The sequence below is a fragment of the Sodalis sp. RH16 genome (assembly GCF_047324245.1).
GTDB classification, from domain to species: Bacteria; Pseudomonadota; Gammaproteobacteria; order Enterobacterales; family Enterobacteriaceae; genus Acerihabitans; species Acerihabitans ligni.
Genome location: NZ_CP178737.1, coordinates 4,367,710 through 4,424,671, shown reverse-complemented (window position 1 = coordinate 4,424,671; position 56,962 = coordinate 4,367,710). Strand labels below are relative to the sequence as shown.

Here is a 56,962-nt window from a genome sequence, read left to right as displayed (position 1 = left end):
CAGCTAAGCGCCGGGGTCGGCGCCACGCCGCGCACGCTGTCCCGGCTGTTTCGCCATGATACCGGCCTGACGTTTTCCCAATGGCGGCAACAGCTCAAAATCATGGAGTCCATCAGTTTGATGGCGCAGGGCCGCACCATCGAGGAGATAGCCCAGCGGCTGGGCTATTTCAACGGCAGCGCCTTTATCGCCATGTTCAGGCGAACCCTAGGGGAAACGCCGCAAAGGTATTTCAACACCTTTGAGGAATAATCGCGGCATCGCCATGATGCCGGTTATTCTCCTTAACACGCCAGCGGCTGATTATCGCTCTGGGTTATTTCAGGTTTGCCGGCGCCGGGCGCGCCGGCGGTGCTGCGCCATACAGAAATAGATTCACCGCGCAGCGGGTCATCTCATGGATTCTGGCAAGGCTGACCGGCTGGGACTGACGCTGATAGATGCGGACTTCGGTCTCGGCGGTCAACAGCGCCAGAAACTGCAATGCCCGGATATAGGGATCGCCCACCCGCAGCTCCTCACGATCCATGGCGCCGGCCAGCAATGCCGATAATTTTTCAATGCTTGCCCTGGGACCGGACTCATAAAACAGCGTCCCGATATCGGAATGCCCGGCCTCTCCCACGACCATGCGATAAACGGATAACGCACTGTTGTCGTTTACCAATACCTTCAACATCCGCTTTCCGAAACGCATCAGTTTGTCTTCCAGCGTTTCCGTCTTATCGTCGTAAGCCGTCAACTCTTCCGCTGCCTCGGTCAGGTGCTGAGTGGCATAGGCATGGATAACGGCGGTGAACAGCTCCTCTTTGGACGAAAAATAGCTGTACAGGGTGGCTTTGGAGCCGCCCAGGCGTTTGGACAATTCATTCATCGACGCGCGTTCATAGCCCATTTCCTGAAAGAGCCGGGCGGCAGCCTCAACAATGGCCTCGCGGCGGGCCTGCGTTCGAACCTTCATGGTTTCTCCTGCGACATAAATAAACTCAAGTGTACATTTTCTTGACAAACAAATCATATCAATGCAAAACTAAACCGTACAGTTTGGTTCATTAATAAAAAATAGCCATCATTGTCTTCTTTCATAATAGGGCCGTTCAAATGCAAACAACCTTCAGGAAATCTCGACCCGCGCTTCTTATTCTGTGCATCGCCTTGGCGGCGTGTTCATCAACGCCCCCCGCCCGCTATCAAAATCTTGACTCATCTTCCCGGTTAAGACCCAACACCGATGAAGCATCGTATCGCATTCCCTACCGTTACGCGGAGCCGGTTGACTGGAAAAAATACACCAGCATCATTATTGAACCCGTTGCCCTCTATCAGGGTCCGGACAACCAGTTTGGCGATATGGACCCGTCAGACCGGCAAGCGCTGGTCCACTACATGCAAAATCAGTTCAGTGAAAAACTGCGGGCCCGTTTCAGGGAAGTCACCATCCCCTCTTTGGATACTCTGCGGGTAAAACTGACGCTCACCGGCGCCAAGACCACCACGCCGGTGATCGGTACCTTTACCAAGTTCGATTTGGCCGGCGGCCCCTATAACATCGTTCAGTCCATTCGCGGCAAGGAGGGGTTGATGAACGGCTCCGTGAACTACGCCGTGGAAATTTCGGATGCTTCAACCCGCCGCCTGCTTAACGCCTATGTCGCCAAACAGTATCCCAATGCCCTCAACGTCGGCGCCAGCGTCGGTTCGCTGAGCGCCGCGAAGGTGGGCATTGACAAGGGCGCGGATGAACTGGCGGACATGCTCAAATAAAACCGGAAGTTAACCCGCTGCCGCCCTGTTCCGGTCGGCCTGCATTCATCCGCTTTTCTCCTTGAGCCAGATTCTTTTCGTTTTGGCGGAATCGATGGTGGGCGCATCGCCAAACAGCCGTTTGAATTCCCGGCTGAACTGGGAATTGCTGCTGTAACCGACGATGCTGGCGGCCCGGGAGGCGGTCATATTATCATGCAGCATCATCAGGCGCGCTTTATGCAGGCGGATCTCCTTAAGATATTGCAGCGGCGTGGAATGGGTAATGGCCTTGAAATGGGAATGAAAAGCCGACACGCTCATTCCGCTCTCTTTAGCCAGATCGGCCATATCGAAATTATTCGCGTAATGGGCGTGCATCTGGCTTAATACCTTGGCTATCTGGCCATGCCTTCCTTTATTCAGGGCCAAAAATTTGAGATTATCGCCGCTTTTTTCCATTAGAATGTTATACAGAAACTCCCGCAGGATATTTTGCGACAGTATTCTGGCCGGTTCATTATGCTCAAGGCTTTCCACCAATCTCACCAGAATGCCTGACTGATGCATGGTTAGGGATTGGGTTGAAATGAATTCGATATCCTCGCCGCTTAAGGAAGGATTATCCATCTGTAATAATATTTCCGTAATGAGCGTAGGGGTCACCTTGATAAGGATGCCAATCAGCGGCTCGTCCGGCGAGCCTATCGTCTCGCATTCAAACGGCATTGGAATGGTCAGGGTAAGATATTCATTTTTGTCATAAATAAAAAGCCGTTCACCCATGGTGCCGATCTTTTTTCCCTGCAGAATGATAACAATGGATGGCTCATACATTACCGCGCTGCGCGGAATATGCTTTGAGGAGCGTATAAAATTAATTTCGGGCATTCGGGTGGTGAATACGCCGTCCCCGGAAATCAGCCGATTAATAATGCCTATCATTTTTTTATTTCGTTTATCAATGACGCTCATTAATTCCGACATGTCTGCACTCACTTTCAGATTAAATGAATATACCCGTCATCCGGTTATACCGAGCTAACACATCATTATTTTCATTCATATTTCCTTAATATATTTTTCCCTTTTGATAAGTCATTATAGTTGATACGAAGCGCATTTCACACCCGCGGCGCGGACAGGCCGTGGGCCCGGCGTGGGGCGAGGCCTGCCGCGCCGGGAAAGCAAAAAAACAAAAATCAGGCAAGACAATTGCAATAACAGGCAACCCGGCCGGTGAAAACTGCATATACACTTAGGATCTCAGCACGGCGTTACTTGTCACCATCTGTTGTTTCCCTTCGTTTTAAGCATTGCGGCAATCATTCAATTTTATCCTGACTGGAAGACCATCATGGCTAAAAACATCCCGTTGCATCTCAATGTAAATAATAGAGATTTTGACGTCACGCTGGATCCCCGCGTGACGCTGCTTGACGTACTGAGAGAGCATCTGGCGCTGACGGGCACCAAGAAAGGCTGCGATCAGGGGCAATGCGGAGCCTGTACGGTGCATCTTGACGGGGAGCGGGTATTAAGCTGCCTTACCCTGGCGGCGCAGGCGCATAACCGGCAAGTCACCACCATCGAAGGCGTGGCCAAGAGCGACGGCACGCTGCATCCGGTTCAGGCCAGCTTTTTAAAACACGATGCCTTCCAGTGCGGATACTGCACCCCCGGACAAATCATGTCGGCCATTGCCTGCATCAAAGAGGGCCACACCGGTTCCGATGGGGAAATCCGCGAATACATGAGCGGCAATATTTGCCGCTGCGGGGCATATCCCCATATCGTCGATGCCGTTAAAGAGGCGGCAGAGGACATCAAGCGGGAGTCGGTATGAATGAATTCAATTATCATCGGGCGCTGAATATTGATGATGCCATCGCACAGGCGGGCGGCGTCAACAGCCGATTCATCGCCGGCGGCACCACGCAGCTCGATCTGATGAAGTGCGGCGTGGAAACCCCGGAAAATCTCATTGATATCAAACATCTTTCCGGCCTGAATGACATTACCTTCAGCGCCGATACCCTGCGCATCGGCGCACTGGCGCATATGAGCGAGGTGGCGGCCGATGCCCGCTGCCGAAGCCAGGCGCCGGTGATTTATGAGAGCCTGTGGCAGGCGGCCTCGCCGCAGATACGCAACATGGCTACCATCGGCGGCAATTTGCGCCAACGCACCCGCTGCGTCTATTTCCGTGACCCCGGCGCCTTCAGCGCCTGTAATAAACGCCGCCCCGGATCCGGCTGTTCGGCGCTGCACGGCATCAACCGCAATTATGCCGTCCTGGGGGTGAGCGAGAGCTGTGTCGCGCTCTACCCCGGCGATCTTGCTGTGGCGCTGACGGCGTTTGACGCACGGGTGATTTTGCGCAATGCCGCGGGGCAGGAACGGCGCATTCCCATCGACAGTTTTTATCTGCTGCCGGGCAATACGCCGGATAAAGAGCACGATATGGCCGCCGACGAGATGATTATCGCCGTTGAAGTGCCCATCGTGCCGGCGCTGCGGCGCTCCCATTATCTGAAAGTGCGCGATCGCACCTCCTACGAATTTGCCGCCGCCAGCGCGGCGGTGGGTCTGGATCTGGACGGAACGGTGATTCGCGATATCCATATCGCCATGGGAGGCGTCGCCACCAAACCCTGGCGCGCGCACGCCGTGGAGGCGGCATTACGGGGCAAACCCTTCAATGAAGATGAAATAAGACGGGCGGCGGCGCTGATTACCGCCGATGCCCGGCCGCTGGAACATAACCGTTTTAAAATCGTCCTGGCCCCGCGCGTCATTACCCGCGCCCTGTTAACCGCAGGCCAGCCCAGCCCGGGAGAAAAGTCATGAGCCAACAGCCCACAAACCCCATGCGCCGTCATCTGCTGAAGGCCACCGCGGTAATATCCGCCGCCGGCGGCATCGGCCTGCGGCTAGGCAGCGCACAGGGGGCGGAGCAAGCTTCGGCAACCGACAGCGCCGCCGAACAAAAGTACCAAGGCGTTGGCGTTGCCCGCTCCCGGGGCGACGGCCGGCTTAAGATATGCGGCGAGGCCACCTATGCCGTTGAGCACCAGCCCGAGGACGTCGTGTACGGGGTGGTGATTCAGTCCACTATCGCCAGCGGGCGTATTACCCGCATGAATGCGGATAATGCGCGGCGGTCCACGGGTGTGCTGGCGGTTTACACCCACCAAAGCGGATTGAAAATCAACAAGCCGACGCCCATTGCCAAAGGCGGCGCGGCCCAATCCACCTACACGCCCATTCAGGATGATATCATCATCCACAACGGACAAAATATCGGCATCGTGGTGGCGCAGACCTTTGAGCAGGCCACCTATGCGGCGTCGCTGGTGGAAATCGACTATGAGGAGACCCCGGCCATTGTGTTTGCCGACGATGCCCGCGCCGCGCCGAAGAATCTCGACCCGCTGAATATCGATGTGGGCAATGCCCGGCAGGCCATGGACAGCGCGGCGGTACGCATCCGCGGCACCTATACCACTCCCCGTGAATACAATATGCCCATGGAGCCCCATGCCTGCGTGGTACAGTGGCAGGGAGAGCGCCTCACCGTATGGGAGCCCAGCCAGTGGGTGGCCGGGGCGAAAACCGAAATCGCCCAGTGGATGGGTATGGACAAGGCCGATGTCCATATCGTTTCGCCCTATGTGGGGGGCGGTTTCGGCTCCAAACCGGTGCCCTATACCCACGTTGCCCTCGCCTGCGCGGCGGCCCGCGAGCTTAAGCGACCCATCAAGGTCTCCCTCACCCGGCCGCAGGTATTTACCGGTCTGGGCGGACGGCCGGCCACGTCGCAAAACCTGGAGATGGGCGCGACCCGGGACGGTAAAATCCTGTCTGTCATCCACGACAGCTTCAATGAAACCTCGCTGCACGATGTGCACATCGAGGCCTGCAACAGGGTCACCGCGCTGATGTACGCCATACCCAATGTCCATTCCCGCCACCGGGTCGTGCCACTGAATACCGTGACGCCAGGCTGGATGCGCGCGCCGGGGGAGAATCCCAGCGCCTTCGGCCTGGAGACGGCGATGGACGAAATGGCCTATGCCCTGGGTATCGATCCGCTGGAACTGCGGTTGCGCAACTGGCCCGATCACGACTTCAAGTCGAATCTTCCCTGGAGCACCCATCATCTGCGCGACGCCTGGCTGGCGGGAGCAAAAGCCTTCGGCTGGGAAAAACGCACCCCTGCCCCGCGATCCATGCGTGACGGACATGAGCTTATCGGCTGGGGGATGGCGTCCGGCACCTATCCGGTGAACCGTATACCGGCGGAGGCGAAGCTTATCCTGCGCCAGGACGGGCAGCTGATTGTGCAAAGCGCCGGCGCGGATATCGGTACCGGCACCTATACCATACTGGCCCAGGCGGCGGCGGAGGTGCTGCAGATGCCGTCCGAGACCATCATCGTACAGCTTGGGGATACGCAGCTACCCCTGGCGGGAGTGGCGGGCGGCTCACAGCTGGCGGGCAATCTGATGGGCGCGGTAAGCAAAGCCGCCAATATGATGCGTGAACGGTTAATTACCCTGGCGGTGGAGCAGCCGGCCTCGCCGCTGCATCAAATGGACAAAAACCACCTGACGGTGGCGGACGGCGAGGTCCGTCCGGCCATGCGACCAGGACGGGGGATTGCCCTGGGGGAATTACTGCGGTCGGCCCATATGGACAGCCTGGAGGTGATGGCGGATACCTTTAAAGAGGGAACGTCGGCGCAAGAGCGCGAGGCTATCGTCAGCTCGCTGGGACAATCGACGCATTCCGTCGTCCCCGGCGTCTCCGCCCACAGCTGGAGCGCACAGTTTGTGGAGGTGCGGGTGGATGAGGATTTCGGCACCGTCCGGGTCAAACGCATGGTGGCGGCGATGGACAGCGGCCGGCTCTACAACCCGAAGCTGGCGCGCAGCCAGTGGATCGGCGGCATGGTAATGGGATTGGGGCAGGCCCTGCTTGAGGAAGGCGTTATCGATCCGCGCCATGGCCGGGTCATCAATAACAACCTGGCGGATTACCTGGTGGCGATTAACGCCGACGTGCCGGACATCATTACCATTGACGTGGGAGAGCCCGATTACCGGGCCACGGCGCTGGGGGGCAAGGCGGTGGGCGAATTGGGTATCGTCGGCGTGGCGGCGGCCATCGGCAATGCCGTCTATCATGCCACCGGCAAACGGGTCCGGGATTTGCCCATCACCATGGATAAACTGATTTAACGGCAGGCCGATGCCACCGGGGCCCGGATGCCCCCGTTAATGCCGGTTTTTGTGGCGTACGATATCCGCCATGACCGCCAGCGCGATTTCAGCCGGCGTTTTGCTGCCAAGATCCATGCCCACCGGCGCATGGATACGCGCCAATTGAGCGGTGCTAAGACCGCCGATAGTTTCCAGGCGCTGCAAACGCTGCCGGCTGTTGCGCACGGAACCCATCACCCCCAGGTAAAAAGAGTCGGTATTCACCGCCTCCATCATGGTTAAATCGTCGATGCGGGGATCGTGGGTTAGCGCCACGACGGCGGTATTGCCGTGGCACCCCGCTTGTTCAAGATACCGGGCCGGGAACGTCTCTTTGACGATAACGTCCTTATGCAGCTGCGGGGCAAAATTTTGCAGGGCGTCGGGCCGGTTTTCACAGACGATGGTCTCGAAGCCCAGGGCAATGGAAAATTCGGCGCAGTACAGGGCTACCGTGGATAAACCGGCAATAATCAGCCGGGGAGCGGCGGCAATGGTCAAACTGACCCGATTCCCCTCATAGCCGGCCAGGGTGGCGCTGCTGTAGGCGCACGCCTCCAGATAACGGCAGGCATGGGGCAAAATGACTTCTTTGCGCAGGGAGAGATAGCCTGAGAGCGCCTGTCCCAGGCGGGAAAGATAACCGGCGCTCCCCGGCCCGGCCGGCAGCATCTCGATAAGAATATCCAGTTTGCCGCCGCAGGGCAGCGCCCGATTGGGGGGTAGGCCACCGTCGCCGTAGCGGACGATTTGGCTGCCTTGCCTGAATTCCCCGGCCCGGATACGGCTGATAAAATCCTCTTCCACACAGCCGCCGGACAGCGAACCGCAGTATAAACCGGCGGCATTGATCACCATCATCGTCCCCGGCGCCCGCGGCGATGAACCGTAGGTGGAGAGTACGGTGCACAGCCAGACCGGCTCCCCGGCCACCCAGTCCAGGGATTGGGCGATAACCTGTTGGTCCAGATTCTGCATCAGTCATTATTCCGCATAGGTGGCAACGGCAAATCGATGTCTTGAATCACTCCCCGGTCCATCACGGGGATTTTATAAGGCGGGTAGCGCATGAGCACAGATGAAGCGCCTTCGGCATCCCGCAACCGCAGCAGGGACTCTTTCGCCTGGCGGGCAAACCCCACCGGATGCCCCGGCAGCCGCTGGTAAAAAGGCCGGGCGGAAACATGCTGTGCCAGCGCATCCGCCACCAGCCGGTATATTCCCACCGGCACGAAGGGCATATCGGCCAGCTGGATAAGCCAGCCGTCCCAGCCGGCGTTATGCCTGACGCCTTCCGCGATGGTCTCGCCGAGGCAGCGGGTATCCCGGCAGGTATAGGGGATGCCTGAAAAGCGGCAATGGGCCTGGATGGACCCAGAGGAAGAGCGGGTCACGACATGCACCGGCAACCCTGAATCACAGGCATTTTTCAGCGTCTGCTGAAAGACGGAAATACCGTCGCTTACCGGCTGATCGAGTTTAAGGCCCTGCCCGCCGGCGGCGAGATATCGGCTTCCCAAGCCCGCGGCGGCAATGAGGATTCCCGGCGACGTCACGTTATTGCCTCCCAAGCGCACCCATGCCGCTGATAACCCGCGAAACCCTCTATTCCGCTATTGGCAGGGCAAGTTATTAAGGTATAGGAGGAAGCCGCGGATTATGGAATGCATTTTATTGCGGGATGTTTGCCTGATTTTATCAACCTCAGGCTGATGAATGCCCGGCCCGGGGGTACCGCGCCGGGCACGTTCTCTTAGCCTAAATTCCCCTGAGCACCACAATACCCGGCGTTCTTTTGACGTAGGCCAGGAAAGGCGAATCCACCACTTTTCTGTTGGCCGCGCGCGAAGAAGCGTTGCGCAGCATAGGACCGCCCTCGGTCATGACAAAAATTCCGGTATGGGTGACGTCCATGCCGGCTTTAGGCGTATAGATGCCGATAAAATCCCCGTTTTTCAGGCGACGGATGACGGCGGCATTTACCGCCCTGGCCGGTATATAGGCAATATCCCGCGTCGTCACGTCAAGGGACGGGAAATATTTGCCCCCGCCGGCGGCTTGATTGAGATGTTTGGTGACGGTAACCGCATCGGGACTGACCTCGCGAGTGACATCCGTGGCGTTCAGGGGCGGCAAATGGGCCCAATCGGTGAAAAACTGTTTCCGGTGCCCGTAGCTGACGTCGCCGTCGACATAGCGGGTCTGCCGCAAATGCTCGCTAAACTGCGCCGCGTCGGCGGATTTGCTGAGGGCATAGACATAATCGAGATAGGTAAAACAATCCACGCCGTTAAAATTGATGACCAGCCGCTCCGGCACGGTATCCGACCCGATAAGCGTGCCGGCGGTATAGGGCGTGCCCAGGAACTCGGCGGAAATGGCCTTGATCGCCTCCCCTTCATCCATTGCGGCGGCGTTTGTCCCTTGACGGGCCATAAGCCGTTCAATCCGATACCGGGTAGTGCTGTCGGCATTGACCCCATTGTCCGCTTCCCGCTGATGCCCCGCGCATCCCGCCAGCGCCAGCGCTACCGCCAGCGGTAAAAAGATTTTCTTGCTCATGTTGCCGCTATCCTCCGATGGGGGCATAGCATACGCTTGTCAGGCAGCGGCGCGACGGATAAGTGTGTTGCAGTTTATGAGAAAGCATCAGGGGAGATAATTTGTCTAAAGTGTGATTTTCATTGTACTACAATGTTAAATTGAGGCGCCGCCATAAATCATCCGCTGGTTTATCCGTGCGCCAGGAAAACGGCGCGGAAATGCAATGGCGGCCCGTAGCCAATAACACAGAGGTTATCATGGCATTTAACATAAGAGACCGCTTAATAATCAAAGAAGAAATAGAACGGACTCATCTCCCTGAAAATACCCTTGCCTTGTGGAGCCTTGGCCAGTCAGGCATGGTCATTAAAAATCATCATGGCGATGTGATAGTCATTGATCCCTATCTCAGCAGCGCCATTGAAAAAAACCATCCCGGCACGGAATTTATTCGACAGTTCCCCCCGGTGCTTGAGCCGGAAGATATCCAGGAGGCGGACGCCCTATTGGTCACGCATTTCCATGACGATCACATGGACATGGAAACCTTATGCCGGGCGGCAAATAATCGGCCTGGCCTACCGATTTATATCCCTTCCGTCGACGCGGGGGATGTGGCGGCAAAATACGCCTCTTTACGGCAGGCTATTTCCCCGGCGGTCACCCATGAAACGCTGCATATCGGCGATTTCTCCATAACGCCTCTTGCCTCCGCCCACAGCGAATATGAAAAAAACGCTCAAGGCCACCATCGTTTCATCGGCTATTTTATCGAAACCGACGGCCTCTCGTTTTATCACAGCGGCGATACCTTGGTGACCGCCGAGCTGGAAGAAGAGCTGATTCAGCTTAAACCGGACGTGATGGCCTTGCCGATAAACGGCGGTGATTATTCAAGGCTCAAACGAGGCATCGTACCCAATATGACTTTTCGAGAGGCGGCGGATTTATATAACAGTGTCGGCAGCGACTATTTATTGCCGATACATTACGATATGTTTCCCAATAATACGGATAATCCCGCTCATTTTGTCGATTATATGCTGCAACGCTATCCCGGCAGTAAATTCCATCTCACCATGCCCGGAGAACGGGTTATTTATATGAAAGGCTGCTAGGTGAATCGGGTTTTAACGCCGTCTATCCGATATATTACGCCATGACGGCTGGCCTTTCGGCCGGCCAATCATGACCGGCACTGCGTGTCTAAATGCGGCCCGGAGGTAACCGGGCTTATTGCCGCTTGTCAGCGGCTTTGGCGTGCGATGATTCGGCTGTAAGCATAGACCGCCACCCCGCCCAATATCGCCATGGCGCCGATGATGCTGAATCCCGGCAGATATGAGCCGGTGCTTTTAAACAGATAGGCTACGACGAAACCTGCTACCGTGCCGCCGCCGCCCGCGCCGATACCGTTCACCACGCCGGCCGCCGGTCCCACCGCCGCCGGCTTGACGCTGGAGGTGATGATAGACCAGATGTTGGTGGTATAGCTGCTGGTAAAATAGCCGATGGCCAAGGTGATTAACGCCATTTTCATCACCGGATTAGCGATGATCGGCAGCAGCACCAGCAACACCCCGGCCACCACCAGGCCCGATGCCGCTATAAGGCCCCGCTTCTGGCTGCGATCGCTGATATAGGACATCGGGATAGCCAATATAATCGCCAGCATATAAGGCAAAGAGCTGGCGAATCCCTGCCATAATCCGGTGAATCCCAGCGACGTCACCAGCATGGGGATAAACAGCGTAATACCCCAAAAAAGCATGCCGTTGGCAAAATAGCTAAATACCAGCAACAGGAAAGGATAACCGCCCAAAGCATCAAAGGTGAGCTTTTCCGCGGGCCGCACTTCCTCCGTGGCGGTATTGCCGGCGCCGTCCGGAGACGTTTTAAGAAAAATCAAAAATAAAGGCACCACGATAAAAATACCCAGGCCGCCGGTGATATAAAATAGCCATTGCCAGCCCAAGAGATCGTAAATGGGCGTGAGGACCAGAAAGCCGATGGCCAGTGCCAGAAATTGGCCATAGAATTGAATGAGATTAGTGCCTCGGGTAATTTCATCTTTGGTAAACCAGGCCCGGGCAAAACGAAACTGCTGCGGCCAATAAATACCTTCAGCTATGCCCAAAATAATCCGGTAGATAATCAGCAGGGTCGGCGTGGTGACCCAGGCGGTGAATACCTGGGCCAGAGACCAGATTAATACCATGCTGATAATCGTTGTTTTGGGGTTGAGCTTATAGGTAAGAAATCCGCCGAAAAAATTGGATAGGGCATAACCGATAAGAAAGCCGGTCAATGCCAGGCTTTTGGTGCCCGCGCCGGAAAAGCCCAGATCCCGCTCCATGCCCGGCAGTCCGATGGAGAGATTCGATCGATCAAGATAGGCGATAAATAAACCTATCATCAGCGTCACGCCGATACGGTACCATTTTGAATTACTCATGTCATATTCCATTCTTTGTAGGGTTTGTAGCGCAGTAGGGTAAGCGGCATCAGCCTTATTTCATTTCTAAATGCCTGATGAGATCCGTATCGATATCAATTCCCAGCCCGGGTTTATCCGGCACCGGGAACGACGGGCCAATCACCAAATCGGATAATTGTTCACGAATGATATTCGGCGCCCGATCGAGCTCAAGCAGCGGACGTTCCCTCACCAGGGAAGGTACCGCCACCGGGATGGCGGAAATCAGGTGCAGCGTCGCCGCCAGAGAAATCGCCGACCCCCAGAGATGGGGAAAACAGTCGACGCCGAAGGCCGTCGCCATCATGGCGATATTCAGCGCCTCCCCCAGACCGCCGCAGGCAGCGACATCCGGTTGGACAATATCCACGCAGCCCTGCTGCAAAAAGGGCCGGAAGCCAAAGCGGGTAAATTCCGACTCGCCGCCGGCAATGCGCATGTCCAGCGCGGTCCTGACTTCCCGATAGCCTTGGAAATCGTCCGGCAGCACCGGCTCTTCGAACCATGAAATATCGTATTCTTCAATCATTTTGCCGAATCGGATGGCCTCACGGACGGTGTAGGCGCGGTTGGCGTCCACCGCCAGACCAGCGCCGGGGCCGATAAGGCTGCGCACTTTGGCGACTCTCGCCGCATCCTGTTGTAGGGTCATGCCCCCTACCTTCATTTTGAACGCCTCAAAGCCCTGGGCCACAGAGGCCTCGGCGTCTTTTTCCAACGTGTCGCGATCGCCGGCGGCATAATAAAAAGAAGATGCGTAGGCCTTGATGGGGACCGAGGTATTCCCCCCCAGCAATCTCGCGATAGGCTGCCCCATCACCTTGCCGAAGATATCCCATAAGGCGATATCGATGCCGGATATGGCGGAAATCGCAATGCCTTTGCGGCCGAATTCCCGGGTGTGATTATATAAATCTTCCCAAATAGAGGCCCGCAGCAACGGATCCTGACCGATTACCAGCGGCGCGTACAGCTCATGGATCAATGCGGCATTGGCCTTCGCCGGACCGAAACACTCCCCCCAGCCGATCACACCGTCGTCGGTGATGATTTCCACCAGGCAACTGCCGCGCGTATCCCATAGCCATTGAGACATGCCGAACTGGGTTTCCAATTTCTGCACGATAACGTGCGTTTTAATCCTTTTGATACGCATATAGATTTCTCCTGCATTGCGGGTAATCGATTACCAAAACATAGAAAAAAAAGGGATTAAATCAACGTCGAATTTCGCATTATCAATTTAACGGGAAGCTCGAGGGATTCCCCTTGGGAATGCTCCGCGTCTTGCCCTAAACCGGCCAGCAGCCGCTTCGCCGCGGTGGCGCCGATTTCATAGGTCGGCTGCGCGATGACCGTCAGGCTGGGGTTAGCCACCGAAGCCCATTCGGTATCATCGAAACCTATAAAGAGAAAATCCCGCGGAATTTCATAATCCAGGGATTTTGCGGCCTTCAGTACCGCCAGGGACAGCATGCCGTTGGCGGCAATAATGCCCATCCTTGCCGGGGACCGGTTTTGGCGAATAAGGTTGCCAAGCATCTCGGTAACGGGTTCAACGGCGATCTTATCGATAATATGAATCCCGCTGGCTATACCCTGCATTTCTTCCTGCGATGCCAGGGCGCGAAAAGCCTCCACGCGTTCGATTCTGGGACTGACATGGTCAATCCGCGGACTCAGCAGCGCCAGGGAAGAACAGCCCCGCGCCAATAAATGCCCGACGGCCAGGGAAACCCCTTGGACATTATTCACCGCAACGGAATTTATCGTTCCTGTGCTTATCTTTCGTCCCACCAGAACAACCGGCATTTCGTGCGCGAGACCGGCAATCAGTTCATCATTGCCGCCGCTGGTATTGATGACGAATCCATCAACCCGTTTCGCCATCATCATTTCTATAAATTCCTTTTCTTTCGCGGACGACTCCTTGGAATTACAGACAAAAATGGTATAGCCAAACTCGGCGCAGGTTTCTTCAATCCCCTGCAAAATCGCAATGGAATACGGATTGAGGATATCCGACAGAATGACCGCGATAGTATTGCTTTTGGTGCTTCTCAGGCTGCGCGCCACATCGTTCGGCATATAGCCCATTGATTTGATGGTCTTTTCAATTCTCAGCCGGGTATCGGCGCCCATCTTATGGAATTTGCCGTTCATATAACGGGATATGGTGGCGGTAGAGACCCCCGCCGCCAGGGCCACATCGCGTATTGCCGTAGGTTTTTTCATGATGATGAGCTTTGGTAATCGATTACCCTAATGCTATCTTGCCTTCCAACGGTAAATCTGTGATCTACTGCTCATAATTGATGTACAGGTCATCGAGTTCAAAAGGGGCGCTGAAGATTACTGTCATAGTGATTTTTAAGCTAATCATTGATAATCTTCTTTAACCCGTGACGCCGATCACTCTCCGCTGTTTTCCTATGTACAAGGCAAATTTATGTCCAGGCAAAAAGACATTCTGCCGTCCCGTGATGCCCGCAGCGCTCCGCAGGCCAGGGACAGCGTACAGGATTTGCGCTTCTCCTCCATTCGCGAGGTGGCCAATGCCGGTATCGGCAGAAGCGATATTCTGCCGTTCTGGTTCGGCGAGCCGGACCGCCCGACGCCGGACTTTATCTGCGCCGCCGCACAGGCGTCCCTGGCGGCGGGAGATACCTTCTATACACCGAATCTGGGTGAGCCGGCGCTGCGGGATGCGCTGTCGCGCTACCTTTCCGCCTGGCACCGGCCGGTGGCCGACAGCCGAATAGCCGTCACCTCTTCCGGCGTTTCAGCGCTGATGCTGACGGCACAGTCGCTGTATAATCCCGGTGATCGGGTAGTGGTGGTGACGCCGGTATGGCCGAACCTGGTGGAGATCCCGAAAATTCTCGGCGCGCGGGTGGAAGAAGTGCCGCTGGCGCTATGCCATGACGCGGACGGCATCTCCCGCTGGCACCTTGATACCGATATCCTGCTGACGGCCCTGACGCCGGACTGTCGAGCGCTGGTGATCAACTCGCCGAATAATCCCAGCGGCTGGGTGATGCCCGCCTCCCAGCAAAAAATCGTGCTTGCGCACTGCCGGAAATACGGCATTTGGATAGTGTCCGACGAGGTATACGGCCGCATTCTGTTTAACGGTTTGCCGGACCGGTGCGCGCCCTCTTTTCTGGACATCGCCGATGCTGAAGACCGGCTGGTGGTCATTAACAGCTTCTCCAAAAGCTGGATGATGACCGGCTGGCGGCTGGGATGGATAGTGGCCCCGGACGCGCTGATTCATGAACTGGGGAAATTGATTGAATATAACAGCAGTTGCGCACCGGGATTTATTCAGAAGGCGGGGGTAGTGGCGGTCAACCAGGGGGAAAGCGCACTGCGTGATACAGTGGCGCGCTTCCAGGCGTCACGGGATTTTCTGTATGGTAAACTGCGGGAACTGCCGGGGATCGAAACGCCCCTGCCGGAAGGCGCCATGTACCTGTTTTTCCGGGTGGAAGGACTCAAGGACAGCCTCGCGCTGTGTAAGGCGCTGGTGGCCGAGGCCGGTTTGGGGCTGGCGCCGGGCAGCGCTTTCGGTCCCGCCGGCGAAGGCTGTATCCGCTGGTGCTTTGCCAGCTCGCTGGATAGGCTCGAGCTGGGAGTGGAGCGTTTCCGGACCTTTTTGGCCGCCGGCGGCCGGAGCCATAACCGGGCCGTTACCGGCTAAACCAGCGCGTCTTTGCCTGCGCCGCACACCAGGGCGCAGGCCTTGGCGCCGGCGGCGAGACGAACCCTGCCTGAACGCAGCGCCGCCGCCGCAGCAGCGCCGCTGAGATCCGCCGCCAGGCCGAACTCAAACCATAACCAGCGCGCAGCCGCCAGCATCTCCTCATCGGAGACCAGCACTACCTCATCTACCGCTTGGCGGACCTGTTCAAACACCCGCGCATCGGTACGGCCGCAGGCCATGGTGGCCACTTTTGTGGTCACCGCCGGTAAGCTGACGACATCACCCGCCTGCAGGCTGGCATAGAGGGTGGGCGAACCCTCCGGTTCAATACCGATAATACGCACCGAGGGTTTCAGGCTTTTCAACGCCGCCGAGATGCCGGATATCAACCCGCCGCCGCCTATCGCCACCAAAATCACATCCAACTCCGGCAGCTGTTCCAGAATTTCAAGGCCCAGGGTACCCTGACCGGCAATCACCGCCGGATCGGCGAAAGGATGAAAATAGGCGCACTGATGCTCCTTGGCGTAGGCCAGCGCATTGACATTGGCCTCGTCCCAGACGTTGCCCACGACATGCACAATCGCGCCCCAGGCCGCCAGTTTGTCCAGCTTTTCCCGGCTGGTGGTGGCGGGAACGAAGATATTGGCCGGCACCTTCGCCATCGCCGCCGCCCGCGCCACCGCCAATCCATGATTGCCCCCCGACGCGGTCACGATTCCATGGGTTAACTGCGATTCCGGCGTGACCAACAGCCGGTTGGTGGCGCCGCGCACCTTGAATGATCCCGTTGGCTGCAGGCATTCCAATTTAAGCCAAAGCTCGGCTTCGGTGATATTTTCAAACAGGGCCTCGGCTTTAATCAGCGGCGTGCGGCGAATGAAAGGCGCAATGCGTTCCGCCGCGGCTTGGATATCAGAAAGTGCAAACATTTAACCACCGATGAAAAGTTGAGTAATCGATTACGTTAAATTATTAACACGTATGCTGAACGTATTTCAAGGTTTTTGCCATTTTATTTTAACCTGGGCCGGGCTTGACGAATGAAGATATTGTTTTTATAACTGAGACGCCCAAAAACCTTTTTTTCAGGTAAACGAAATATATGGACACCATTTATTTTTACGATCCGCGGCGGGGAGAATTTTGCTTTCTCAGCAACCTGCACCCTCGCCCGCTGGTGTTTGCCGGCACGGAATATGACACACCGGAACATGCTTTCCAGGTCGAAAAAGCCGTGTCCCCTCGGATGAAAAACTGGCTAAAACAGGCGCCGACGCCTGAGCTGGCGGCGGTGGCCGGCGATGCCCTGACCGAAGAAGAAACGGTGCCGGACTGGGCAAACATTTGTGTCGAGGTGATGTCCTCCATCGTTAGGGCTAAATTCGACGGCGCGGAGGATTTAAAGCAGTGTTTATTAGCCACAGGGGATCGTAAATTAGCGGAGTGTTCCCCCATTGACGGCGAGGTAGCCCGCTTTTGGGGAGAATATCAGGGCCAGGGAGAAAACCGGCTGGGCAAAATTTTAATGGCGCTGCGTGCGGCTTATCGCAGCGAAAAATAAGCCGCACCGGCGAAGGTTATTTTAAAAAAGCGACGCTTCGTCCACTCTTTTGATTCAATCCATGCTTTATTGAATTAAGCCTTTTTCAACTCAGCTTATAGGCGGATACGGCATTTTCACGATAAAACCGCCGCCGTTCCTGGTCTGAACATCCGGTCAAAATCTCATCCATCACCGCCACCCAGCGGGGATAGTCGGCGCCTAGATTAAGCACCGGCCAATCGCTGGCGAACAGTATCCGCGAAAAACCGAATTGTTCGATAACGTGCTCGATATAGGGCCGGATTTGCGCCAGGGTCCAGTTCCTGCGATCGGCTTCGGTGGTGACGCCGGTAATTTTGCACACCACGTTGGGCAATTCGGCGATGGCCGCTATTTGTTTATCCCAGGGCGTATAGAGCCCGGCGGCGATATCCGGTTTGGCGATATGATCGAGCACGAACCTGACGTTCGGGCAGCGGCGCACCAGTTCGGTGGCGCTGGCCAACTGGTGATGGCGGATGCAGATATCAAAGCTGAAATCGAACTTCGCCAGCCGCTGTACCCCTTCGATAAAATTGGGCCGCAGGCAGTAGTCCGGTTCCTCATGATACTGGAGCAGCCGGCGGATGCCGCGCACCGCGCCGATTTCAGCCAGCCGCTCAAGCTCCTCTTCCACCGCGGCCCCTTTTTCCAGCGCGGCGCAAGCGACAATGGCGGCGATGCGGGGATCCTCCCCCCTCAGTTGCTCCACGAACCGGACTTCATCCAGCTTTTGATGCTGGGCGACATCCACCTCGATGAAAATCATTTTTTCCACCTCGACGCCGCCGCAGGCCAGGGAATAATCATCCGGCATGTACCGTCCCTGAATCTGCGGCACATCGTTCAGCCAAGGATAGTCTAACTGCCGCTGGTCGTAAAAATGCACGTGGGCGTCTATCAAGGGGAAACCAGGCATTACTTTTTCTCCTGCGGTGAGGTATCGGGATGAACAGGCCGGGACGCAACGCTATTGCGCAGTAATAATTCCGTATTAAGCACAATCCGTTCAGGGGAAGGCGGAATATCGGCGGACAAGGTTTTCAATAAACGCTCCGCCGCTATTCGGCCTAATTGGTAAATGGGCTGCCTGATGGCGGTAATCGCCGGTTTGAAAATCGAATACCATTCCATATCATCGAAACCCACCAGGGAAAAATCATCGGGAATGATAAATCCCTGTTCAACCAGCTCGGTGATGGTGCCCATGGTCATCAGATTATTGGTAATAAAAAACGCGCTGATATCCCGGTTATTTTGCAATAGGGATTTCACCGCCCGGCGCCCGCCCTCATAGGTGGAATCACTGGAAAAAATCAGATGCTCCGGCACGGTAAGACCCTGGGCGCTGAACGCGTCGTAATAACCCGCCAGCCGTTCCTGGTCAAACGAGGCCTGCAGGGAGCCCGTGACGATAGCGATATTTTCATGCCCCTGCCGGATAAGATAATCGATGGCGTTTTGCGCCCCTTGCCGGTTATCCACCACAATGGTATCCACCGCCGTGTCTTTAATCTCGCTGTCAACCAGGATAACTTTCAGACCATGTGCCATGGCGCTTAAAATATGATCGTTGGTACTGGCTGAACTGGACATGATCACGGCGTCCACCTGTTTTTCCATCATCAGCCTGAGCAGCCTCGTCTCTTCCTCTACCTTGTTGTCGGTATTGGCCAGCAATATGCTAAATCCCTCCGGCCGCAGAATGTCTTCCACTCCACGGGCCAGTCCGGCAAAAAAGGGGTTGGCGATATCCGCCAAAATCAGGCCGACGGAATAGGTTTTTTCCTTGCGCAAACTGGCGGCCACTGAATTGACGACATAACCCAGTTGTCTGGCGGTCTGCAGCACATGTAGCGCGGTGGCCTCCGAGGTACCGGCTTTCAAGCCGGCCAACACCCGTGAGACCGTCGCCGATGAAACGCCCGCTTCGAAAGCGACATCCTGCATTGTTGGTTTCTTCCGCCCTTTCACACCATCCCCCTTTTCCTCGATCCCTACTGCATCGCACAAGCGATGCGAAAAGTAAATAGCCAGGCATTTTCAAATAATTCTTGACACTTTTATGACCCGCCCCTAATTATAACGTAATCGATTAACGTAATCGATTACTCAACACCCTAAACAGGGATTTTTTTACTCACTGCTGACTTTCTGAGTAGGAACTTGAATATGACGTTTTCACAATCAGGGTCGTTACCGACGCAGTCCGGTACTGCGGGAGCCTCACCTCCGCCAACGCTTCTTCATCACGAGGCGGCGCTGCAGGCCATCGATATTGTGAAGAATTTCGGTTCTCTCAATGTCTTGCGTGGAGTATCGGTTTCGCTGTTCCGCGGTGAAATTACCGCCATCGTCGGGGATAACGGGGCGGGGAAATCCACTTTTATGAAAGTGCTATGCGGGGAGCATATTCCTGACGGCGGCCAGCTCTGCGTTAACGGCAAGGAAGTACGGCTGCGTTCGACCCAGGACGCCCAACGATATGGTATCGAAACGGTCTATCAGGATTTGGCCCTCGCCCCTGATTTATCGGTGGCGGAGAACGTCTATCTGGGCCGCGAGCTGCCGGCAGCCGGCTGGCGCGGCACGCTCGGCATGCTGGACCGGGCCGCCATGCAGGCCAGTACCGCGGAAACCCTGCGCGAGCTGGGGGTGACGTTGAAAACCTACCGTACCACCACCAAAAGTCTTTCCGGCGGCCAGCGTCAAGGGGTGGCCATTGCCAGGGCCATCAAGTGGGCGCGTCACGCCATCATGCTTGATGAACCCACGGCGGCGCTGGGCACACTGCAGCGGGAAATGGTTTATCGGGCCATTCGTGCGGCGGCCAAGCGCAATCTGGCAGTGCTGTTGATTTCCCATGACTTGCCGCAGGTGCTGGAAATCGCCGATCGCATTATCGTCATGCGCCAAGGCAGGGCCATTGCGAATCTGCTCCCCTGCGACGTCACCGTGCGCGATGTGGTGGATGTCATGCTTGGCGCAAAAGAGGTAACACAATGAGCGCACCGTCCCATGAAGAAAATCTGTCCCCATTGGCCAGTACCGACCGTTCCACCTGGTTCTCCAGATTATGTGAACATACCGCGTTCTGGATGCTGTTGATATTGCTGGGCCTGGTATTTGTCTTTTCGCTGATTTCCCCCAATCATGCTTTTTTCAGCGTCAGCAATTTTTTTACCATTGCCCTCAATGCCTCCCAGTTGGTGCTGCTTGCCGCCGGTATGACCTTCTTGCTGGGTTCCCGGGAATTTGACCTGTCGGTGGGAGCCAACGTGGTGCTGTCTTCGATCCTGGCGGCCAAAACCATTACCGGACTTGCCGGTAGCCCCGATCAAGTCGCCATGGGGGATTATCCCAATTTGACGGTGGCCATTATCGCCGGCGTGGCCGTTGCGCTGCTGACCGGAACCCTGTTCGGGCTGATTAACGGTCTGGTGGTGACGCGGCTGAAAATCAGCTCGTTTCTGGTGACGCTCGCCACCACCACCGTGGGTCTGGGTATCGCCCTGGTTATCACGCACGGCGCCAATGTTCCCGACATCCCGCGCCTATTGCAGATTTCATTTGCCACCAACAAGATTTTCGGCGTGATTCCCCTGCCGGTGGCGGTGTCGCTGATTATCGTTTGCCTGCTCTGGTACATATTATCCAAAACCCGGTTCGGCACCCATACGCTGGCGCTGGGTTCTTCCCCTAACGCTGCCAGGCGCGCGGGGATAGATATCAATTCCCATTCTCTGTATCTCTTTAGCCTGATGGGATTGTTATGCGGCGTTGCCGCCGTACTGGATATCTCCCGCTTCGCCACCACCAATATCGGCGGCCATCAAACCGATAATCTGCAGGCGGTGGCGGCGGCGGTCATCGGCGGCACCAGCCTGTTCGGCGGCATCGCCTCAATGTCAGGCACCGTTATCGGTACCCTGATACCGGTAGTACTCAGTACCGGACTGGTCATTATGGGACTGGATTCCTTTTACCAACTCATCGTTGTTGGACTGATTGTGATTGTGGCCGTGTATATCGATCAGCGTAACCGTCAACGCAGCGTTTAAACCCCCTCTCAACATGTAAAGGAAAGTGCCATGAATTTACGCCTGGGAATATGTATTGCCGCCTTATTGGCTTCAGGGTCCGCGCTGGCGGAAAAACCGGTGAATATTGCCTTCCTGCCCGGTCAGGTGGGGATACCTTTTTATTCAACCATGCAGTGCGGCGCGCAAAAGGCCGCCAAGGAATTTAACGTGGCGCTGAGCTGGAACGGCCCGCCGGATTGGGATATTGCGCTGCAACAGCCCTTTATCGATGCGGCGTTACAGCTGCACCCGGCGGCGGTTGTCCTGGCCCCCACCGACGGCAACGCCCTGATTACCCAGGTTGCGGAGCTGGAAAAGCAAGGCACGCCGGTCATTACGGTGGATGCGCCGCTGAATAAGCCGGTGGAGACCCAAAGCATCCAGTCCAATCACTATCTGGGCGGGGTCGCCGCGGCCAAGGCCATGGCGGAAGTGGCGGGCGTCAGCGGAACATTTTTGGCGGTGGGGATGCGTCCCGGATTACCGGATATCGATGCGCGGGTGAAGGGTTTTACCGATACCTTCAAGAAAGAGTATCCGCAGGCAAAACTCCTGCCGGTTATCTATCCCGAAACCAGTTCCACCAAAGCGGCGCAGCAAGTGGCGGCGGCTCTGCAGGCCAATCCCGATCTCAAAGGGGTCTATGTGACCCATTCCGCCGCCGCCACCGGCGCCTCCTCGGCTATTATGGAAGCGGGTAAACGCGGTACGGTTAAACTCATTTCCTTTGATGGGGATCCGCAGGAGATCCGTGATTTGAAAGACGGCATTTACGATGCGCTGATTATTCAACAGCCCTACCAGATGGGATATCAGTCCGTGAAATTAGCCGCGGAACTTGCCCGTAAGCAAATCAATAAAGCGCAGGTGCCCCATGATAACCTGCTGCCTTTTGTGATTGCCACGCAGAAAAACATCAATGATCCGGCGGTGCGTCAATATTTTTACCAGACCAGTTGCAAGTCTTGATGCCTCACGTCAGTTACAGCGAGTTTGTTAAACCAGCCGCAGGTTTTAATCGATGAATTTATCAATATCGAGCGATTAAAATGGGCAGCGTAAATTTGTTATTAAGGTGGATTCTTAATGGAAAGTGATTTAGCAGATCGCGTAGCCATTATTGTGGGAGCGGCCAAGGGAATTGGCCTGGCGATGGCCCGTGTTTTTTCCCGCGAGGGCTGTTGTGTTGTGTTGGGGGATATCGACATCGAGCGCGGCCGGCAGTTGGCCCGTGAACTGGGCGAAGACAAAGCGGTATTCCAGTATGCCGACGTCGCCAGCAAAAACGATATGGACCAGTTGGCGGCCTTGGCGGTCCGCCGCTTTGGCAAGGTGGATATTCTGCTGCAAAACGCCGGCATTTATCCCTCCTGTCTGCTGGAAGAGCTATCCCTCGAGCAGTGGCAGCATGTCTTGACGGTAAACCTGACCGGGACCTTCCTGGCCATGCAGGCCTGCCTGCCGGTTATGCGGGCGCAGGGAGGCGGCCGCATGATTTTCACCTCGTCCATCACCGGGCCGCGGGTGGCCAATCCGGGCGTGGGGGCCTATGGGGCGAGCAAGGCGGGCATCAATGGCCTGATTCGCTCCGCCGCGCTGGAATTCGCCCCCTACGGCATTACGGTGAACGGTATCGAACCGGGCAATATCATCACCGAAGGGTTAACCGCGGGCCGTAGCCAAAGTTTTATCAGCAATATGGAAGAATCCATTCCCCTGGGACGTTTAGGCAGTCCGGAAGACGTGGCCGCCGCCGCGGTCTTCCTGGCTTCTTCCGGGGCGTCTTATATCACAGGCACCACGATTGTGGTTGACGGAGGACAGATCCTGCCGGAAAGCAAAGATTTTAATGACCGGACGCAATTTTTCACGGAAAAACCCTAACGCGAATCCTCGGCAAAAGCCGAAGACAAGAGTTATCCTATTACTATCGGTTTTGCCGTTTGGCATGCTTTAGGGAAATGCCGGAAACGACGTTCCTGTGGAAAATCATTGCCGGCCAGACATCGTGATGCCGAAGCGACGGGATGTAGCCGAGGGGTTAAGGCAGTGGATCTTGATTCCACGAACGGGGGTTCGAATCCTTCCATCCCGTCCATTTTTCCAACGTAAAAGGCCCCCCGTATCTCAAACGGAGGGCCTTTTTTCGCATTAACGGTTCTCGGGCGTCGCCGCGGCAGCGGTTATTTGGCGTCCGGCAGGGCGTAGGCGATAATATAATCCCCCAGCTTGGTGCCGAAGGAGCCATGGCCGCCGGCTGAAATCACCACATATTGCTTACCGTTTGCCTCATAGGTCATGGGCGTCGCCTGGCCGCCCGCCGGCAGGCGTTGCTGCCACAGCATATCCCCATTGGCGACATTGTAGGCGCGCAGATAATTATCGGCGGTGGCCGCGATAAAGGCCACGTTGCCGGCGGTGGAAATCGGTCCCCCCAGCATCGGCATACCCATCTTGAACGGCAGCGGCAGCGGCGAGCTGTCCCGTACCGTACCGATGCGTTTTTTCCACACAACCTCGTTGGTCTTCAGGTCAAGAGCCGCCATATAACCCCAGGCCGGCTGCTTGCAGGGTAATCCCAGGGGCGACAGGAACGGGTTCAGCGTCACGCCGTAAGGAATACCGTATTGCGGCTGCACGCCGGTTTCGGTGCCGCTGCCCTTGGCATTGGCGTCGGGTTCAATGGGATTGCCCGGCCCGCGCGGGATAAGCTTGGAGACAAACGGCAGCGCCATGGGATTCATCACCGCCACCTGCCGGTCGGTATCAACCGAAATACCACCCCATTCGAACATGCCCAGATTGCCCGGGAAGACCAGCGTGCCCTGCTCGGAGGGCGGCGTAAACGGTCCCTCGTAACGCAGACGGTGGAATATCACGCGGCACACCAGCTGATCGTACATGGTGGCGCCCCACATATCCTTGTCGGTCATGTTCTGTTTGGGCCGGAAAGTCAGATCTGAGTACGGCTGGGTGGCTGCGACGTGATCGCCTTTAGCCGCCCCTTGCGGTACCGCCGTTTCCGGCGCGGGAACCACCAGTTGGCCGTTGCGGCGATCGAGGACGAAAATATTGCCGGTTTTCGCCGGCACATAAATCACCGGGACTTTGTTGCCGTTCTCATCGTTAATGTCCGCCAGGGTCGGCTGCGCCGGCACGTCCATGTCCCACAGATCGTGGTGGACCGTCTGATAGAACCAGGCCAGTTTGCCGGTGGTGGCGTTCAGCGCCAGCATGCCGCTGGCGTACCGTTCCATATCCGGGGTGCGATTGCCGCCCCAGATGTCGGGGGTTTCCACGCCGATGGGCAAATAGACCAAATCCAGCTGCGCGTCATAGGCGGCCGGAGCCCAGGAGTTGGGAGAATTCGCCGTATACAGCTGCGGCCCTTCCGGCAGCAGATTGGGGTCCTTGCTGCCGGGGTCGAATGCCCACAGCAGCTTGCCGCTGTCCACGTCAAAACCGCGGATGACGCCGGAGGGCTCGCGGGTGGAGTAGTTATCCGTGACCGCGCCGGCCACCACGATGACTTTATCAGTCACCACGGGCGGCGAGGTAGGTTCATAGGCGCCGGCCTTGGCGTTCGGCATATTATTTTGCAGGTTCAATTTGCCGTTATCGCCGAAACCGGGGCAAAGCGCGCCGGTCTGTGCATCCAGGGCATACAGATTGCCGTCGTTCACCGGCAGCAGGATACGCCGGGAACACAGGGCCGGAGCCGCGGCCTGGGCGTTAGACTGCGCCGCTGCCGGGGTTTCATGATAAGACACGCCGCGGCAGGTCACATGCTGGAAGGAAGGATCGCTTTTGAGTTTGGGATCGAAAGTCCATTTTTCTTTGCCGGTGGCCGCGTCCAGTGCGAACAGCTTCTGGTGCGACGTACACAGATAGAGCGTATCGCGGATCTTGATCGGCGTAACCTCGCTGGTGAACTCCAGCGGATCGCTGGTGGTTTTCAAATCACCGGTGCGGAATGTCCAGGCTTCCTTTAGCTGGCCGACGTTTTTGTCATTGATTTGCGTCAGCGGGGAGTAGCGCGTCCCTTCCTGGGTACGGCCGTACGCCGGCCAATCGCCGTCAGGAATAGCCGAAGCCGCTTTCGCGACGGCGGCGGTCTGATCGGCGCTCAGGGTACCGTTGATCTCCTGGGGATCGTTGAAAACCGAATACACCAGCACCACCACGGTAACCAGCAGCGAGGCCAGCAGGGCGACCCGCGCCCCGCCGCTTCCCACCATCAGCGCATGATATATAAAGGGTAGCGTTAACCATAGGCCGAAGAAAAACACCACATCCAGACGCGGCGTCAGCGCCCAGAAATCAGAACCGACTTCCCACAGGCCCCAAATCGTGGTGCCGAGCAGGAAAACCGCATAGAGCAGCAGCGCCGAAGTCCGGCGCCGGTACAAAAGCCAGGCGGTGAGCAGCATCACCAGGCCGGCGATAATATAATACCCAGAGCCGTGCAGTGTGAGCAGCCAAATGCCGCCAATCAACAGATACAGGCCGCTGAGCGCGGCAAACAATACCGTTATGATAATCAGCAGCCGTGAACCCCATCCCTTCTCTTCCATAATAGTAACCTTACTAAGATTTAACTTCATCGATGTTAAGCGTAAGACAAATTGCCAAAAAAACTCATTTGATAGCTAATTATTCCTTTGGGCACTGCCGATTGGCCCCGGCCGCCGTGAATAACAGGGCGGTTTTCAGACTTTTTCCCGGTCCGCCGGGTCCTGCGTTACTCAAAACGGTAGGCCAGATTCAGTCCACCGCCCCAGTTGCGGCCGGGCGACGGTTCAAAATAGCGGCCGTTGCCTTCATTGACGATGACCGAGCCCACATAACGCCGGTCGAACAGGTTATCCACCCGGCTGAACAGGTCTAGCGACCACCGGTCCCAGATAAAACGATAACCGGTATCCAGACTGGTTACGGTATAGGCCGGCGCCTGCGCGGTATTGGCATCGTTGGCCTGGATATCGCTCATATAGCGAATCTCGGCGCCGGCATGCCAGCCCTGTTCCGGTAGCCACTGCAGCGAGGCGTAGCCCATGTTGCGGGCGATCCCCGGCAGGCGGTTGCCCGCGGGAACCACCTCATCCGCGCTGCACTGGCCCGAACCGCAGGTGTCGTTACGGTAGGTGGCATCCAGCAGGGTCCAGGCCATTTTAAGCTGCCAGTTGAGCGCGAACTGCTGATCCAGCGACAGCTCGACGCCGCGACGGCGGGTTTTTCCGGCGTTGGTATAGCTGGTACGCCCGCCGAGGCTCTGTGCCACCACCAGTTCATTGTCAGTATTGGTCTGAAACAGGGCGGCGGTCACCAGCCCGTTGCCGATGCGTTTTTTAGTGCCCAGCTCGAAGGTGTCGCTGGTGGTGGGCTTCAGGCCGGTATTGAGTCCCGGCAGGCTGTCGGGCCGATAGGAGAGTTCGTCGATAGTAGGCGTTTCAAAGCCGCGGCCGGCGGAGAAGTAAAGATTCCAACCGGGACTGAGGGCATAATTCAGCGAGCCCATGGGCAAAAGCTTGTGATAACGGGCGCTGCCGCTGTCATTGCCGTTGCCCGCGGTGATGTAGTAATCATGTGAATCAAAATTCACCGTGCTGTAGCGCAGCCCGGCATCCAGCGTCCAGCGCGGGGCGAGTTTCCAGGTGGTCTGCAGATAGGGGTCCAGGTTCCACATGCGGTTTTTCTCGTTCCGCCGCTGGTCGCCCTTCTCGCCGTAATCCGGGGCGCCGTCCTGTTCAATAAAATTTTCAAAGCCCTGGCGCCGTTCGGTCATGGTTTCATAATCCAGTCCGCCGGTGAAGGTCACCGGTACCGGCCCCATGCTGCCTTCATGTTTCCAGCGGGTATCGATGCCCTGGTATTTCCGTTCAAGCACGATCACGCCGCCGGACTGGGTGGGACTGAGCTGCGTCGCCATGGGGATGGATTGATACTGGGTGGTATGCCGCTCACCGTGATAAGCCATTACCGAGAGTTCATCGTTATCGCTCATCTGGCGCTGATAACGCAAGCCGGCCTGGGTCTGATCGATGGATTTGCGGGTATCGTACTGCTCCCCCCGCGGCGACTGCCGGGGATTGTCATGCCACTCGTCCTCCGTCAGCCCGCCCGGATCGTTGGCATCCACGGACAGGCTATTGAACATCAGCGTCAGCGTGCTGGCGTCATCCAAACGGACCCCGAGCTTGGCGTTACCCAGGTTTTTCTGCGCTCCGCTGTGGTCGCGGTAACCCTGGGTGGTAAAACGCGAGGCGGATACCGAGTAATTCACGTCACCGGCACGGGTGCCGTCGCCGGTGGCGCCGCTGGCCTTGACGCTATTGCGCCAGGTGCCGTAACTGCCGTAATAGGTGCCGGCCTCAAGGGTATCGGGCTGCGACCCGGTCTGGCTCTCCACGTTTACCACGCCGCCGGAGGCATTGCCGTACAACGCCGAATAGGGCCCGCGCAGCACCTCGATTTTATCCACCGAATTAAGATCAATATTCGACGTCTGGCCCTGCCCGTCAGGCATGGTGGCCGGGATGCCGTCAACATAGATGCGCACGCCGCTCACGCCGTACGTGGATCTGCTGCCGAAACCGCGCACCGACAGCTGGAGATCCTGCGCGTAATTTTGCCGGTTTTGAATTTGCAGGCCCGGCACGCTGCCCAAGCCTTCCGACAGGTTCACCCTTGGCCGGTCGCCGCGCAGGTCCTCGCCGTTCACCACGCTGACCGACGCCGGTGTGTAGAGTTCCGACAGTCCGCCGGGCCGCTGGATAACCATGATGGTAGTGGATTGCGATGCTTTGGCGCCGGGCCCGGCGGCAAGCGGGGCGGATTGCGCTATACAGAGGGTTGCGGGCTGTAACAGAAACATCGGGGTTAATAAAAAAGCCGTCTTTGTCTTCAATGGAGTCATTCAATGATGAGAGTTAAAACTTCATTTACGCTTCTCAATGTCGCCAGGACCGAGGAAAGCCACCCAGACGCCGTGTCTCTACGGCGTTGAAAACGCATCAATACGGCTAAAGTATAGAAAGAGTTTTGCAACTTGCTGTGTTTTAAGCACAATAATACGGTTGACTTCGATTGTTTTCAGGGATCCGTCCAATTAACGGTTAGCTTAAAAATTATTACCATCATTAAAAATTCCACAGGTTTTATAACATTACCGTCTTATTGGCAAAACCGGCAATTTAATAGCGGCCGCCGAATTTTTCCACAATAAAAATAATTTCATTTCTCCCTCTCATAGCGCTTGAAATAATTTTTCAAAGGCACATGATATGCCCAGAGGAAAGTTCCAATGTCGGAACGACCTTACTATGCAAGGTATATAGAATGTCCAAGAATGACAAAAATGCTAAATCAGGTTCTGCTAAGGGTAACGATCAGCAGAAGAATCAAAAACCGGCCGCTAACGAAAAAGCAGCAGCAGAAGCAACTCAAGCCTCTGATAAAAGAAAGAAATAATTGAATAGTGGGGCTAAGGCCGCAAGGCCGTAGCCCTGTTCATCTGGTGATGGGGCTTATGCTTTAAAAGGCAGGGTCTTTTTTTTTGCCCTTTATTTATAAATAATAAAATAAGAGGATTTAGGATATATCCTAAATAACCGGCTGCTCGCTGCATACTTTACCTATTAAGCTATAATTTCAAGCTTCTCTTTGAATTTTAATTTAAACGGAGAGTCGCTGCATTAACAATAATATCCTTCCAGCATATATCCTTTAATATCACTTTCAGCTTTTCCCCCGGCGCGTCCTTGTAAAACTGCTCTACCTCATCCTGTCCCAAGCGATAAAAAAACCAGGGCAATCCGCCCCGGTTTTTCCGCTAAGGCGATCAGTTCGACGCCAGCATATTGCCCTGGCGCGCCTGGTTTACCGCCTCGCCCAGTTGCCATACCGCCATGGCATAATGGGTGCTGTGGTTATAACGGGTAATGGCATAGAAATTCGGCAGTCCGTACCAATATTGGTAGCGGTTGCCCAGATCAAGACGCAGCAGGCTGGCTTCCTGATAGCCCTGCAGCGAACCCTGCGGACTCAGCCCCGCCGCCGCTAGGGTGGAGACAGAGTAGCGGGTATCGTAACCCTGACCATATCCCGGGGCCTGGCCAATGGCCGGTATCGCTACCGCGCCGCCGCGCGCCCAGCCATGGGCCTGGAAGTAATTGGCCACGCTGCCGATGGCATCCACCGGATCCCACAGGTTGACATGTCCGTCGCCGTTGAAATCCACTGCATAACTCTTAAAGGAGGACGGCATAAACTGACCATAGCCCATGGCGCCGGCATAGGAGCCGCGTAGCGAGAGCGGGTCATCCCCTTCGCTGCGCGCCATCAGGAGGAAAGTTTCAAGTTCACCGGCAAAATAATCGGCGCGCCGCGGATAGGCGAAAGCCAGCGTGGCCAGGGCATCGATGGTGCGTGTTTTGCCCATCACCCTGCCCCAGCGGGTTTCCACCCCGATAATGCCGACAATGATCTCCGGCGGTACGCCGTAAATCTGGTAGGCCCGCTGCAGGGCATCTTCATACTGATTCCAGAAAGCCACGCCGTTTTGCACATTGTCGGGAGTAATGAACTTACCGCGATAACGGAGCCAGGCGCCATTGGGAACCGTTGACGGCGGCCCTGACGGCGCCTGTTGATCCATCAGCCGAAGCACCCAGTCCAATCGTTTGGTCTGAGCCAAAACGTCATGGAGCTGTTGCCTTTCGAAGCCGTGTTCGGCCACCATTTTATCCACAAAGCGGTCCACCGCCGGGTCGGCTGCGAAATCGCCGTTTGCAAGCAGGCCGCTGTGATCGGGCTGGAGCAGAAAACCGCCCGGCGAAACGGCGCCCAACGGCGCTTCGGCGGGGGGCACCGGTTTACTGCTACAGGCGGAGAGTAAAGCGAACAAAGGCACTAATGCAGCCAGGTAACGCATCGGGTATCCATAGACCAGGCAAGTTGAAGTGGCTGTTATGGTAAGCCATTGTCATGGACTAAAAAACCGAAATATATTATTGAGCCCCTGGCAGGAACATGTTGTAACATTTTGCCGAAAACGGTCATAAACGACTCGGGTGTAGCCGTCCGCAGGCAAATTATCACTAAAGTAAATTATTCCGTATCATAGAGATCGAATAGCGTTAATTGAGGGTCTGCCCATCGTCCGGACTTATTCAATTAAGAAATCCACCCATCCTTTCCGCTGAATAATGAGCGATAAAATGCCATTTCCCGATCTTTTGTTCATTCAAAGGCCATGCATTAATGGAGCGCGATAGGCTATTCCCAGGCGCTTTATCCTAAATAATTTGAGTTGCAGATGACAAAACTCTCATATTAATAGTATCTTGTTGTTTTTTAAGTTAATAAGCCTCTTAAGCGGCTTTTCCGACGCAGCTATGACCTCAGTCTAGGTTCTCTTAAATAAATGGCATTAAAAATTAGCTGGCACGATTTAGCACTCAGAAAATATTTTAAAATTGCTTTTATCACTCAACAAAAATCATTTCCTTTGTCACCCGCTAGATTAAATGAAATTAATATAGGAAAACCTCATTTTATTTGATGCAGATTAACGTGTGAAGGATTCCCGGGTATTAAATTGGCAGCTCGCTCATAAAGCCATCGCCACAGGCGCGGAAAAACTAGAACAATAAGGATGATAAACATGGCCGGGGAAAATCAGCTGCTTTCCCAAAAGAGTATCAACCGCCGTGATTTTATGAAACTCTGTGGGGCTCTGGCCGCCACCATGGGGCTCAGCACCAAGGCCGCCGCCGAAATGGCCCTCTCGGTAAGCTCCCCCCGCCGGCCGCCGGTTATCTGGATCGGCGCCCAGGAGTGTACCGGCTGTACGGAGGCGCTGCTGGCCGCAACGCACCCGACCCTGGAAAATCTCTTGCTGAACGTTATCTCGATGGATTATCACGAGGTACTGTCTTCCGCCTTCGGCGAACAGGCCGAGCAGAACAAAAACCAGGTGATGGAGCAATACCGGGGAAAATATATCCTGGTGGTGGATGGTTCCATCCCCCTCAAGGACGGCGGGATTTACTGCATGGTGGCCGGTAAACCGGTGGTGGAACACATCCGCGCCGCGGCGGCAAACGCGGCGGCGATTATCGCCATCGGCTCTTGCTCCGCCTGGGGCGGCGTGCCATCCTCCGGCGACAATCCCACCGGCGCCGCCAGCCTGCAGGAGGCTCTGCCCGGAAAAACGGTGATCAATATTCCGGGTTGTCCGCCCAATCCCCACAATTTCCTGGCTACGGTAGCCCATATCATTACTTGGCAGCGTCCGCCGGCACTGGATAATCTTAATCGCCCCGCCTTTGCCTACAGCCGGCTGATCCATGAAAACTGCGAGCGCCGCCCTCATTTCGACGCCGGCCGCTTTGCCCGGCGGTTCGGCGACGACGGCCACCGGCAGGGCTGGTGTCTCTACCACCTCGGCTGCAAAGGCCCGGAAACCTACGGCAACTGTTCCACCCTGCAATTTTGCGATGTGGGGGGAGGGATTTGGCCGGTGGGCATCGGCCATCCCTGCTACGGCTGCAACGAGAAGGGGGTAGGCTTCACCAAGGGCATTTCCCAATTGGCCGATGTCGCCAATCCCACCCCGCGGGTGGATAAGCCCGCGGTACACAAAACCGAAGGCGGAAAGATTTCCCTCACCGCCATGGGACTGATTGGCGGCGTGGTGGGAGTGGTGGCGGGAGTCAGCCTGATGACGGTGCGGGAGCTGGGGCGACAGCAGAAACAGCATCGCGAAGATGACGACCGTACGCCGCGGGGGAAATAAGCCGTGAACAGACGTCACTTCTTCAAACTGGCCTCAGGGGGAGTCCTGATGGCCGCCATCCCGGCAACCGGCCGGGGAGCGGCGCAAAACAAAGCGCCGATCCCAGGTGCCTTGGGCATGCTGTACGATTCAACTCTGTGTATCGGGTGCCAGGCCTGCGTCAGCAAGTGCCAGCAGGTAAATCACAGCGATGGGCGTCCCCACGGCGGACCCTATGCCGGCGGCGAGGCCAACTGGTCGAATAACGATAAGCTCAGTCCCTACACCAACAACATTATTCAGGTGTGGAGCAGCGGCAGCGGCCAACACAAAGACCAGACGGAAAACGGCTACGCCTACATCAAAAAACAGTGTATGCATTGCGTTGATCCGAACTGTGTTTCCGTGTGTCCGGTCACCGCGCTGAAAAAACATCCGGTCACCGGCGTGGTGCATTATGACCCGTCGGTGTGCATCGGCTGCCGTTATTGCATGGTGGCCTGTCCGTTCGACGTACCCAAATATGATTACGACAGTCCGGTGGGCAAGATCCATAAATGTGAGCTGTGCAACCAGCCTGGCCTGGGGCGGCTGGATCGCGGCGAATTGCCCGGCTGCGTGGAGGTGTGCCCCACCGGCGCGGTAATTTTCGGCACGCGGCAGGATTTACTGGCGGAAGCGAAACGGCGCCTGGGAATGAAAGCCGGCGATACCTACCGCTATCCCCGGCAGCGGCTATCGGACAATGATACCTATGAACGTCAGGCGGCCTGCTATAACCCACATATTTACGGCGAGACAGAGGGCGGCGGAACCCAGGTGCTGGTGCTGGCGGGCGTGCCCTTCGCCGGACTGGATCTGCCGCCCCTGGCGCCCCTGTCCACCGGCGAACGCTCCGAGCATCTGCAGCATACCCTGTATCAGGGCATGGTGATCCCGCTGGCGCTGCTGGCGGGGATCACCACCCTGGTACACCGCAACATGAAAAAAGACCCGCCGGACAAGGAGAATGACCATCAAAACGACGCATGAGGCAAAACCGCTGGGAGGCCGGCTACTGACCTGGCCAGTGCTGCTGCTGGCTCCCTTTGTAGCGCTGTGCGGCCTGATGATCGTCAAACGCCTTTTCATGGGAATCGGTGCGGTGAGCGATTTGAACGGCGGTTATCCCTGGGGCCTGTGGATTGCCTTCGATCTGCTGGTGGGTACCGGCCTGGCCTGCGGCGGTTGGGCGCTGGCCTGGACGGTCTATGTCTTTAACCGCGGCGAGTATCATCCCCTGGTACGGCCCGCGCTGCTGGCCAGCCTGTTCGGTTACGCCTTGGGGGGGCTGTCCATCACCATCGATCTCGGCCGATACTGGAACCTGCCCTATATCCTGTTGCCGGGGCAGTTCAACACCTCCTCGGTGCTGTTTGAAACCGCCGTCTGCATGACTGTCTATATCGGCGTCATGACGCTGGAATTCGCGCCGGCGACGCTGGAACGCCTGGGCTGGCATGTGTCTCTCAAGCGGCTGAACAGCATCATGTTTTTTATCATCGGCCTGGGAGCGCTGCTGCCCATGATGCACCAATCCTCCATGGGGTCGCTGATGATCGTCGCCGGCAACAAGGTGCATCCGCTGTGGCAAAGCTATGAAATGTTGCCGCTGTTCTCCCTGCTTACCGCCTTTATCATGGGCTTTTCCATGGTGGTGTTCGAAGGCTCCCTGGTGCAGGCCGGCCTGCGGGGCGCCGGCGGCAGCGAGACCTCGCTGTTTTACCGGCTGACGCGGATTATCAATATTTTCCTTATCCTGTTCATTGCGCTGAGGTTCGGCGAACTGCTGTTCCGGCATAAAACCGCCTATCTCTGGCATCTGGATCGCTACGCCCTCTCCTTTTGGTGCGAGATCCTGTTGATGTTGCTGCCTCTTATCATTTTTAACCTGAAAGTCAGCCGCCACGACGCGCGGCTGCTGTTCACCGGCGCGCTGTGCATGATCCTCGGCGCGGTGCTATGGCGCATGGACTACTCGCTGCTGGCGTTCGATCCCGGCAACGGTTACCACTATTTCCCCACCGCCAGCGAAATCCTGATAAGCGTCGGATTCCTGGCCATGGAGGTGTGTGCCTACATTTTATTGATTCGGCTATTGCCGGTGCTGCCGGCCCATATTGTGGTACATAATCATCACCAGACAGAGGTTGATAATGAGTCAGCGCATCACCATTGATCCCGTCACCCGCATCGAAGGGCATTTGCGCATCGACTGCGAAATCGAACAAGGCAAGGTGGTTAAGGCCTGGTCTTCCGGCACCATGTGGCGCGGCATGGAGCAAATCCTGCAGGGCAAGGACCCTCGCGATGCCTGGATAATCGTGCAGCGCATCTGCGGCGTCTGCACCACCATACATGCCATCGCCTCGGTACGGGCGGTGGAAAACGCCCTCGGCATGGCGGTGCCGGTGAATGCGCAATACATCCGCAATATCATTCTGGCGGCCCATACCCTGCACGACCATATCGTGCATTTTTATCAACTGTCGGCCCTGGACTGGGTGGATATCGTTTCAGCCTTGAAGGCCGACCCGCAAAAAGCAGAAGACCTGTTGCGGGGGCTGTCGGACTGGCCGCTGAACAGCGCGGCGGAGTTCGCCCGCGTACAGGGGAAAATCCGTGATTTGGCGGCCAGCGGCCAACTGGGCATTTTCGCCAACGGCTACGGCGGCCACCCGGCCATGGCGCTGCCGCCGGAGGTGAACCTCATCGCGGTGGCGCACTATCTGCAGGCATTGGAGTGCCAGCGCGACGCCACCCGCATCGTCGCGATGCTGGGAGGTAAAACGCCGCATATCCAGAACCTGGCTGTGGGCGGCGTGGCCAATCCCATCAACCTGGATGCGCCGAACGTGCTGAACATGGAACGCCTGATGTACCTCAAGACCTTTATCGACCGGCTGGGGGACTTTATCGAGCAGGTGTACCGGGTGGATACGGCGGTGATCCTGGCCCATTATCCGCAGTGGCTGAGCCTGGGCAAGGGCGCCGACAACTACCTGTGCGCCCCGGAACTGCCAGTTGACGGCGGCGGGGAGACATTCCTGCTGCCGGGGGGCTACCTGGAGAACGGCGCGTTCCGCCCGATCGCCAGCCACCGGGATCCTTATTTGATGAAAGGCATTGAGGAGAGCGCCCGGCATGCCTGGTATCAGGACGACCAGCCGCTGGCGCCGTGGGAGGGGTTAACCCGGCCCCACTATACCGGCTGGCAGGACGACGGCAAATACTCCTGGGTCAAGGCACCCACTTTTTATGGCAAAACCGTGGAAATGGGTCCCCTGGCATGGCTGATGTGCAGCCTGGCGGCCGGCCATGAACCCACCGAGAGGCACCTGGCGTTTATCGGCGCCGACTTGCGGCGGCTCAGCGGCCTGGAGCTGGGTCCCGATCAATTACCGTCCACAGCCGGCCGCATCGTCGGCCGCGCCGTGCACTGCTGCGTGCTGAGGGAAACCCTGGCGCAGCAATGGCAGGCGCTGGTGACCAATATCGGCAACGGCGACCATGAGACCTTTATCCAGCATGATATTCCCCAAAGCGGCGAGATTCGCGGGGTGGGTTTTGTGGAAGCGCCGCGCGGCATGCTTTCCCACTGGGTGGTGATCAAGGAGGGTAAAATCGCCAACTACCAGGCGGTGGTCCCTTCTACCTGGAACGCCAGCCCGCGCAGCAACCAGGACGAGCCCGGCCCTTACGAGCGCTCGCTGATTGGAACCCCGGTGGCGGACCCGGCCAAACCGCTGGAAGTGGTGCGCACCATACACTCTTTCGATCCCTGCATGGCCTGCGCGGTGCATATCGTGGATGCGACCGGAGCGGAAGTCACCGCCGTGCGGACGGCGTGATGAATATCCTGATTCTGGGTATCGGCAATCTGCTGCTGGGGGACGAAGGCGTCGGCGTACGGGTAGTGGAGGCGCTGGAGCGGCGTTTTATCCTGTCGCCGCCGGTGGAGATACTGGACGGCGGCACCTCCGGCATGGCGCTGATGGAGATCATGTCCAGCCGCGATAGTCTGATTGTCGCCGACGCGGTACTGACCGGCGCCCCGCCGGGCAGCGTGACGGTACTACGGGACGCGGAAGTGCCTGCGCTGTTCAGCCGCAAAATTTCTCCCCATCAACTGGGGTTGTCAGATGTCTTGACGGCTTTGCGCCTGACGGATGAGTTCCCGCGCCGGCTTACGCTGGTAGGCATAGAACCCGAGTCGCTGGCGCCGGGCATCGGCCTGACGCCGACGGTAAGCGCCGCCATTGAACCGGCGCTGAACCATGTCCTGGCGCTGCTGGCCCAGGCGGGGGTGAACGCGGTACCCCGCGACGCCGGACAGCAAACCGCCAACGGACCGGCCGGCGATAATCTGCCGCCATGGCGGTGAAACGACCGGCGGACATTATTACCCCATTACAGCTGTCATAAAGCGGAGCCGGGACAACGGAATGAGTGATGATAACGAGAGTAAACCGGCGTGCTTGGCCCCATGATAATTGAAGGAGAACCGGTATGTCCGAATATAACGCGAGATCGAGGAATAACCGGCATGCTTGAATATATTCCTGGGTTTGAGCAAAATCCGCAGCCGCTGCTGGAGCGCCTGTTCAGCCGCATTGCCGCGGGTGAAATGCGCACCCTGCCGTTTTATCGCCCGCAAATCCCTGTCCGCGCCTGCGGGTTTCAACGGTATGAACAGCAATGGATCGGCGCCCTGCTGACACCCTGGATGCTGAGCCTCCTGGTGCTCCCCGGGCCAGGACAGCTATGGCCCCGCCGTCCGGAGGGCTCGCGTCTGGCATTGGCCCTGCCCTGCGGCAATATCACCTTTACCCTGGGAGAAATCGACGTCCAACCGCTGGGCGACATCGACGGTAGTTCGCTGGGCGAAAGCGACGGTAATTCGCTGGGCGAAAGCGACGGTGATTCGCTGGGCGAAAGCGACGGTGATTCGCTGGGCGAAAGCGACGGTGGCGGTCAGTATCTCAGCTGTTCGCTGATGTCTCCGCTGCCGGCGGCTCTGGCCGCCGAACCGGCCGTCATGCTGGCACAGCAGTGCGTGCGCATGGTGCTGGCGCTGCCGGTAAAAAATGCCGACGTCCCGACCGATGCGCGCCTGCGCGGCTTATTCACCCACGTTTTGGGACAGCGCGATGCATGAGATATCTCTTTGCCTGAGCGCGCTGGAGCTGATTGAAGATCAAGCACGGCGTCATGGCGGCAACCGGATAACCGGCGTATGGCTGGAAATCGGCGCCCTTTCCTGTATTGAAGAAGAGGCATTGCGTTTTTGCTTTGACTCCGCCTGCCGCCATACCCCGGCGGAAGGTTGCCGGCTGCACGTGAGCTATGCCCCGGCACAAGCCTGGTGTTGGCAGTGCGGCACGCGGGTATCCGTCCAAGGTTATGACAGCGGTTGCCCCCAGTGCGGCAGCCATGCCCTGCGGGTGGAAAGCGGCGACCAACTGCAGGTCAAACAAATCGAAATAGACTAACACCCAATGCCGATCGTACCTGAGTTAACGCATAAACCGGGCGCATCTCAATCGCCCCCACGTTGAACATGTTGACCGTCTTAACCAAGACCCCGGCTCAGTGACCGGCAGGTAAATCAAAATCCGCCAGGTCAGCAAGATCTTGCCTGCTAAAACCAGTAACGCGCTCAATCGTAACGCGATCCATACCTAAAGCCAGCATGTTAAGAGCAATTTTTCTTGCCTGTTCGTTACGACCTTCAATGCGACCTTCATTATGTCCTAATCGTAGCCCTTGTTGCAGTCCAATCTCGCGTCCAATCTGTTTTAGTTGTTCCGCAACAGTCATCATTTCTTCCCTGTACCGTGGTGTATTTTCGATAAGAATACGTATAAAGGCTTTCAAGTCAAGGGGATCTGCCTCTTTCGCCAGATAGTTAAGCAGCGATTTAACCTGATCTTTACTGGGCTGCGCCAGCTTGATCAAAAAGACGATATCCACATATCGGGTATTGATATCCCTCGCCCGGATATGCTTTTGCACATACTCCAGCAAGGCAACCTTCCGATGGGTTTTGATTTCATCGTCAGGAATCACAGTGACATCCACCAGGGGAAACGCCTCAACGTACAGCACCTGCGCCAATGCCGGATTGTGGAAACAGTCCAGCCAGCGAAGGCTGTGCGGATAGGGGCTTTGGCGTCCGTGATAAAACAGCAAGGGTATGACCAACGGCAGTTTTTTGTGACCCTGCTCAAGATGGCGGTGCATGGCCGCTATGCTGTAGCGCAGCAGGCGAAATGCCATCATCTCGTCCGCGCTGGACTGATGCTCGATGAGGCAGTAGACATACCCTACTCCTTCCGAGGTCTGCAACATGTAAAGCATATCCGAGTACTGGGCGCGCATGTCATCCTCGACAAAGGAGCCGGAGGTGACCGCCAGCGTGCCGAGGTCGCACATTTCCCGCAGCGCCGACGGCAAATGTATTTGCAGAAAATCCTCGACGACGCTGGCATCGCTGAAAAATTTTCTGAATAAAGAATCATGAGGTGTGGGGAACGTGTTCATCAACGCAATGTAGCGTCGCCCCTATATACCGAATATAAATACCGTTCGTACCATGGCGGGCACGTAAAAAAATTTCGGGGAGTTTCGCAATCTAATGCAACGCGGCTGCTCTTTTATCTAATTATCAGCGACATTGGATCTAAGTAGATAAGATAAATGCTTCTGGATTAATGAGGGTAGTAGGCAATATCAATGGTGTGACATAATGCGTGGCAGCTAATCAGGTCAGCATACGGTTGCTTTTCTCCGATCCCTCCCACGGCAACAACGCTTCTTTTGGCCGATGGCGGATTATTTAGAAACGGTCCAGGACTTACCGGAAACAGGCTTATGAGCTCATCTGCCATCATCGCCGAGGATTCAGCGGTTTTTTGCGCCGATATCGGCGGTTCCTTTATCAAATTCGGCGTCTCCCGCCGCGTCGGCGACGTCGAGGAAACCACAAAAGTACCCACCCCCACCGCATCATGGGCCGATGTGGTCACGACCATGCAATCCCTGATAACACACTATGGCGCGGGTTTACCGCCGCACACCCCGCTGGCGCTGTCCACCGCCGGATTGATTTCATCGCAAACCGGCGAACTGCTGTCGGTAAACATCCCGGCATTTACCGGCCGGCCATTGGCGGCGGCACTCAGCGCGGCCTTAAACCGTCCGGTCAGCGCCGCCAACGATGCGGACTGTTTTGCCCTGGCCGAAGCCCATGCCGGTGAAGCACAAGGTTGTACGGTAGTGGCGGGGATAATCCTTGGCACCGGCGTCGGAGGCGGACTGGTGATCAACGGCCAACTGGTGCGCGGCCACGGCGGCGTCACCGGTGAATGGGGCCACGGCGCCATTACCCGCACTGAGCTGGCGCTTAACGGCAAAACCTATCCCATTCCCCGTCTGTCTTGCCCCTGCGGACAAATCGGCTGTCTCGATACCCTCGGCGGCGCCCGCGGCATGGAGCGGCTGCACCGCCATTTCCACCAGCGGGACCGCTCCAGCATGGAGATCGTCGATGGCTGGCTTAATCAACAGCCGGACAGCACGCTGACGGTGAACGCCTGGCTTCAGCTGGTGGCCGAACCGCTGGCGCTGCTGGTGAATATTCTCGGACCATCGAAAATCGTCGCCGGCGGCGGCCTGGCCTCCTCCGCACCGCTGATTGCCGCACTGGATAAACAGGCACGCGCCGGGGTACTGCATCGTTACGACCAGCCCCTGGTGACGCCCGGCAAATTCCTCACCCAGGGCGGACTGGTTGGCGCATCGGTGCTGGCCAGGATGGTGTAGGCCCACACGCGGGCGCGGGAGACCCGCAACCACTGAAGCGTGCAACTGTTCGTGTTAAAGGGAGACCGTGCTGATGGGGCCGAAGCGGGCGTGGTTTTACCGCCCGCCGGAGCGCCCCACAGCGCGGTAGGCCCGCGATCGCCGATCGCGCAGCGAGCGTGTTAAAGGGAGACCGCGCCAATGAGCTCGAAGCGGGCGTGGTTTTCCCGCCCGCCGGAGCACCTCATGGCACGGTAGGCCCGCGATCACCGGACGTGCAGCGAGCGTGTAAAAGGGAAACCGCGCCGCTGGTAATCAGCGTCGATTATGCCGGAATCGACAATCTTGATGATGAATACTCACAAGCATGGCGGGGTCAATCATGGGAAAGTCGTTCAACAGACCGGAAATCGAGGACTTTCATGGCACAGCTCTCATTAGACGACACACGCGCCCTGGCGCACACTATCTTGCGCCATCATGGCTTCAGTGAAGACCAAGCGGCCGCCATCGCCGACACCATGGCGGCCGGCCAACGGGACGAATGCGCTTCCCATGGCTTATACCGCCTGCTGGGCTGCATCGCCACGCTCAAGGCCGGCAAAGCGGTGGCGGACGCACAGCCGGAAACCCACGACGTCGCCCCCGCGCTGCTGAAGGTGGATGCCAAAGGCGGCTTCTCTCCGCTGGCTTTTCGCCGCGGCCTGTCCCCGGCGCTGGAAAAAGCCCGGCAAAACGGCTTAGCGGCCTTTGCCATCAATCACTGCGTACATTTTTCCGCCCTCTGGGTGGAAATCGAGGAAATCACCGCCGCCGGCATGGTGGCGCTGGCCTGCACCCCCAGCCACGCCTGGGTGGCGCCGGCGGGCGGCAGCAACCCCCTGTTCGGCACCAACCCTTTCGCTTTCGGCTGGCCCCGAGCCGGACAGTTGCCGTTCGTGTTCGATTTCGCCACCAGCGCCATCGCCCGGGGTGAAATCGAGCTGCACCGTCGGGAAGGAAAACCGGTTCCCCCCGGCTGGGGCATTGACGATAAAGGCCAACCCACCACCGATGCCGCCGCCATCCTGGCCGGCGCCATGCTCACCTTCGGCGGCCATAAAGGATCGGCGCTGTCCGCCATGATCGAACTGATTGCCGGCCCCCTGATCGGCGATTTCACCAGCGCCGAATCCCGTGCCTGGGACAATGGCGCCGGCGCGCTGCCCTATCACGGCGAGCTGATTATCATCCTCGACCCTAGGCGTTTTCTCGGCGCCCAGGCAGAGGAACACCTGGCCCGCGCCGAACCGCTGTTCGCCGCCATGGCGCAAAACGGCCGCCTGCCTTCTCAGCGGCGCTATGAAGCCCGGCAGCGCAGTCTGGCACAAGGAATCACCCTGCCGGATGCGCTTTATCGGGATTTGCTGGCGCTGCTGGACTAAAAGAAGGCCCCGGCGTTATCCCGCAACTGCAACAGAGGCGCCGGGGTCATGTGAATCCGCAGCCAATCACCACAGAGAGGCCCGGCGGGCCCGAACAGAGAATCACGCCGCGGCGCGTTTTAAAGGGCCCGGACAGAGTTGCCCAGACCCGGACCGGACGGTTTGCTTATAAACCGACATCCGGCAACTGCGGGCGATGGGCCAGAGCGTGCTGCATGATTTTTTCGATATATCGCTGCTCCTCATCCTGCAACGCCAACCGCGGCGGGCGTGTCAGAGCAGAACCCCGCTGCATGATGGCTTCGCACAGCTTGATGCACTGCACCAAATCAGGCCGGGCATCCAAATGCAGCAGCGGCATAAACCACTCATATAACGGTATCGCTTCGGCAAAGCGCCCGGCTTTCGCTAGCCGGAACAGGGTTTCACCCTCTTTCGGGAACGCATTGGACATCCCCGATACCCAGCCCACCGCCCCGACGGCGATGCTCTCCAGCACGACATCGTCCAGCCCGGCGAACAGGATAAACCGATCCCCCACCTCATTGCGCACGTCGATAAAACGGCGGGTATCGCCGGAGGAATCTTTAAAACAAACGATGTTGTCGCAATCCGCCAGGGAAATCAGAATATCCGGCGTCACGTCGTTTTTATACACCGGCGGATTGTTATACACCATCACCGGCAAATCAATACCGCTGGCCACGGTGCGGTAATGGGCCGCGGTTTCAAAGGGCTTGGACGAGTAAACCAGCGCCGGCATCAGCATAATGCCGTCCGCGCCGATACGCTGCACCTCTTTGGCCATCGTCAGGGCGTTGGCGCTGGTAAACTCGGCGATGCCGGAAATCACCGGTACCCGTCCCTTGGCGGCGTCTTTGGCCATTTCCACGATGCTGACCTTCTCCGCCATGCTCAGCGACGTGTTCTCACCCACCGTGCCGCAAATCACCAGGCCGGACACCCCGTCTCGGATAAGCCCATTGATCACCTGATGGGTGGCCTCCAGATTCACGGAAAAATCTTCGTTGAATTGGGTGGTAACGGCAGGGAATACCCCACTCCAGCTAACCTGTTGCGCCATGCTATATCACCTCTCGATCAAATGGTATTTCGTATACTATACCCTTTATATTTCGAGCCGCAGCGGTGTTGGCCGCGACTCGAAATCTATCGGGTATAAATGTTAAACACTCAACGGATAGCACCCGCTGTGTCCTTTAAGAATTCGTGATTCCCACCGGCCAGGTGTCTGACAGGCGATAGCCCTGCGGCCAGGGGTCAGCCGGATCCAACAGCAGTTGGTGGGTGCCGGTAATCCACGCCCGGCCGGCAATGCGTGGCAGAATGGCCGCTCTGCCGGCCACGTCGGTCAGGCCGTCAATGCGGCAGTGAAACGTGGAACCGATAATGGAATGGCTGACAAACGGCTCATTCACCTGCAGCATGCCCTTGGCGTGCAGGACCGCCATGCGCGCCGAGCAGCCGGTGCCACAGGGGGAGCGGTCGATTTTACCCGGACGAATCACCACCGCGTTGGTGGCGCTCAGCCCCTGTTGATCGCGCTTAACCGCCGAGGCTAACTGGCAAAAGGAGATATGATCCCAGTCCGGATTAAGCGGATGGACAAACCCCAGCTGTTCATTAGCGGCACGGGTAATCTTTATGCCGGTGGCCACCAGATCGGCGGCTTCATCGGCGGTCAGGGCGAATCCCAGCTTTTGGGCGTCGACAATCACAAAGCTGTCGCCGCCGTAAGCGGTATCCACCTGCAAGGTGCCGATGCCGGGAACCTCCAGCGCGGCATCCAGTTTGTCCGCAAAAGAAGGCACGTTGCGCACCTCTACCGATTCGGTCTTGCCGTTGCGGCAGTGTGCCAGCACCTCGATTAAACCGCCGGGAGCTTCCAGCACCAGCCGGGTTTCCGGTTCATGCATCTCCAGGATGCCGCTGTCGAGCAATACGGTGGCGACACACAGGGAATTCGATCCGGACATGGGCGGCGTATCCGCCGGTTCCATAATAATCCAGGCCATCTGCGCCCTGGGATCTTTCGGCGGCACCAGAAGGTTGACATGGCGGAAGACCCCGCCGCGCGGCTCGTTCAGGACGAAATTGCGCAGGGTTTCGTCACGGGCTATCCAGCGGGACTGCTGCCAAAGGGTCTCCCCCGGCGGCGGCGCCACGCCGCCGACGATCACATCCCCCACTTCCCCTTCCGCATGACAGCTGACGACATGAATGATTTTGGCTGAACGCATAGACTCCCCTATCTCACCGATTTTAGAAATTCCGCCGTTTCAGGACGCTGAGGCTGGCCTATAACCTGATCCGGCGTGCCGATTTCATGGACCCGGCCGTAATGGAAAAACGCCACCCGGTCGGAGACGTCGCGGGCGAAGCGAATTTCATGGGTTACCAGGATCATGGTCATGCCTTCTTCCGCCAGAAGCCGCATGGTATCCAGGACTTCCCCCACCAGTTGGGGATCGAGAGCGGATGTGGCCTCGTCGAACAGCATATAATCCGGCGACATCGCCAGCGCCCGGGCAATAGCCATGCGCTGCTGCTGTCCGCCGGAAAGGCGGCTGGGATAGACCGACAGCTTGTTCGCCAGGCCGACGTGCGTCAGCTGGCGCACCGCCATCTCTTCCGCTTCCTGTTTGCTTTTTCCCAGCACCTTGCGCGGCGCCAGCATAACGTTCTCCAGCACCGTCAAGTGGGGAAAGGCGTTCCACTGCTGAAATACGATACCTATCTTGCAGCGGAGCTTGTTCAAATCGGTGCGGCGGTCGTGAACCTCAACGCCGTCCACCAGTATCCGGCCTTTTTGAATGGGTTCGAGACCGTTAATGCACATCAGCAGGGTGGATTTTCCCGAGCCGGAACCGCCGATAATCGACAGCACTTCGCCTTTGTTCACCGTCAGGTCAACACCCTTCACCACTTCAAGGTTGCCGTAGGACTTGTGCAATTCTTTTATTTCAATCATTTTCCTGCCACCTCTTTTCCAGCCGGACGCCGATACGCGCGATAACCAGGCTCATCAGATAATAGATGGCCCCGGCGATGCACAGCACCAGCAGCGGTTCCTGAATGCGGGTAATAATGTTTTGCGAGGCCCGCAGCAATTCGATGATGCCGATCCACATCACCAGCGCAGTGTCCTTCATCACGGATAACGACAGGCTCAGCCAGCTGGGAAAAGCCACCCGCAGCGCCAGCGGCAGCACGATATGGCGCAGGGACTGGCCCCGGCTCATGCCCAGGGAGCGCCCGGCCCGTTGCAGATTATCCGGTACCGATAACACGCTGCCGCGGACGATTTCCCCGCAAAAGGAGGCGGTATAAATGCCCAGCACCACGCAGGCGACGGCAAAGGCGCTCCAGTTAAGGCCGATAATGCTTTTGAAGGCGTTGAACAGCACGAACTGGATCAGTAGCGGCACGCTGCGGAAAATATCCATAAACCAGGCCAACGGGATGGAGAGCCGGGGCAGCAGGGTATAGAGAATGCCGATAACCACGCCGACCACGGTGCCCGCCAGCATGGCGCACAGCGTCAGTTCCAGGGTTACCCCCGCCCCTTGCAGCAGGTAGAGCAAATCGGTACCGGTAAGGCTGGTGCTAAACATAATGTTGCCCTCAGTAACGGAACAGTCTCCAGGCCATCAGCCGGCCCACCAGCATCACGGCTTTGGCAATCAGGTAGTAGAGCGCGGCGGCAATGGCGAAAAACTCAAACGTCCGGTAGGTCTTGACGTTCCAGGCCTGGGTTACGCCGGTGAGATCGTTGTCCAGCCCCACCACTACCCCCAGGGAAGTCATCAGCACCGCCCACACCATCTGGTTGGTCATCGGGTAGAACACCACCCGCAATAACTGCGGCATCACAATCAGCCGCCAGGCCTGGAAAGACGTCATGCCGAGGGAACGCGCGGCCCGCATCTGGGTTTCCGGCACCGCCCGCAGGCCGCCGCGAAAGTTTTCCGCCAGATAACCGGCGTTGTTGAACGTAATACCCAGCAGCAGCGCAATCCAGGAACTCACATAAAAACCAAAGGCGCCGAGGCCGAAGTACAGAATGTAAACCTGGAACAGCGCGGGGGTATTGCGGGCCAGCGACACCCAGGTCTCGGCGAACATCCGCAGAATACGCCAGGGACCGACGCGCATCATGGTCAGCAGCAGGGCGATGATCACCCCCAGCACCATGGACAGCACGGCGGTGTAAAAGGTGATCCAACTGCCCGCCAGCATCTCCGGCAAGGCGCGGAATGCGGCGTTCCAGTGAAAACTGTAGCTAAACATCCGTTTGCGAGCCTCCCGTTGTACCCGTGATCGCGCCATCGGTTGAAGCCTTGGCCGTACCATTGGCTGCGCCGTGGACCATGTCGTCGGCTGTGCCGCCCAAAGCGTCGGCGGGCGGCATCAGCCAGCGGGGCGGCGAAATGTCGGCGTAGCCTTGGCGGGCCGCCGCGATACAGTCCGCCAGCGAGGCAAAATGAACGCGGCAATCCACCAGCCCCGGGGCGTAGTGGGCATATTTGCCGGAGTTGGTCATTAACGTGTCGGCATGCGCCGGCACCACCGGACGGCGCAGCATGCACCAGCAGGTATCGTTGATGCATCGGGCGCCGAAGGCCTCAAGGATCGCCACATAGCCGGCCTGTTCGGCCTGGCGATGCACCTCCCGGCCGCTGGTGAGCACCAGCGCCACATCCGGGTGCCGTTCCCCATCCCGGCACAGCTGCGCCAGCCGGGCATATTCCGTCAGGGACAGATGGGGATTGCCCAAGGCCACCAGCTGTACCCCGCTATCAACGGCGGTATTGAGCGCCTGCCAGGCCGACAACAGGTCCGCCGGGGTCAAGCGGTAATGCCGCAGGGGGGGCCGGCCGCCCAGCGCGTCCGCCGGAACGGTTGCTTCGGGCGTAACGCCGGCGATGTGAAACATCGGCGCCGCCGAGGTGGTGGCGAAGGCGGCGCTGAAGGCTTTCAAATCATCCCGGCTCATCCCGCTGTGTTCCAGGCCGCAGATCACCGGGATATGGTTGGGGGACAGCTCCCCGGCCATATGCCCCAGCAGCGGATAGAGGGAATCGTCCGCCTCCGCGGGCAGCGGAACGTCAATTTGCACCTCGGCGCGGCGCGACGCGTCAAGATGCGGACCGCAGAGAGGCGCCCGGCCGGTAAGGGCGATGCACAAATCGAGAAAATCAGGGTATTTCTGGGTTCGCGCCGCCAGCACGCTGTTGGCAAAGGCCACGGCGTTGGACTCTGACCAGGCGATATGTTCGCCGGCCCTTGGCGCGCCGGAGAGCAGATAGGGGGCGCAGGTAAAGCTGCCCGTCGCCCCCAATTGCAGATAGGCTTGCGCCAGTTGGCTTGCCGGCTCCCCTTCCGCAGGATCGATGTCCAGCTCCCGCCAGCGGCGGCAATCCACCGACACCGCGTTAAGGGTGGTGGGCACCCGCACTCTGGCGCCCCAGTCCAGCCATTGCCGGGCAAAGGCCAGGCTGGCGCTGCCGGTATAGATACAGCCGTCGATATGCGCCTGGCTCACGGAAATCAGTCCCGCCGCCTGCTGCAGCCGCGCCATATACACCACGATTTCCATGGCCTGCCGCACCGCTTCGCCCTGGTCTCCCGCCAGCATGGCGCGATCTTCGCCGCTTAAGACGAACAGTCCGGTCTCGGGCCGGGTCAGCGGAACATCCAGGCAACACAGCCCGTCCTGGCAGAAGGCCCGCAGCCGGTCATCGCCGATGTCCACCCGCAGGCACCCCGCCAGTTTCCCGAATGTGTCCTGATCAAGGGCGATAACCGGCAGGTGGCGGGCAAACAGCTGGCGCGCCACCAGTACCCCCAGCGCCAGGATATCATCCGCTTGCGACAGCAGCAGCGCCGCCGGCCCGTGGCCGTTGAGGATAAGCTCCAGCAGCACGCTGCTGCCGGTGCAGGACCCCCGTCCGCTGGGTATCGCCAGCGCTTTGCCCGCCAGGGAGCGGCCGTGGAGCGGATGATGATGATCGATGATGTCGCCGCTGGCGCCGTCAACGCCGCCCCAGAAGCTCAGGCCGGTATGGCTGAATAACACTTCGCCCCGGGCGCTGCCGGTAATCAGAAAGCGCCCCCGTGCCGTCATCGTTGTTATCATGCCTGCCTCGCGGATCAGTAGTAGACGCCGGGAACGGTCAGATTAGGCGCCGTGCCGCCCACCCATTTGGCATAGAGCTCCTGGTAGCGGCCGGAGCGCACCTGATGGTTAACGAACAGGTTGAGGTAATGCAGCAGGCCCAGTTCATTGCGGGCCACGCCCAGGGAGACGTAATCAATGACATAGGGGGCATTGCCAACCACCTTCAGCCCTTTGTATTTGCCGGTTTTGATTGACGCGGCGGCCACGGTGGAGGTGACCACCGTACCGTCGATATGCCCCTGGCTCAGCGCCAGAATGGTGTCGTTCTCGGTCTGGTAGGCCCTAAAGCTGCCGCCGCCCCATTTTTTCACATCCGCTTCCAGCGCCAGCCCTTCAAAGGTACCGGCGGTATTGCCCACCGGATGCCCTTTCATATCGTTATAGGTATTGATGCCGGTACCGTCTCGGGTCAGCACCACCTGCTGAAAGGCGAAATAGGGAATGCTCATGGCGATGGTTTTGGCGCGCTCCAGCGTATCGGAGGTGGAGGCGACGATAACGTCGGCCCGGTTGGACATCAGCGCCGGGATACGATCGGGGAACGGCGTTTCAACCACTTCGGCGGTGACGCCCAGGGTTTTTGCCAAATCGTTACAGTAATCCACATCAAAGCCCACCGGATTATTACCGGCGTCCCGGGATCCCATGGGCGGAAAATCCAGGGTAACGGCGCAGCGCAGCTTACCGGAGTTGATGATGTCATCGAGTTTATCGGCCTGGGCCTGGGCAATGGTAAAGGCACAGAGCAGGCTGGCAATGATTGCGGCGAGAGACTGACGTTTCATGGCTACCTCTTAACGGTTGGGAAGGAGTGGGTGAAAACGCGACTGCCATAATTTCGTATACGATATCTCTTATGCAATCAGCATGCCGCTATGACGGTCACAGTTAAAAAAAATGGTGATATCTATTAACCTATTGTTAATGATAAATTTATGGCGGATTAGAGAGGAACTGCGGCAGTCAATGGGACAGGATGGGAAAGGCGACATGCGCCATGCCGGCGCGCTTTAATGGTGCAACCCGGCGCCCTGAGGAACAAGGGAAAGAGCATATGCGACCGTCAAGGCAACAAGAGTTTGGCCGGCTCCGCAGCAGGTCCATGCCGCTACCAGGCTTTAGCGGCTTATGGCGCCGCGTCGTTTGAGCGGCTGCGCTGAGGTTTTACGCGCTTTAGGACCGGCGGTCATGGGGTTTGGGCAAATAGGTGAGCAGCGTCTGGCACACGCCGATGATGTGCTGTTCAATAAGCTGCGTCACCTGTTCCTCGTTTCCCTGCCCGCAGGCGGCGAGGATCGCCCGGTGTTCACGGTCGGCCCGCATCTTGCCGTCCGGGGACAGGCTCATCTGCATACGCAAAAAACGCTCAATCTTGTCATGGATGGAACGGATAAGGTTCACCAGAAACGGGCGCTGCGCCGCTTCATACAGGCAGCAGTGAAAAGCCCAGTTCAGCTCCGCCCAGCGGCCCACGTCGTCGTCAGCGATAAACTGATCGCAGATGGCCTGCGCCCGGGCCAGATGATCGGCGGTGAGATTAGGCAGCGCCAGCCGTATGGCCTGGACTTCCAGCAGGATGCGCACTTCAAAGATTTGCGCCAGCTCCTGCTCGGAGATACGTACCACCATCGCGCCGCGGTGGCGGAAGAATTGCACCAGCCCTTCGGCTTCCAGCCTCTTCAGCGCTTCGCGCACCGGGATCTTGCTGACGTTGAACAGACGGGCGATATCATCCTGCCGGATCGGCTCATCGTCGGCGAAATGGCCGGCGATAATCGCCTCACGCAAATGTTTGGTGATCACCTCCGACGCCGAGGGCGCAGCACCCAGATTCGGTGGATTCAGCAGGGAAAGGGACATCATGACCTCAGTAAACGGAATAAGCGATATGGTATACGAAACGGTATCCTGACATGCTTCCAGGCCCGGAACAAGCGAAGGAAATAAAACCGCGCGTGACAGGATGATCTCTAGCCGCCGCGTGTCGATGTCCCGGGACGGGGAAAATCCGCCGATTGCCCCCTAGGGGTTTTTATCCGCCCCCTCCCCCATTTTGACCAGGGTAGACAGCCTGGCGGGCGCCAGCGGTACGCGGGGCGTCGCCAGCGGCCAGCCCAGCAAAAAACGCGCCGCGCCACCGCAGACTTTGCCCTGGCAGGCGCCCATGCCGCAGCGGCTGTAAATTTTAGCCTGCCGCCAGTCCGCCGCGCCGGAAATCTGCTGCAGGGCGACGTCTTCGCAGCGGCACACCAGCGTGTCCGGCCGGGACAACTGCTTTAACTTGCCGTCCAGGCGGAAGGCGCGTTCCATCCCCCGTGCGAATCGCCGCCAGTGACGGCGTTCCCGCCATAGCCTGGCGGCCTCTTCCCGGTTGCCGCTGGCGGCATAGCCGGCGATTTTGCCGGTAACCAGCGCCAGTTCGCTGCCGCCGACCCCGGCGCATTCGCCGGCGGCGTAGATACCCGCCCGGCTGGTTTGCTGCCACTCATCCACCCGTATTGCCTGTCCTTCAATGGCACAGCCCAGCACCAGAGCCGGTTCAATATTGGCCAGCAGACCGAAGCCGCAGGCCAGCCGGTCGCACGCCACGCTTATGCGCCGCCGTCCCTGGCGGACAATCACCCGTTCTACCTTGCCCTCGCCTTCCGCCGCCAGCACATGGCTGTTGAACCGATAATGCGGATCGGTCAGGGAAAAGGACTGCCTCAGCTTGTCCGGCCAGCGCCATAGGCCCAGGAAAAGCCGCCCCAGGCGCAGCGCGGGCGCCTGCTCCGCCAGTAAAACCACCTTGCCGCCGGCTTTTTTGACCGCCTGCGCCGCCGCCAGCAGCAAAGGTCCGCTGCCGGCCAGGGCGATTCGCTGGTCTTTCACCGGCAACCCGCTCTTGATAAAGGCCTGCAGCGCTCCCGCCCCGCTGACCCCCGCCAGGGTCCAGCCAGGAAACGGCAACAGCAGTTCCCGCGCCCCGCTGCAAAGAATCAGCCGCTCATAGCGGATAATGCCGCTGGCGGTCTCCTGCTCATACAGCCACCGTTTGTCCCCTACCGGGGCGATAAGCTTGGCGCCGCAGAGCAAGGAGACGTTAGGCAGTTGATCAAGCTGCCGCCGGTAATGCCGGGCCCCTTCCGGCAGGCTTACCGCCGGGCCATCGCGCCAGATCTGGCCGCCGGGAAAGGGATTGTCATCCAGAATGATGATGTTTATGCCGCTTTTCGCCGCGGCGCAGGCCGCCGCCATGCCGGCCGGGCCGGCCCCCACGATAAGCAGCTCACAGCTGAAATCCCGGTCAAGCATGGCGGGTGAATCCTCTCGATAGGCATAAATCCAGGTCAAGCATGACTATTGAATCCTCTCGATATGCATATTTTCCCGGCAAATCGTTTGGCACGCCGGGCGTCGCAGTCCGTTAACGGTCACCCGGCACTCCTGGCAAATACCCATGCCGCAAAACGGCGTTCGCCACTGCCCGGACACCGAGCATCGGGTGGTCTGCTTATCGGTATAGGCCAGGGCGGCCGCCACGGTTATTCCGGCCGGCACGGTAAAAAACTGCCCGTCCACCACGATGGAAATCAATAGCGTCATGGCGTCTCCTCTACCGAATGGGAGGTAGAATCCGTGGTAAGCAGCCGCGCGGGCAGATAGGGCGTATCGTCTATTTCCGGCCGCCGTTGGCGGATTTGCGCGGCGATAATGGCGGCGCTGCCCAGGGCGGTGGTCACCCCCAGCCCCTCATGTCCCAGCGCCAGCCACAGGCCGGGATAATCAGGGTGAGGACCCAGCAGCGGCAAGCCGTCGGCGGCGGCGGCGCGAAACCCGGTCCAGCAGCGGATAATGTTCATTTCCGCCAGCGCCGGCATCCATGACCGCGCCCGCGCCAGCATGGCGGCCAGCACCTTGCCGTCCACGGCCGGATCGAGAGAGTCAAACTGGCGCGACGAACCGATAAACAGCTGTCCGGTGGGACGGGGCTGCAGATTGAACGCCACCGAGGTGCCGCTGGCGGCGTGGGCGCTGGCGCCGTAGCCCAGTTCCACCAGTTGGTGCCGCACCATGGGGGTATAGCGATCGGTAATGGCCAAATGGCCTTTTTTAGCCCGCAGAAAACGGCTGCCCAGCAGCGCATCGGCGCCCAGGCCGTTGGCGACGACGATGGCCGGCGCCGTTAGACGCTCTCCGCTTGCCAATATCACCACGTCTCCCTCAATGGCCGCCGCTTCCCCCGCCAACCGGGTGATGCCCGGATGTGATGCCAGCCAGCGGCCGGCGGCCGGGGCATACAAAATGCCATCCCCCGCCACCCGCAATCCCCCCGCCAGGCCGGAGCGCAGGGCGGGTTCCATTTGCGCCACCTGGGACGGAGTCAGCATTTCGCTGTGAACGCCGCAGTGCGACAGCCGCCGCTGTTTTTCCGCCGCCACGTCCATTTCTTCGTCGGTTTCCGCCAGCCACAGGGTGCCGCATCCCCGCCAGGCACAGTCATCCGGCAAGTCGGACACCAGTTTCCGCCACAGCCCAAGGCTGTAGCTGCTAAGCCGCAGTTCCGCCGGATTATCGTCAATGCACACCAGATGCCCCATGCCCGCCTGGGTGGCGCCGCTCCCCTGATTATCCACCAGCAGTACGTCCATGCCGTCCGCCGCCAGGCGACGGGCGCAGGCGGCGCCGATAATGCCCGCGCCGATGACGATGGCATCGGCCCCCTGGCTTTGCCCCATCAGCCGATACCCCAGACAAAGGGGTCCCGGTTATCCAGCAGCAGGGTGTTGTCGCCGCAGACAAACGCCGAGCCGCGAATGGAGGGTATAATCTGATTCTCATCAAGACGCCGGTACGAAGCGGTAAACTCACTGCCGATAACGCTGGCCTGCCGCCATTGCTCGCCGGGCTGCAATTTGCCGTCCGCCGCCAGACAGGCCAGCTTGGCGCTGGTGCCGGTGCCGCAAGGGGAACGGTCATACGCCTTGCCCGGACAGAGCACGAAGCTGCGGCTGTCCGCATGGGCATCGTCGGAAAAAAGCTCGATATGATCGATAAGCCCGCCGTCATCGCCAGTAATATTATGCTGCTCCAGCGCCTGGCGCACCGCCCAGCCGTAAGCGGTCAGCGCCTCCAGATTGCCGGTATCCACCGCCAGCCCGTGTCCGCTTATCAGGAAAAACCAGTTGCCGCCCCAGGCGATATCGCCGCAGACCCGGCCATAACCCGGTACTTCCAGCGCCACCTGCCGCCCGGCGCGGCGGGCGGGCACATTCTCCACCGTCACGCTGCCGTCGTCGTGCAGGGTGGCCCGCACATCCCCCACCGGCGTTTCAATCAGGTGCTCGCCCACGGAAATCCGTCCCAGATAGGCCAGCGAAGCCACCAGACCGATAGTGCCGTGGCCGCACATACCCAGGTAGCCGCTGTTATTGAAAAAAATCACGCCGGCGGCGGCCCGGGACGAACAGGGGGTACACAGCAGCGCCCCCACCAGCACATCGTTGCCGCGCGGCTCGAGAATAACGGCTTTTCGCCATGGGTCGAACTCCCCGGCCAGACGCGCTTTGCGTTCCGCCATGCTACCCTGACCTAGATCGGGAAATCCCTCGATGATAAGGCGGGTCGGTTCGCCGGCGGTATGGGAATCGATGGCGCGTACCGCGGTATAACGAGAAGATAATGTCACAGCTGCCCCCCGGTGGTTCTTGCGAGTGTTAAAGCAGAGTGGACCCATTGCCCCCGCCGGCGCTTGATGCCTTTCCACAGCACATATGGAGAAAACGGCATAGCCCCGCCGCTGGTTTATACGCGCCATACTTCACGTAGCAGCCTTCCGGCAACTCGAATTTTACCCTATATAATCAAATCCTATCGCCCGGACGCTTTACTCCACCCGGCGGCACAGGCATGCTTACCTCATTCCTGTTGCACCAGTTTCCTGTTGATCCAGCGATAAGAGACGGTCCTTATGTGGTCAGCGCCAGTTGATATTCCGTCCTCACGGCTACCCGCCGGCGGCGAGGACAGCGATAACCCGGCCGATGCGCAGTCCGCGCGCCGGACGTTTTCATCGCTCCGTGCCGGTCTGACGCAGCGTCGGCCCGAAGACATGGACAGCCTGCTGGACGCCGTCGCGCTGCTGCTGCCGTTGCTGGACGCCATTTCCGGCGTGGTATTTTTTATCAAGGACGGCGAAGCGCGCTATCTGATGGCCAACCAGACCCTGGCGACCCGCTGCGGATTCAAGAACGTCGACGCGCTGCTGGGGAAAACCTCGGCCCAGGTATTTCCCTCCAGGCTGGGCGTGGGTTATATCGAGCAGGATTTCCAGGTGATGCGCACCGGCGTGCCTATCGAGGATCAACTGGAGCTGCATTTCTACAGCGGCCGCAAAACCGGCTGGTGCCTGACGCAAAAACTGGCTCTCTACGATCGCCAGGGCAGGCTAATCGGCATGGCGGGCATCTCCCACGATCTCCAGGAGACCCGCGCCAATCACCCGTCTTACCAGAGCCTGCTCGCCATGGAGAGCCATATCCGGCTTAATTTCCATCGCCCGGTGGCCATGGAAGAGCTGACCCGGATTACCGGCCTGTCCGTGGCGCAAATCGAACGCTACTGCAAACGTATTTTTCAGCTCACCCCGCGCCAGATAATCCACAAAATCCGGCTGGAGAAGGCCACCGAGCTGTTAAGCGGCGCCCTGCCCATCACCGATATCGCCCTGCAGTGCGGTTATACCGATCACAGCGCCTTCAGCCGCCAGTTCAAGGCCATGACCGGCACCACCCCCAGCGATTTTCGCGCCAGCCTGCGGGTATAAAATCTTTATCCGGCCGCACGCGTTAGCGAAAGCTGATTATGCCGTGCTACGCCGTCCGCTGTGCCGATTTCGCCGGCAGGCACGTCGAAAATCCTCAAGCCGCCGCCGGTAATAACCGTCAAGGTAACCCTATGCGTCAACAGGGCAGGCATCCTCATGCGCGCCTGCCATCGGGAGGAGCACCATGTCTGTTTCACACACCGCCGCCGCCGGCGGACAGTTTATCGCCGGTGAACGGGTGGCCGCGGGCCGGGATATCATTCACAGCCTGTGCGCCGCCACCGGCGAACCCACCGGCCATGACTATGCACAGGCCACCCCCGAGGAAGCCCGCTTATCAGCGCAGGCCGCGGCTGCCGCCTTCCCGGCCTACAGCCAGACCGACAGCGCCCGGCGCGCACGGTTTTTAAATGCCATCGCCGACGAAATCGATGCCCTGGATGACAGCTTCCTGCAGCTGGCACATCTGGAAACCGCTCTGCCCCTGCCCCGTCTGCAGGGAGAAAAAGCCCGCACCAGCGGTCAGCTGCGCCTGTTTGCCCGATTGCTGGCCCGGGGGGATACGGAAAATGTTCGTATCGATACGGCGCTGCCGGGCCGCAAGCCGCTGCCCCGGCCGGATCTGCGCCAGTATCAACTGCCCCTCGGCCCGGCGGCGGTATTCGGCGCCAGCAATTTCCCGCTGGCGTTCTCCACCGCCGGCGGCGATACCGCCTCGGCCCTGGCGGCCGGCTGCCCGGTAGTGTTCAAGGCCCACAGCGGCCATCCGGCCACCGCCGAAGGCATTGCCCTGGCCATTGAGCGGGCCCGGCTGGCGCAAAACCTGCCGGCGGGGGTGTTTAACATGATTTATGGCGACTTTATCGGCGCCGAACTGGTGCAGGCGCCGGAAATTCAGGCGGTGGGCTTTACCGGCTCCCTGAAAGGCGGACGGGCGCTGTTTGATCTGGCGGCCCGGAGGCCGCAGCCCATCCCGGTGTTTGCCGAGATGTCCAGCGTCAACCCGCTGCTGCTGCTGCCCAACGCCGTAAAGGCGCGGGGCGAACAGATTGCCAAGGACCTGGTGGGCTCTTTTACCCTGGGGGCGGGCCAGTTCTGCACCAAGCCGGGTCTGATTATTGGCGTGGCCGGAGAGGATTTTGACCGGTTTATCGGCCAATTGACCCGGTGGGTCAATGCCGCCCCGCCGCAGTTTATGCTGCATGCGGGCATCCTGGAAAATTACCGGCAGGGCGTGGCGCGCTGGGACCGGCATCCGGCGCTGCGGCGGCTGGCGCAAGGCAAGTCCGCCGATAACCAGGCGGCATCCCGGCTCTATCAGGGAGATAAAGATCTGCTGCTGTCCGCCATGGACCCGGTGTTGCAAGAGGAAGTCTTCGGTCCGCTGGCGGTAGTGGTAACAGTGGCCGATCTTGAGGAACTGCTGGTTGCCCTTGACCATTTGCAGGGACAGCTCACCGCCACAATCCTGGCGGAGCCGGCGGATTTACCGCTGACCAGCCCCCTATGCCGGCGCCTGCTGCATAAAGCCGGCCGGGTATTGTTCAACGGCTACCCCACCGGAGTGGAAGTGAGCGACGCCATGGTGCACGGCGGTCCCTGGCCCGCCACCTCCGACGCCCGCGGCACCTCCGTCGGCACCCTGGCCATCAGCCGTTTCCAGCGGCCGGTATGCCTGCAGAACTGGCCGGCGGAACTCTTGCCGCCGCCGCTGCAGGATGCCAACCCGCTGAACCTGCTGCGGCTGGTGAACGGCAAATATACCAGGGATGCCATTACAGGCAATACGCCTGATTAAAGACGTGTCCGGTCGGGTCAGGATGATAGATCGTAAACACGCCGTAAATACATCCATGTAGGCTCGATCCGCGCCGTCCTGGCGCGGACGGTTTACTCTTCTATCATCCTGCCCCTCCTTACCAGCCTCGAGTGAATTTTCAGCCGTCGAATACGTCTGCAACAACCAAATAGCGGGAGACCGTGGCAATGGGGCCGGAGCGGCCATCGTCGGCCGCGAAGCGCCCCATGCCAGGGTAGGCCGGCCATCGCCGATGGTGCAACGACCCTGTCAAAGGAAGACCGGAACCAGGCGCGACACTCTTTATATCGGCGGCAGCCGATAAGAGGATTCCTGCACTTTTACCAGCACAGGATCATCGCGATACAGGGCCGGGAAAATCTGCTTGAGCGCCGCTACCTTCGGCAAATCGTTAATAACGATATACGGCGCCTCGGGATTATTGGTCAGGTAATTCTGGTGATAGGCCTCGGCCGGGTAAAAATCCCCTTTTTCGAGACGGGTCGCCAGCGGCGCGGCAAACACATGGGCGGCATTCAGCTGGGCGATATACGCCTGCGCCACCTGCTGCTGCGCGGCGGAGCGCGGAAAAATCGCCGAGCGGTACTGCGTGCCGCTGTCCGGCCCCTGCCGGTTAAGCTCCGTCGGGTTGTGGGCCACGGAAAAATAGATCTGCAGCAGGGTGCCGTAGGACACCTTGGTCGGATCGAACAC

The 56,962-nt window shown here is 58.4% G+C and carries 52 protein-coding genes and 1 tRNA gene (2 of these 53 running past the window's edge); 25 read left to right on the top strand and 28 right to left on the bottom strand.

What is annotated here, in order from left to right; genetic code table 11:
• Positions 1–252, top strand: partial view of an AraC family transcriptional regulator gene (locus tag ACL2XJ_RS20270; protein ID WP_413724296.1) — the 3' portion only. 567 nt of this gene lie to the left of the window's left edge; 252 of the gene's 819 nt are visible here — the last part of the coding sequence; its start codon lies beyond the left edge, outside the window; the stop codon is at positions 250–252.
• Between the two features lie 64 nt (positions 253–316).
• Here the strand turns inward: ACL2XJ_RS20270 and ACL2XJ_RS20265 are convergent, their stop codons facing one another.
• On the bottom strand, positions 317–961 hold the full coding sequence (locus ACL2XJ_RS20265) for a TetR/AcrR family transcriptional regulator (protein WP_413724295.1): 645 nt from the start codon (positions 959–961) through the stop codon (positions 317–319).
• Between the two features lie 140 nt (positions 962–1,101).
• Between ACL2XJ_RS20265 and ACL2XJ_RS20260 the strand changes: the two genes are divergently transcribed.
• On the top strand, positions 1,102–1,764 hold the full coding sequence (locus ACL2XJ_RS20260) for a DUF3313 family protein (RefSeq protein ID WP_413724294.1): 663 nt from the start codon (positions 1,102–1,104) through the stop codon (positions 1,762–1,764).
• 45 nt (positions 1,765–1,809) lie between these two features.
• Here ACL2XJ_RS20260 and ACL2XJ_RS20255 read toward each other — a convergent pair whose 3' ends face one another.
• On the bottom strand, positions 1,810–2,730 hold the full coding sequence (locus tag ACL2XJ_RS20255; protein WP_413724293.1) for an AraC family transcriptional regulator: 921 nt from the start codon (positions 2,728–2,730) through the stop codon (positions 1,810–1,812).
• A 370-nt stretch (positions 2,731–3,100) separates the two neighbouring features.
• Between ACL2XJ_RS20255 and ACL2XJ_RS20250 the strand changes: the two genes are divergently transcribed.
• From ACL2XJ_RS20250 to ACL2XJ_RS20240, 3 genes are read left to right on the top strand one after another with little or no spacing between them, the layout of a single operon-like run.
• The gene (locus ACL2XJ_RS20250; protein ID WP_413724292.1) at positions 3,101–3,589 is read left to right on the top strand and encodes a (2Fe-2S)-binding protein; all 489 of its coding nucleotides are present in this window, start codon (positions 3,101–3,103) and stop codon (positions 3,587–3,589) included.
• Positions 3,586–4,593: an FAD binding domain-containing protein gene (locus ACL2XJ_RS20245; RefSeq protein WP_413724291.1), complete on the top strand. Its 1,008-nt coding sequence runs from the start codon at positions 3,586–3,588 to the stop codon at positions 4,591–4,593. The genes ACL2XJ_RS20250 and ACL2XJ_RS20245 overlap by 4 nt, the downstream gene beginning before the upstream one ends.
• Positions 4,590–6,986: a xanthine dehydrogenase family protein molybdopterin-binding subunit gene (locus ACL2XJ_RS20240; protein WP_413724290.1), complete on the top strand. Its 2,397-nt coding sequence runs from the start codon at positions 4,590–4,592 to the stop codon at positions 6,984–6,986. The genes ACL2XJ_RS20245 and ACL2XJ_RS20240 overlap by 4 nt, the downstream gene beginning before the upstream one ends.
• 36 nt (positions 6,987–7,022) lie before the next feature.
• On the opposite strand, the gene ACL2XJ_RS20235 is transcribed toward ACL2XJ_RS20240, so the two are convergent.
• From ACL2XJ_RS20235 to ACL2XJ_RS20225, 3 genes are all read right to left on the bottom strand, one after another.
• Positions 7,023–7,985, bottom strand: coding sequence for an XdhC family protein (locus ACL2XJ_RS20235; protein WP_413724289.1), 963 nt, complete (start codon positions 7,983–7,985; stop codon positions 7,023–7,025).
• Positions 7,985–8,563 carry a nucleotidyltransferase family protein gene (locus ACL2XJ_RS20230; protein ID WP_413724288.1) on the bottom strand — a complete coding sequence of 193 codons (579 nt, stop codon included), beginning with the start codon at positions 8,561–8,563 and terminating at the stop codon, positions 7,985–7,987. Before ACL2XJ_RS20230 ends, ACL2XJ_RS20235 begins: the two co-directional genes overlap by 1 nt.
• Positions 8,564–8,765: 202 nt before the next feature.
• Complete coding sequence (locus tag ACL2XJ_RS20225) at positions 8,766–9,569, bottom strand: DUF1460 domain-containing protein (protein WP_413724287.1); 804 nt, start codon at positions 9,567–9,569, stop codon at positions 8,766–8,768.
• A 239-nt stretch (positions 9,570–9,808) separates the two neighbouring features.
• On the opposite strand from ACL2XJ_RS20225, the gene ACL2XJ_RS20220 reads away from it, so the two are divergent.
• On the top strand, positions 9,809–10,669 hold the full coding sequence (locus ACL2XJ_RS20220; RefSeq protein ID WP_132921845.1) for an MBL fold metallo-hydrolase: 861 nt from the start codon (positions 9,809–9,811) through the stop codon (positions 10,667–10,669).
• 128 nt (positions 10,670–10,797) lie between these two features.
• Here the strand turns inward: ACL2XJ_RS20220 and ACL2XJ_RS20215 are convergent, their stop codons facing one another.
• The 3 genes from ACL2XJ_RS20215 to ACL2XJ_RS20205 are packed head-to-tail and all read right to left on the bottom strand — an operon-like array spanning position 10,798 to position 14,262.
• Positions 10,798–12,006, bottom strand: coding sequence for an MFS transporter (locus ACL2XJ_RS20215; protein WP_413724286.1), 1,209 nt, complete (start codon positions 12,004–12,006; stop codon positions 10,798–10,800).
• 55 nt (positions 12,007–12,061) lie between these two features.
• Entirely contained in the window at positions 12,062–13,183 is a 1,122-nt protein-coding gene (locus ACL2XJ_RS20210; RefSeq protein WP_413724285.1) for a mandelate racemase/muconate lactonizing enzyme family protein, read from the bottom strand.
• Between the two features lie 56 nt (positions 13,184–13,239).
• Positions 13,240–14,262, bottom strand: a complete 1,023-nt coding sequence (locus ACL2XJ_RS20205; RefSeq protein WP_413724284.1) for a LacI family DNA-binding transcriptional regulator — start codon at positions 14,260–14,262, stop codon at positions 13,240–13,242.
• Positions 14,263–14,476: 214 nt separating this feature from the next.
• Between ACL2XJ_RS20205 and ACL2XJ_RS20200 the strand changes: the two genes are divergently transcribed.
• Positions 14,477–15,730: a pyridoxal phosphate-dependent aminotransferase gene (locus tag ACL2XJ_RS20200; protein WP_413724283.1), complete on the top strand. Its 1,254-nt coding sequence runs from the start codon at positions 14,477–14,479 to the stop codon at positions 15,728–15,730.
• Here ACL2XJ_RS20200 and ACL2XJ_RS20195 read toward each other — a convergent pair.
• Positions 15,727–16,665: a threonine/serine dehydratase gene (locus ACL2XJ_RS20195; RefSeq protein ID WP_413724282.1), complete on the bottom strand. Its 939-nt coding sequence runs from the start codon at positions 16,663–16,665 to the stop codon at positions 15,727–15,729. The two genes, ACL2XJ_RS20200 and ACL2XJ_RS20195, sit on opposite strands and share 4 nt — an antisense overlap.
• 173 nt (positions 16,666–16,838) lie before the next feature.
• Here ACL2XJ_RS20195 and ACL2XJ_RS20190 point away from each other — a divergent pair, with 173 nt between their 5' ends.
• Positions 16,839–17,297 (top strand): NADAR family protein, encoded by a 459-nt coding sequence (locus ACL2XJ_RS20190; RefSeq protein ID WP_413724281.1) that lies wholly within the window; start codon positions 16,839–16,841, stop codon positions 17,295–17,297.
• A gap of 85 nt (positions 17,298–17,382) precedes the next feature.
• Here the strand turns inward: ACL2XJ_RS20190 and ACL2XJ_RS20185 are convergent, their stop codons facing one another.
• Both ACL2XJ_RS20185 and ACL2XJ_RS20180 read right to left on the bottom strand, forming a co-directional pair.
• Positions 17,383–18,237: an amidohydrolase family protein gene (locus ACL2XJ_RS20185; protein ID WP_413724280.1), complete on the bottom strand. Its 855-nt coding sequence runs from the start codon at positions 18,235–18,237 to the stop codon at positions 17,383–17,385.
• On the bottom strand, positions 18,237–19,268 hold the full coding sequence (locus ACL2XJ_RS20180) for a LacI family DNA-binding transcriptional regulator (RefSeq protein WP_413724279.1): 1,032 nt from the start codon (positions 19,266–19,268) through the stop codon (positions 18,237–18,239). The genes ACL2XJ_RS20185 and ACL2XJ_RS20180 overlap by 1 nt, the downstream gene beginning before the upstream one ends.
• Before the next feature lie 222 nt (positions 19,269–19,490).
• Between ACL2XJ_RS20180 and ACL2XJ_RS20175 the strand changes: the two genes are divergently transcribed.
• From ACL2XJ_RS20175 to ACL2XJ_RS20155, 5 genes are all read left to right on the top strand, one after another.
• Complete coding sequence (locus ACL2XJ_RS20175; RefSeq protein ID WP_132921854.1) at positions 19,491–20,324, top strand: ATP-binding cassette domain-containing protein; 834 nt, start codon at positions 19,491–19,493, stop codon at positions 20,322–20,324.
• Positions 20,321–21,379, top strand: coding sequence for an ABC transporter permease (locus tag ACL2XJ_RS20170; RefSeq protein WP_413724278.1), 1,059 nt, complete (start codon positions 20,321–20,323; stop codon positions 21,377–21,379). The genes ACL2XJ_RS20175 and ACL2XJ_RS20170 overlap by 4 nt, the downstream gene beginning before the upstream one ends.
• A 30-nt stretch (positions 21,380–21,409) precedes the next feature.
• Positions 21,410–22,369: an ABC transporter substrate-binding protein gene (locus tag ACL2XJ_RS20165; RefSeq protein WP_203521659.1), complete on the top strand. Its 960-nt coding sequence runs from the start codon at positions 21,410–21,412 to the stop codon at positions 22,367–22,369.
• Positions 22,370–22,486: 117 nt separating this feature from the next.
• Complete coding sequence (locus ACL2XJ_RS20160) at positions 22,487–23,284, top strand: SDR family NAD(P)-dependent oxidoreductase (protein ID WP_132921857.1); 798 nt, start codon at positions 22,487–22,489, stop codon at positions 23,282–23,284.
• 139 nt (positions 23,285–23,423) lie between these two features.
• A tRNA-Gln gene (locus ACL2XJ_RS20155) sits at positions 23,424–23,498 on the top strand.
• An 85-nt stretch (positions 23,499–23,583) separates the two neighbouring features.
• Here the strand turns inward: ACL2XJ_RS20155 and ACL2XJ_RS20150 are convergent.
• The gene (locus ACL2XJ_RS20150) at positions 23,584–25,974 is read right to left on the bottom strand and encodes a glucose/quinate/shikimate family membrane-bound PQQ-dependent dehydrogenase (RefSeq protein ID WP_413724277.1); all 2,391 of its coding nucleotides are present in this window, start codon (positions 25,972–25,974) and stop codon (positions 23,584–23,586) included.
• A 167-nt stretch (positions 25,975–26,141) separates the two neighbouring features.
• Positions 26,142–28,316 carry a TonB-dependent receptor PqqU gene (gene pqqU, locus ACL2XJ_RS20145; RefSeq protein WP_413724276.1) on the bottom strand — a complete coding sequence of 725 codons (2,175 nt, stop codon included), beginning with the start codon at positions 28,314–28,316 and terminating at the stop codon, positions 26,142–26,144.
• A gap of 422 nt (positions 28,317–28,738) precedes the next feature.
• Between pqqU and ACL2XJ_RS20140 the strand changes: the two genes are divergently transcribed.
• A complete protein-coding gene (locus ACL2XJ_RS20140; RefSeq protein ID WP_279433132.1) occupies positions 28,739–28,870 on the top strand; it encodes a hypothetical protein in 132 nt (43 codons plus the stop codon).
• Between the two features lie 370 nt (positions 28,871–29,240).
• Here the strand turns inward: ACL2XJ_RS20140 and mltB are convergent, their stop codons facing one another.
• Positions 29,241–30,332: a lytic murein transglycosylase B gene (gene mltB, locus ACL2XJ_RS20135; RefSeq protein ID WP_413724275.1), complete on the bottom strand. Its 1,092-nt coding sequence runs from the start codon at positions 30,330–30,332 to the stop codon at positions 29,241–29,243.
• 732 nt (positions 30,333–31,064) lie between these two features.
• On the opposite strand from mltB, the gene hybO reads away from it, so the two are divergent.
• From hybO to hypA, 7 genes are all read left to right on the top strand, one after another.
• Positions 31,065–32,198, top strand: coding sequence for a hydrogenase 2 small subunit (gene hybO / locus ACL2XJ_RS20130; protein ID WP_413724274.1), 1,134 nt, complete (start codon positions 31,065–31,067; stop codon positions 32,196–32,198).
• A 3-nt stretch (positions 32,199–32,201) separates the two neighbouring features.
• Positions 32,202–33,209, top strand: coding sequence for a hydrogenase 2 operon protein HybA (gene hybA / locus ACL2XJ_RS20125; RefSeq protein ID WP_413724273.1), 1,008 nt, complete (start codon positions 32,202–32,204; stop codon positions 33,207–33,209).
• Entirely contained in the window at positions 33,187–34,395 is a 1,209-nt protein-coding gene (gene hybB / locus ACL2XJ_RS20120; RefSeq protein WP_413724272.1) for a Ni/Fe-hydrogenase cytochrome b subunit, read from the top strand. The genes hybA and hybB overlap by 23 nt, the downstream gene beginning before the upstream one ends.
• Positions 34,373–36,067 (top strand): hydrogenase 2 large subunit, encoded by a 1,695-nt coding sequence (gene hybC, locus ACL2XJ_RS20115; protein ID WP_413724271.1) that lies wholly within the window; start codon positions 34,373–34,375, stop codon positions 36,065–36,067. The genes hybB and hybC overlap by 23 nt, the downstream gene beginning before the upstream one ends.
• Positions 36,067–36,600 carry a HyaD/HybD family hydrogenase maturation endopeptidase gene (locus tag ACL2XJ_RS20110; RefSeq protein ID WP_413724270.1) on the top strand — a complete coding sequence of 178 codons (534 nt, stop codon included), beginning with the start codon at positions 36,067–36,069 and terminating at the stop codon, positions 36,598–36,600. Before hybC ends, ACL2XJ_RS20110 begins: the two co-directional genes overlap by 1 nt.
• Positions 36,601–36,762: 162 nt before the next feature.
• Positions 36,763–37,374 carry a [NiFe]-hydrogenase assembly chaperone HybE gene (gene hybE, locus ACL2XJ_RS20105; protein ID WP_413724269.1) on the top strand — a complete coding sequence of 204 codons (612 nt, stop codon included), beginning with the start codon at positions 36,763–36,765 and terminating at the stop codon, positions 37,372–37,374.
• Positions 37,367–37,708 carry a hydrogenase maturation nickel metallochaperone HypA gene (gene hypA / locus ACL2XJ_RS20100; RefSeq protein WP_413724268.1) on the top strand — a complete coding sequence of 114 codons (342 nt, stop codon included), beginning with the start codon at positions 37,367–37,369 and terminating at the stop codon, positions 37,706–37,708. Before hybE ends, hypA begins: the two co-directional genes overlap by 8 nt.
• Before the next feature lie 97 nt (positions 37,709–37,805).
• On the opposite strand, the gene ACL2XJ_RS20095 is transcribed toward hypA, so the two are convergent.
• Complete coding sequence (locus ACL2XJ_RS20095; protein WP_413724267.1) at positions 37,806–38,759, bottom strand: Rpn family recombination-promoting nuclease/putative transposase; 954 nt, start codon at positions 38,757–38,759, stop codon at positions 37,806–37,808.
• A gap of 330 nt (positions 38,760–39,089) precedes the next feature.
• Here ACL2XJ_RS20095 and ACL2XJ_RS20090 point away from each other — a divergent pair, with 330 nt between their 5' ends.
• Positions 39,090–40,040: an ROK family protein gene (locus tag ACL2XJ_RS20090; RefSeq protein WP_413724266.1), complete on the top strand. Its 951-nt coding sequence runs from the start codon at positions 39,090–39,092 to the stop codon at positions 40,038–40,040.
• Between the two features lie 401 nt (positions 40,041–40,441).
• The gene (locus tag ACL2XJ_RS20085; protein WP_413724265.1) at positions 40,442–41,443 is read left to right on the top strand and encodes an Ldh family oxidoreductase; all 1,002 of its coding nucleotides are present in this window, start codon (positions 40,442–40,444) and stop codon (positions 41,441–41,443) included.
• Between the two features lie 166 nt (positions 41,444–41,609).
• On the opposite strand, the gene ACL2XJ_RS20080 is transcribed toward ACL2XJ_RS20085, so the two are convergent.
• The 12 genes from ACL2XJ_RS20080 to ACL2XJ_RS20025 all read right to left on the bottom strand — a co-directional run bounded on the left by ACL2XJ_RS20080 (position 41,610) and on the right by ACL2XJ_RS20025 (position 53,313).
• A complete protein-coding gene (locus tag ACL2XJ_RS20080; protein ID WP_132921871.1) occupies positions 41,610–42,527 on the bottom strand; it encodes a dihydrodipicolinate synthase family protein in 918 nt (305 codons plus the stop codon).
• Between the two features lie 136 nt (positions 42,528–42,663).
• A complete protein-coding gene (locus tag ACL2XJ_RS20075; protein ID WP_413724264.1) occupies positions 42,664–43,704 on the bottom strand; it encodes a trans-3-hydroxy-L-proline dehydratase in 1,041 nt (346 codons plus the stop codon).
• Between the two features lie 8 nt (positions 43,705–43,712).
• A complete protein-coding gene (locus ACL2XJ_RS20070; RefSeq protein WP_132921873.1) occupies positions 43,713–44,435 on the bottom strand; it encodes an amino acid ABC transporter ATP-binding protein in 723 nt (240 codons plus the stop codon).
• Entirely contained in the window at positions 44,428–45,078 is a 651-nt protein-coding gene (locus ACL2XJ_RS20065; protein ID WP_132921874.1) for an amino acid ABC transporter permease, read from the bottom strand. The genes ACL2XJ_RS20070 and ACL2XJ_RS20065 overlap by 8 nt, the downstream gene beginning before the upstream one ends.
• 10 nt (positions 45,079–45,088) lie before the next feature.
• Positions 45,089–45,754 (bottom strand): amino acid ABC transporter permease, encoded by a 666-nt coding sequence (locus ACL2XJ_RS20060; protein ID WP_413724263.1) that lies wholly within the window; start codon positions 45,752–45,754, stop codon positions 45,089–45,091.
• Complete coding sequence (locus tag ACL2XJ_RS20055) at positions 45,747–47,603, bottom strand: aconitase X (protein WP_413724262.1); 1,857 nt, start codon at positions 47,601–47,603, stop codon at positions 45,747–45,749. Before ACL2XJ_RS20055 ends, ACL2XJ_RS20060 begins: the two co-directional genes overlap by 8 nt.
• A 14-nt stretch (positions 47,604–47,617) precedes the next feature.
• A complete protein-coding gene (locus ACL2XJ_RS20050; RefSeq protein ID WP_132921877.1) occupies positions 47,618–48,430 on the bottom strand; it encodes a transporter substrate-binding domain-containing protein in 813 nt (270 codons plus the stop codon).
• Between the two features lie 388 nt (positions 48,431–48,818).
• On the bottom strand, positions 48,819–49,505 hold the full coding sequence (locus ACL2XJ_RS20045; RefSeq protein ID WP_132927763.1) for a GntR family transcriptional regulator: 687 nt from the start codon (positions 49,503–49,505) through the stop codon (positions 48,819–48,821).
• Positions 49,506–49,667: 162 nt separating this feature from the next.
• Positions 49,668–50,939, bottom strand: coding sequence for an FAD-dependent oxidoreductase (locus tag ACL2XJ_RS20040; protein WP_413724261.1), 1,272 nt, complete (start codon positions 50,937–50,939; stop codon positions 49,668–49,670).
• A 45-nt stretch (positions 50,940–50,984) separates the two neighbouring features.
• A complete protein-coding gene (locus ACL2XJ_RS20035; protein ID WP_413724260.1) occupies positions 50,985–51,230 on the bottom strand; it encodes a 2Fe-2S iron-sulfur cluster-binding protein in 246 nt (81 codons plus the stop codon).
• Entirely contained in the window at positions 51,227–52,363 is a 1,137-nt protein-coding gene (locus ACL2XJ_RS20030; RefSeq protein ID WP_413724259.1) for an NAD(P)/FAD-dependent oxidoreductase, read from the bottom strand. Before ACL2XJ_RS20030 ends, ACL2XJ_RS20035 begins: the two co-directional genes overlap by 4 nt.
• Entirely contained in the window at positions 52,363–53,313 is a 951-nt protein-coding gene (locus tag ACL2XJ_RS20025) for a 4-hydroxyproline epimerase (protein ID WP_132921881.1), read from the bottom strand. The genes ACL2XJ_RS20030 and ACL2XJ_RS20025 overlap by 1 nt, the downstream gene beginning before the upstream one ends.
• A 282-nt stretch (positions 53,314–53,595) precedes the next feature.
• On the opposite strand from ACL2XJ_RS20025, the gene ACL2XJ_RS20020 reads away from it, so the two are divergent.
• Together ACL2XJ_RS20020 and ACL2XJ_RS20015 are read left to right on the top strand one after the other, a co-directional pair.
• Positions 53,596–54,450, top strand: coding sequence for an AraC family transcriptional regulator (locus tag ACL2XJ_RS20020; RefSeq protein ID WP_413724258.1), 855 nt, complete (start codon positions 53,596–53,598; stop codon positions 54,448–54,450).
• 184 nt (positions 54,451–54,634) lie between these two features.
• Positions 54,635–56,248, top strand: coding sequence for an aldehyde dehydrogenase (NADP(+)) (locus tag ACL2XJ_RS20015; protein ID WP_413724257.1), 1,614 nt, complete (start codon positions 54,635–54,637; stop codon positions 56,246–56,248).
• 303 nt (positions 56,249–56,551) lie between these two features.
• Here the strand turns inward: ACL2XJ_RS20015 and msrA are convergent, their stop codons facing one another.
• On the bottom strand, positions 56,552–56,962 hold the 3' portion of the coding sequence (gene msrA / locus ACL2XJ_RS20010) for a peptide-methionine (S)-S-oxide reductase MsrA (protein ID WP_132921884.1). Its footprint extends 342 nt past the window's final position; the window shows 411 of its 753 coding nt (coding positions 343–753); the start codon falls outside the window, past its right edge; its stop codon occupies positions 56,552–56,554.

Coding starts and splice junctions, on each gene's coding strand:
- ACL2XJ_RS20015 (WP_413724257.1), top strand. CDS start 54,635: ATGTCTGTTTCACACACCGCCGCCGCCGGCGGACAGTTTATCGCCGGT.
- ACL2XJ_RS20035 (WP_413724260.1), bottom strand. CDS start 51,230: ATGACGCTATTGATTTCCATCGTGGTGGACGGGCAGTTTTTTACCGTG.
- ACL2XJ_RS20200 (WP_413724283.1), top strand. CDS start 14,477: ATGTCCAGGCAAAAAGACATTCTGCCGTCCCGTGATGCCCGCAGCGCT.
- ACL2XJ_RS20210 (WP_413724285.1), bottom strand. CDS start 13,183: ATGCGTATCAAAAGGATTAAAACGCACGTTATCGTGCAGAAATTGGAA.
- ACL2XJ_RS20250 (WP_413724292.1), top strand. CDS start 3,101: ATGGCTAAAAACATCCCGTTGCATCTCAATGTAAATAATAGAGATTTT.
- ACL2XJ_RS20220 (WP_132921845.1), top strand. CDS start 9,809: ATGGCATTTAACATAAGAGACCGCTTAATAATCAAAGAAGAAATAGAA.
- ACL2XJ_RS20045 (WP_132927763.1), bottom strand. CDS start 49,505: ATGTCCCTTTCCCTGCTGAATCCACCGAATCTGGGTGCTGCGCCCTCG.
- ACL2XJ_RS20080 (WP_132921871.1), bottom strand. CDS start 42,527: ATGGCGCAACAGGTTAGCTGGAGTGGGGTATTCCCTGCCGTTACCACC.
- ACL2XJ_RS20030 (WP_413724259.1), bottom strand. CDS start 52,363: ATGGGGCAAAGCCAGGGGGCCGATGCCATCGTCATCGGCGCGGGCATT.
- ACL2XJ_RS20160 (WP_132921857.1), top strand. CDS start 22,487: ATGGAAAGTGATTTAGCAGATCGCGTAGCCATTATTGTGGGAGCGGCC.
- ACL2XJ_RS20050 (WP_132921877.1), bottom strand. CDS start 48,430: ATGAAACGTCAGTCTCTCGCCGCAATCATTGCCAGCCTGCTCTGTGCC.
- ACL2XJ_RS20065 (WP_132921874.1), bottom strand. CDS start 45,078: ATGTTTAGCACCAGCCTTACCGGTACCGATTTGCTCTACCTGCTGCAA.
- hypA (WP_413724268.1), top strand. CDS start 37,367: ATGCATGAGATATCTCTTTGCCTGAGCGCGCTGGAGCTGATTGAAGAT.
- ACL2XJ_RS20150 (WP_413724277.1), bottom strand. CDS start 25,974: ATGGAAGAGAAGGGATGGGGTTCACGGCTGCTGATTATCATAACGGTA.
- ACL2XJ_RS20090 (WP_413724266.1), top strand. CDS start 39,090: ATGAGCTCATCTGCCATCATCGCCGAGGATTCAGCGGTTTTTTGCGCC.
- ACL2XJ_RS20245 (WP_413724291.1), top strand. CDS start 3,586: ATGAATGAATTCAATTATCATCGGGCGCTGAATATTGATGATGCCATC.
- ACL2XJ_RS20265 (WP_413724295.1), bottom strand. CDS start 961: ATGAAGGTTCGAACGCAGGCCCGCCGCGAGGCCATTGTTGAGGCTGCC.
- ACL2XJ_RS20235 (WP_413724289.1), bottom strand. CDS start 7,985: ATGCAGAATCTGGACCAACAGGTTATCGCCCAATCCCTGGACTGGGTG.
- ACL2XJ_RS20240 (WP_413724290.1), top strand. CDS start 4,590: ATGAGCCAACAGCCCACAAACCCCATGCGCCGTCATCTGCTGAAGGCC.
- ACL2XJ_RS20170 (WP_413724278.1), top strand. CDS start 20,321: ATGAGCGCACCGTCCCATGAAGAAAATCTGTCCCCATTGGCCAGTACC.
- ACL2XJ_RS20020 (WP_413724258.1), top strand. CDS start 53,596: ATGTGGTCAGCGCCAGTTGATATTCCGTCCTCACGGCTACCCGCCGGC.
- ACL2XJ_RS20190 (WP_413724281.1), top strand. CDS start 16,839: ATGGACACCATTTATTTTTACGATCCGCGGCGGGGAGAATTTTGCTTT.
- ACL2XJ_RS20070 (WP_132921873.1), bottom strand. CDS start 44,435: ATGATTGAAATAAAAGAATTGCACAAGTCCTACGGCAACCTTGAAGTG.
- ACL2XJ_RS20255 (WP_413724293.1), bottom strand. CDS start 2,730: ATGTCGGAATTAATGAGCGTCATTGATAAACGAAATAAAAAAATGATA.
- ACL2XJ_RS20110 (WP_413724270.1), top strand. CDS start 36,067: ATGAATATCCTGATTCTGGGTATCGGCAATCTGCTGCTGGGGGACGAA.
- ACL2XJ_RS20165 (WP_203521659.1), top strand. CDS start 21,410: ATGAATTTACGCCTGGGAATATGTATTGCCGCCTTATTGGCTTCAGGG.
- ACL2XJ_RS20085 (WP_413724265.1), top strand. CDS start 40,442: ATGGCACAGCTCTCATTAGACGACACACGCGCCCTGGCGCACACTATC.
- ACL2XJ_RS20205 (WP_413724284.1), bottom strand. CDS start 14,262: ATGAAAAAACCTACGGCAATACGCGATGTGGCCCTGGCGGCGGGGGTC.
- ACL2XJ_RS20195 (WP_413724282.1), bottom strand. CDS start 16,665: ATGTTTGCACTTTCTGATATCCAAGCCGCGGCGGAACGCATTGCGCCT.
- ACL2XJ_RS20260 (WP_413724294.1), top strand. CDS start 1,102: ATGCAAACAACCTTCAGGAAATCTCGACCCGCGCTTCTTATTCTGTGC.
- ACL2XJ_RS20140 (WP_279433132.1), top strand. CDS start 28,739: ATGTCCAAGAATGACAAAAATGCTAAATCAGGTTCTGCTAAGGGTAAC.
- ACL2XJ_RS20055 (WP_413724262.1), bottom strand. CDS start 47,603: ATGATAACAACGATGACGGCACGGGGGCGCTTTCTGATTACCGGCAGC.
- ACL2XJ_RS20175 (WP_132921854.1), top strand. CDS start 19,491: ATGACGTTTTCACAATCAGGGTCGTTACCGACGCAGTCCGGTACTGCG.
- pqqU (WP_413724276.1), bottom strand. CDS start 28,316: ATGACTCCATTGAAGACAAAGACGGCTTTTTTATTAACCCCGATGTTT.
- ACL2XJ_RS20095 (WP_413724267.1), bottom strand. CDS start 38,759: ATGAACACGTTCCCCACACCTCATGATTCTTTATTCAGAAAATTTTTC.
- ACL2XJ_RS20180 (WP_413724279.1), bottom strand. CDS start 19,268: ATGCAGGATGTCGCTTTCGAAGCGGGCGTTTCATCGGCGACGGTCTCA.
- ACL2XJ_RS20040 (WP_413724261.1), bottom strand. CDS start 50,939: ATGCTTGACCGGGATTTCAGCTGTGAGCTGCTTATCGTGGGGGCCGGC.
- ACL2XJ_RS20060 (WP_413724263.1), bottom strand. CDS start 45,754: ATGTTTAGCTACAGTTTTCACTGGAACGCCGCATTCCGCGCCTTGCCG.
- ACL2XJ_RS20215 (WP_413724286.1), bottom strand. CDS start 12,006: ATGAGTAATTCAAAATGGTACCGTATCGGCGTGACGCTGATGATAGGT.
- ACL2XJ_RS20075 (WP_413724264.1), bottom strand. CDS start 43,704: ATGCGTTCAGCCAAAATCATTCATGTCGTCAGCTGTCATGCGGAAGGG.
- hybB (WP_413724272.1), top strand. CDS start 33,187: ATGACCATCAAAACGACGCATGAGGCAAAACCGCTGGGAGGCCGGCTA.
- ACL2XJ_RS20185 (WP_413724280.1), bottom strand. CDS start 18,237: ATGCCTGGTTTCCCCTTGATAGACGCCCACGTGCATTTTTACGACCAG.
- hybE (WP_413724269.1), top strand. CDS start 36,763: ATGCTTGAATATATTCCTGGGTTTGAGCAAAATCCGCAGCCGCTGCTG.
- ACL2XJ_RS20225 (WP_413724287.1), bottom strand. CDS start 9,569: ATGAGCAAGAAAATCTTTTTACCGCTGGCGGTAGCGCTGGCGCTGGCG.
- hybO (WP_413724274.1), top strand. CDS start 31,065: ATGGCCGGGGAAAATCAGCTGCTTTCCCAAAAGAGTATCAACCGCCGT.
- hybC (WP_413724271.1), top strand. CDS start 34,373: ATGAGTCAGCGCATCACCATTGATCCCGTCACCCGCATCGAAGGGCAT.
- mltB (WP_413724275.1), bottom strand. CDS start 30,332: ATGCGTTACCTGGCTGCATTAGTGCCTTTGTTCGCTTTACTCTCCGCC.